Here is a 56,823-nt window from a genome sequence, read left to right as displayed (position 1 = left end):
GTGAAAGATCGTATGAGTGAAATTGAAGCGCTCAAAGATAAGACGATTATTTTGGTGGACAAAATGGGCCAACATTCAGGTAGTGTCGGCCGTGATTTAAATAAATTGGGGCTTTCCGTCTGTCGTCTTGAAGGGGGTATGACGGAGTGGATCAGCCAAAAATTGCCGGTTGTGAAAGCGTAAAGACGGGTTATTTGGTTCTGATTTAGCCTTGCTTCAACCGAGTTGCCACGTTGGTATGGCATGGAATGTTGATAGAGTCGTTAGACTGTCATAAATCTGAATATGGGAATACGTATGCTGCCGGTAGAAATCTACACCACACGCTTTTGTCCTTTTTGCGTTCGAGCGAAGCATTTGCTGGATAAAAAAGGGGTGAAGTACAAAGAAGTTCGCGTGGATGGAAATCCTGAGTTGCGATCTGTAATGGCGGACAAAGCCGGTCGCACGAGTGTTCCGCAAATCTGGATTGGTGCAACACACGTTGGCGGCTGTGATGACCTCTACGCCTTAGAGCATCAGGGTAAGCTAGATGAGTTGCTTGGTTCATAGGTTTAGTGGATAAGGGTTTAATGGATATGGATTTAATGAAGACAGGCTTAATGGAATAAGCTTGATGGAAAACTTTCTCAAAATCCTTGGAACTCGATACATTTAGGGTTGAATTTATTGGTATCGGGCCCATCTGAAAGTGAGTACACACAGATTTCGATTTTATGGCTGTAATCCATAATGTGTTTGCAGCCAATCAGACTTTAACCGATAAAAAATAAAAGAAGGCAGTAACATGGCTGAAGAACAACAACCAGCGCAACCACAAGAAGGTGCAGAAAACAACGGTCCTCAATTTGCCATGCAGCGTATTTACCTGCGTGATTTTTCATTTGAAGCGCCGATGGGTGCAGAAGCTTTCCGTAAGCAATGGAAACCAAAGGTTGGTCAAGAGTTGAATACCAAGACCAATAAAATTGAAGACAATCTGTATGAAGTGATTTTGACGTTGACAATCACCGTTAAAATTGAGGAAGAAACCGCTTTCTTGGTAGAAGTTCAGCAAGCCGGTTTGTTCTCTATTTCTGGGTTGGAAGGTCAACAATTGGCGCAAGTGATGAATACTGCATGCCCACAAATTCTTTTCCCATATGCGCGTGAAGCCATCGACAATGTGGTTACCAAAGGCAGCTTCCCTGCGTTAATGTTGCCACCGATCAACTTCGATGCGTTGTTCGCTCAAGCCTTGGCACAAGCGAAAGCAAAATCTGAAGAATCTTCTGCTTCTGTTAACTAATCCTTTGGATAGCAGTCAGTCGCAGAACCAAAAAAGCCACCGAATTCGGTGGCTTTTTTGTGTGTGGTGCGCTGTTATTGATTCAGCTCACTTTAGTTCGCCTTTTTAGATAGACAAATTACTCATCATCGTCACTGCTGCTGTCGGTCATCCCTAATTCTTTCAGTTTGCGTGTGAGCGTATTCCGCCCCCAGCCCAGTAAGTTCGCGGCGTCCCGTTTACGTCCCGCAGTGTGCTTTAGCGCTGTTTCAATAAGCGCGCGCTCAAACACCGGTACTGCCTCAGACAAAATATTGCTTTGCCCCCGTGACAGGGCTTGGTCTGCCCAATGACGTAGGGCTTTATTCCAGTCATTGGAGGGTTCTACCTCGTGGTTATGTTCCATCAACTCTGGTGGTAAATCCTGAACATGCACCTCTCTTCCTGAAGCCATGACGGTAATCCAGCGGCAGGTGTTTTCCAACTGCCGTACGTTACCAGGCCAGGCAATATTGCAGAGATACTTTTCCGTCTCGGGCAACAATACTTTGGGTTCTACACCAAGTTCTGAGGCTGCTTTCTGGAAGAAATGCTGTGTCAGTTTCGGTATGTCTTCGCGTCGGTCTGATAACTTCGGAATATGAATACGAATCACATTCAAGCGGTGGAATAAATCTTCACGGAATCGGTTATCGGCTACCAATCCTTCTAGATTTTGATGGGTCGCGGCAATGATTCGAACATCGACTTTGACAGGAGTGTGCCCGCCAACGCGATAAAACTCGCCGTCGGCAAGAACTCGCAGCAACCGAGTTTGTGTGTCCGCTGGCATATCGCCGATTTCATCTAAAAAGAGTGTTCCGCCGTTGGCTTGCTCAAATCGCCCTTGGCGTTGTCCGCCTGCGCCGGTGAATGCGCCTTTTTCATGACCGAATAGCTCTGACTCAATCAAATCACGGGGAATGGCCGCCATATTGAGGGCAATGAACGGTTGCTGGCGGCGTGGGGAGTGCTCATGCAGGGCGCGGGCGACCAGTTCTTTACCTGTGCCGGACTCTCCATTGATCAATACGGTAATGTTGGACTGAGAAAGCCGCCCAATAGCGCGAAACACTTCTTGCATTGCCGGTGCTTCGCCGATGATATCCCCACCAGAGTTGTCCGTTTCTGGGGGGGTGTCTTCTTCAATTTGACTTTGCTCTTCGGCATGGGCGAGCGCTCGTTGGGTAACGGCAAGGGCTTCGTCAACGTCAAAGGGTTTGGGAAGGTACTCAAAAGCCCCACCTTGATATGCGGCGACAGCGCTGTCTAAGTCGGAATGCGCCGTCATGATGATGATGGGTAAGTGGGGGTGTTTGAGGTGAAGTTGTTCAAGCAGTGCCAGGCCATCAATACCAGGCATACGAATATCACTGAGAATGGCATCGGGGAGCTTATTGTTGCTGGCATGAAGGGCGGCATCGCCCGAATCAAAACAGGTAGTCTCGATCCCTGCCTGTTGCAAAGACTTCTCTAACACCCAGCGGATGGAGCGGTCATCGTCAATGATCCATACGTTATTTGGCTTCTGCATGACTGTGTTCCATTGGAATATAAAGGGAGAAAACGGTGTTGCCGGGGCGGCTTTCGCACTCAATCAAGCCGTTATGTTGATTGATCAGCTGTTGTGAAATGGCGAGTCCAAGTCCGGTGCCTTCGGCGCGGCCTGAGATCATGGGGTAAAAAATATCTTCGATAATTTCGGGGGCAATGCCTGGGCCGTTGTCGCGGACGTCTACTCGGCACACAAGTGGGTGGTTGTCACGGCCAATCGTAAATTGCCGTTGAATTCGTGTGCACAGCGAGATACTTGGGTTCTCTGTATTGGCTTCATTCAATGCCTGCATGGCATTGCGAACGATGTTCAACGTGGCTTGAATCAAGAGTTCACGATCCCCTGGGAGCTCTGGGATACTGGGGTCATAATCTCTCGTCAGGGTCACTTTGCCATCGCTTTCGGCAGTAATGAGGGTGCTGACTCGCTCCAATACTTCGTGAATATTCAAATACGACCAATTAGGCAGTTGCCGAGGGCCGAGCATTCGATCGACCAAATTGCGAAGACGATCAGCCTCTTCGATGATGACGGTAGTGTATTCACTTAACTCTTCGGAAGGCAGTTCTCGTGAGAGTAATTGGGCGGCACCTCGGATACCCCCGAGCGGGTTCTTGATTTCATGGGCCATGCCTCTCACCAGGTTACGAGTGGTTTCCTGTGCTGAAATCAAGGCTTCTTCGCGGCTGATGCGCAACAAACGATCCAGAGGTTGGATTTCAATGGCTAAGCCTTGCTCATCACCCAGTGCGGTGACGGTATAGTCCACCGTTAGCTTTTGGCCATTATGAAGGCGCCAGCCAGCACGGCGTTTGGTGTAGTGGTGGTTGCGTGCCGCAGCATCTTGCATGGACTTAACCGCTGCTTCTGACTCCACGAAGTAATTGAGAATGCTGGTGCCAATAATTCTTGTGCCAGAAATTGCCAACAGCGCTTCGGCAGTGGGGTTGAGATAGGTAATCTCTAAATGAGAGTTTACCACTACCACCGAGGTGCTTAGGCTGTCGAGGAGCTGTTTGTAATTCGCAGTCGAGACCATTTTGTTATGAAAGTCAGATTATTGATCTCTCTGTGTAGCAAAAAATAAACCAAAGCACCGGTATGCCCTAACACGGTGACGTTTTCATTAGGTGTTATGTTGAATGGCGTTATTTTGCTTTAATTTGGTGCACGCACCAATTGGGTGCGCTAATTGGACACATTTGGTCGTATGACGTGAAAGGTGATGTTATTTGAGGCGGTAACAAGATTGCCGTCTTTATCGATGGCTCTAATGGAGGCGATGTGAGTGCCCCGTAGCAATGGAGATAGAACAAACGTTGGGCTGGAGCCGGTGAGTGCCACGCTTCCATCAACCACCAGTTCAAAGGTCAATGCTTCTTTCGGAGCAGGTTCAATGCTGCCCACGATACTGACGGAAAGTTGGCCAGGAGGAATGGCTTGATCATCCGCTGGACTGGCGATGGAAATATAATAATTTTCAGTCGCCTGCGTAGTGGTTTTTTCACGAGCTTTAGGGAAGCCTTCAGTGCTGTGCGCAGGTTGAGAATTAATGCTGGGCAGTTGATATGGCTTGGAATCTTTGTCTGGCGGGTTATCTGAGTAAGTAATATTGCCGTTTTCGTCCACCGTTTTATAGATGGGGGGCTGTGCGATGAGGTTTGTGCATATTCCTAACCCTAAGCTGCCTAAGAGCATTGTTGTTTTTATCTTTCCTATTCTCATTGGCTAACCTGCTGTCTTAATCGTTTCTTTCATTAAGGTTTCTGCAGATTAGCGTAATCCAGACGCTAAAAAATAAAAACCCCAGAACGATAACGGTCTGGGGTTTTGTGTGCTTTACCGCGTTTCATAGAGCGAACTTTCGCAGCGATGCGAGAAAGTCTGTGTTAGCGCGGAAAACTGGGAGCGGATTAAACGCTGTAGTACATGCTGAACTCAACAGGGTGAGTGGTCATGTTCAGAGTTTCGACTTCTTCGCTCTTCAGCTCGATGTACGCATCGATCATGTCATCATCGAAAACACCGCCTTCTTTCAAGAAGTCGCGGTCAGCGTCCAAAGAGGCCAAAGCTTCTTCGAAAGAAGAGCAAACAGTTGGGTATTCCGCCAACTCTTCAGCAGGAAGGTCGTACAAGTCTTTATCCGCAGAATCGCCAGGGTGGATCTTGTTCTTAACGCCGTCAAGGCCTGCCATCAGCAATGCAGCGAACGCCAAGTATGGGTTAGCGGTGCTGTCTGGGAAGCGAGTTTCGATACGCTTGCCTTTCGGGCTGGACACGTAAGGAATACGGATAGACGCAGAACGGTTACGAGCAGAGTAAGCCAAGATAACTGGCGCTTCGAAGCCAGGAACCAAACGCTTATAAGAGTTGGTAGAGGCGTTACAGAACGCATTCAATGCTTTGGCGTGCTTGATGATACCGCCGATGTAGTACAGCGCGGTTTCAGATAGGCCTGCGTACGCATCGCCGGCAAACTGGTTAACACCGTCTTTCACGAAAGATTGGTGGACGTGCATGCCGTTACCGTTATCGCCAACCAAAGGCTTAGGCATGAAGGTTGCGGTTTTGCCGTAAGCGTGAGCAACATTGTGTACAGCGTATTTCAAGATTTGGACTTCGTCGGCTTTCTTGGTCAAGGTGTTTGCGCCAACACCGATTTCACACTGACCAGCGGTACCCACTTCATGGTGATGGACTTCAATTTCTAAGCCCATGGCTTCCATGGCGTTACACATCGCGCCACGAATGTCGTGAAGGGAGTCAACAGGCGGAACAGGGAAGTATCCACCTTTTACGCCTGGGCGGTGCCCCATGTTGCCATCGGCGATTTCACTGCCAGATTCCCATGCCGCTTCTTCTGAATTGATTTTGTAGAACGCGCCAGACATATCTGCGCCCCACTTGATGTCATCAAAAACGAAGAATTCGGGTTCTGGACCGAAGAACGCTGCATCGCCAAGACCAGTTGATTGTAAGTAAGCTTCAGCACGCTGAGCGATAGAGCGAGGGTCGCGGTTGTAGCCTTCGCCAGTAGATGGCTCAACGATAGAGCAGCGCAGAATCACAGTAGACTCATCGGTGAACGGATCCATGAAGCTGGTGCTGTCATCTGGCATAAGGATCATGTCGGATTCGTTGATGCCCTTCCAGCCGGCGATAGAAGAACCATCGAACATTTTACCTTCGGTGAAGAAGCCTTCGTCTACTTCAGTAGCAGGGATGGTGACATGTTGCTCTTTACCTTTTGTGTCGGTAAAGCGGAGGTCAACCCACTTGGCTTCGTTTTCTTTGATGAGATTCAGAGTTTGCTCTGACATGAAATCCTCCAAAATGGCTGCGCCAGAATGAATGTTAGTGTTGTATTTATAGGTTTACGGTTACTAGGTTTACGGCTATTGGCTCTGAAGAATAAGCGTTGAATGGCCCCAACCATCACACGAGTGCTCCATAAGTAAGCAATATTTATACCATATAGATTCCAAAACACGTCAGTATAGAACGCTCTGTACTACTGTTACGACTCCTGTCAGTACAAACGATCAGGTATAAAATGCCTAGCTCCTCTTTTGGGCGCAAAAGTAGTGCTGAATTTATCTTTTTGCACAGTTTTGGTTCGTTATTGTCTGATGGTTGCTTAGTAAGATTAATTCTGGGGCGAGGTCGCTATCGAGCCGTTGATTACTCTATAATCACGCCCCTTTGTGACACTTAGCCCGACATCTGGCCTGAATTGGCATTGGTTATCTCGGGTCAAGCGGGTTCTTTTGGATCAGTGCGGTTCTCTCGGGCCAAAACTGTTCTCTTGAACCAAAATAGTTATAGGCCAACATTCATCCGCCCGCTCGGTTTTAGGGTTTGCTATGCACTTTATCGTTAAGTTATTTCCAGAAATTATTATCAAGAGCCCACCGGTTCGTAAGCGCTTTATTAAAATCCTGAAAGACAATCTACGTTTGCTGTTAAGGCCCATCGAAGAAAGCATCGTGGTAAAGAAAGACTTTGAGAAGATTGATGTGTTTGTCGAATGGCCAGAAGCGTTATCTGACGCACAAATTGCGGCTAAGACTTCACAGGTGATCGATGTCTTATCCAATACACCGGGTATTGCCTTCTTCTCCGAAGTTGAGCAAACCACTTTTTCCGACATGCATGATATTTATGAGAAGACTCACGCACAGTGGGCGAGTGCGCTTGAGAATAAAACATTCTGTGTGCGGGTGAAGCGTCATGGCGATCATCCTTTCTCATCTGTCGAGCTGGAGCGGTATGTGGGCGGCGGTTTGAATCAAAACAGCAACGCTGCGGGCGTAAAGCTTAAAAATCCTGATGTAGAAGTTCGAATGGAAGTAAAACATGACCGCTTGTACATCGTGAAAGTGCAGCGACCAGGAATCGGCGGATACCCCTTGGGCAGTCAAGACCCCGTATTATCCTTGATTTCGGGCGGTTTTGATTCCACGGTCTCCAGTTATCTTACGATGAAACGAGGGGTACGAACGCACTTCTGCTTTTTCAATCTTGGTGGGCGTGCTCATGAGATTGGTGTGAAAGAGGTGGCGTACTATTTATGGAGCAAATACGCATCGTCTCATTTGGTGAAGTTTGTCACGGTCCCCTTTGAGCCGGTGGTTGGCGAGATTCTTCATAAGATTCCTAATAGCCAGATGGGGGTTGTCTTAAAAAGAATGATGATGCGTGCTGCCAGTAAAGTGGCGGAAGAGATGCACTTTCAAGCTGTCGTCACGGGGGAGAGTGTGGCGCAGGTGTCTAGCCAAACCATTCCTAATTTAGCGGTGATTGATAAAGTCTGTGATGTATTGACCATGCGTCCGCTGATCACGACTGATAAGGGTGACATCATCGCGCTGTCTCGAACGATTGGTACGGAAGTATTCGCCGCCAATATGCCGGAATATTGTGGTGTGATTTCTAAGCGCCCCACTACTCGTGCGAAGCTTGAGGTGATTGAAGCAGTGGAAGAGCATTTTGACTTCGCCACATTAGACGCGGCCGTTGCCAATCGTAAAGTGGAATCCATTGATAAAGTGATGGAGGGCATTGGCGAAGCAGTGGGTGTGGATGAATTCAGTTATGTTCCCACAGGTGCCCAGGTCATTGATGTTCGTCACCCCGACGAACAGGAAGCTGAGCCTCTGCGCCTTGATGAGTGTTTACACATTCCGTTTTACCGCTTGCATACCGAATGGCCATCGTTACCGTCTGATCAGCAATATCTTCTTTATTGCAAGAAAGGTGTGATGAGCAAATTACACGCTTCTCAGATTGTGGAAGAGGGTAATCATAACGTCGGCGTTTATCGGCCAAAAACCGATTAACCCTCTCAAATGCGCGGTGATTGATGGAGATGTGCTATTACTGAAAGATCGTTTACGAGGCTTTCTACGATGGCGGATAAAACACGAGACACCATTATTGTCGTGACGGCTGTGGTGCTCTTGATTGCAGCAGCAGTTTCGACCACCGTTTACCTACAGCGCACCGGAGCACTTGATGGCGACGCTGGCGACAGCGGTGGTTATAAAAATGTGACCATGACCGATGCACTTTTCGCTTGTGAAGAGAAGTTAAAACGCAAGGCGGGCAAGCAGCTGATGGGACACGCGATGGATAATCTCTCTTCCCGCTTTGATGAAAGTAAAAAAGCGTTCTTAGTATTTCTTACCGCTAATCTCAAGAAGGGCACCTCTATCACCAATAACTACGTTTTCTGCAAAGTGAAGGCGAGCAATGGGCGTGTTGCCGAGTTTACCTTGAGTGAGCAGAAGTTTACCGAAGAGGGTGGCCGGAAACTGGTGCCTAGTGGCAACCCATTCGGATTTTAAAGCGGGTTTTTACAGTAGAATATCGCGAGCGGGTTAAACGTTGTCATGTGGGTGACATGCCTTCTCAATAGGCTATATTCCCGCAGGAAGCCTTGATCATTGTCATGTTTTACATCAAGTGCGAGACACTTGTAGGTCATTGGCCAGTTTTAGGTATAATGCGCCGCCATCCGCCCAAGCATTGCCAGTAGTGATGAAACGCTCGCAGTGGCGACCGCCGCCATTTAGCAGTGAGTGTTTTCTATAACCTCCCTGCCATACTCGCGCGGCGATTCCGTAATTTCACAGGTTTTAAGTAAATGTCGAATGTAATCAGCAAGTTACGCAATGTTGCCATCATTGCACACGTTGACCACGGTAAAACTACGTTGGTTGATAAACTCCTCAGTCAGTCCGGAACCCTTGATCGTAAAGACGAAGGTGCAGAGCGCATCATGGATTCGAACGACCAAGAAAAAGAGCGTGGCATCACCATTTTGGCGAAAAATACCGCCATTAATTGGAATGATTATCGTATCAATATCGTCGATACCCCAGGACACGCCGATTTCGGTGGTGAGGTTGAGCGTGTTTTGTCGATGGTAGATTCCGTATTGTTGCTGGTCGATGCAGTGGACGGCCCTATGCCACAAACTCGTTTTGTGACGTCTAAAGCCTTTGAGCGCGGATTAAAACCGATTGTGGTCATCAATAAGATTGACCGCCCTGGAGCGCGTCCAGATTGGGTCATGGATCAGGTGTTTGATCTTTTCGATAACTTGGGAGCCACAGACGAGCAGTTAGATTTCCCGGTTATCTACGCCTCTGCGATCAACGGTATTGCCGGTGAAGACCCTAGTGATATGGCCGAAGACATGACGCCGTTATACCAAATGATTGTCGATCGTGTTCCGACGCCAGATGTTGACCCAGACGCTCCCTTCCAAATGCAGGTTTCCGCACTCGATTATGACAGCTACGTTGGTGTTATTGGTGTTGGTCGAATTACGCGTGGTCAGTTGAAGCCCGGCCAACAAGTCGTCGTGGCCTCGGCCAATGGTGAAACCCGTAAAGGTAAAGTGCTGAACGTAAAAGGCTACTTAGGCTTAGATCGTATCGACACTGAATTAGCGTCCGCTGGTGATATTGTTTGTATTAATGGTATCGACAAGCTGAGCATCTCCGACACCTTGTGTGACCCAGAAAATGTCGAGTCTTTACCAGAGTTGTCCGTTGACGAGCCAACAGTGAGCATGACCTTTATGGTGAACGACTCACCGTTTGCCGGTAAAGAAGGTAAGTTCGTCACCTCACGCAATATCAAAGAACGTCTGGATCAAGAACTTATCCACAATGTAGCGTTACGTGTTGAGCAGGGCGATAGTGCTGATAAGTTCATCGTTTCTGGCCGTGGTGAGCTGCACTTGTCAGTACTGATTGAAACTATGCGCCGCGAAGGTTTTGAACTGGGTGTTTCTCGCCCAGAAGTGGTTCAAAAAGAAGTGGACGGTGAAATCCATGAACCTTACGAAGCGGTTGTCATTGATGTGGAAGAACAGCATCAAGGCGCCGTAATGGAAGAGCTGGGCTTGCGTAAGGCGGAAATGACCAACATGGAGCCAGACGGCAAAGGCCGTGTGCGTTTGGAATTCGTTGTTCCTTCACGCGGGTTGATTGGTTTCCGTGGCTTGTTCCTCACACTGACTTCGGGTTCCGGCATCATGACCAGCGTGTTCGATCACTATGGTCCTGTGAAGGAAGGTGAAGTGGCGAAACGTCAGAACGGTGTGTTGGTCAGTATGGTGAAGGGTAAGACCTTGGCTTACGCTTTGTACAGCTTGCAAGATCGTGGTCGTTTATTCTTAGGCCATGGTGTGGATATTTATGAAGGACAGATTGTCGGTATCCATTCTCGTGCAAATGACTTGGTGGTAAACCCAACCAAGGCTAAGCAGCTGACTAACGTTCGTGCGGCAGGAACCGATGAGGCGTTAACGCTGACACCACCCATTAAGCACACGCTTGAACAAGCATTGGAATTTATTGAGGACGATGAACTGGTTGAAGTGACGCCGGAAAGTATCCGTCTTCGGAAAAAGCTATTGACTGAAAACGAGCGTAAACGCGCGAAGAAGTAAGTAATAAAAAACGCTGCCATGAGCAGCGTTTTTTATGTTTGTTGTGTAAGCCGAGAGGCTATTTATTGTTCGATGTATTGATTGCTGGTGTCTGGCTGTTCTGAAATGTCGTCATCAATGAAAGTCACTTCTGGCAAAAGTTCAGACAGTGAAGGTTCAACGATTTTTTCCAGTTCTAGCGCCAGTTCGTGTCGAATTTGATCCAGACATTTGTTTCTCGAGCTTGCAAGATAAGTATCCATTTTTTATCTCTCCGTGATTCCTTGTTTCAATCTGGGGCGCAGTTTATCAGCCTCAAAAGTTTATCCCATTGGTCAAAGGCGAATTTTTATGTGAGATATATCTTACGTGGATAAAAGCTTTTTTGTTTATTTCTTTGAGCGGTTAAATGGATGAAGCTGGAGAAGAAAGATTTCTGAATTTTAAATGAGTCTGAAAGGTGCGGTATGGATTTGTCGTTGTGGATGGTGGTTTTATTGGTGGGAACAGGCATCGTTGCTGGAGTGATTAATACTCTCGCTGGTGGTGGAACGAATCTGACGTTGCCGGCATTGATGGTAATGGGCTTACCTGCGGATGTGGCCAACGCCACGAATCGTGTTGGGGTGTTGATGCAGTGTATTAGTGGGGTTTCAGGGTTTTGGCGTAAAGGAAAATTACCAGTAGAAAGCGCTCCACCCATATTGGTCCCCACATTGATTGGAGGTGCTTTTGGTGCGGCACTGGCATCTTATCTTCCCGAACAGTGGCTTAAGCCAACGTTGCTCGGCTCTATGATTGCGATGTCGTTATTGATTGTACTGCGCCCAGGAACCGTAGTGGTAGAGCCCGGAACGGAACCAAGAAACCTTAATGAAAGTCGCAAAGCATGGTGGACGTTGGTTTTGGCCGGGTTTTACGGAGGCTTTGTGCAAGCCGGAGTGGGATTTATTCTTCTTGCCGCTATCGCTGGTGGCTTACGATATGACCTTGTGCGTGCAAATGCTCTAAAGATGTTGTGTGCTGGTGTATTTACGTTGCTGGCGTTGGGCATTTTTATTGCCCGAGATCAGGTGGCTTGGGTTCCTGGTATCGTACTTGCCGTAGGGGCGGTGATTGGCGCTCAATTGGGCGTTAAGGTGGCTATTTCGATCAGCCCAAAGGCCATGAAGTGGATATTATTAGCACTCACTATTGTTGCCAGTGGGTTTGCGCTAGTGTCAGGCTAAATAAAGCACGGTATGAGTGTTTTCGTGTGAGCTGTGCATCCATGTTTGGTTTTTAGACTTTGGTTTTTAGACCTTGGTTTTTTGGATCTTGTTTTTTAGATAATGGGTACGGTTTTACTCAAGTCATTGAGCAGCATGCACGCACTCTTGCTACTCATAGAAAAAGGGTCAAATTCGGACCCAATGGAATATTTCAAGGTTTGAGGGGCGGTCAAACTGGACTCAGGAACATACCCCATATTCCAAGACCCATAATTACGCTCTCTAATCTCTTCGTAAGATAAAATCAGCATATCGCTGTGGCGTTTGTCTTGGGTGATGCGATAGTAAGTCGAATTGATGGCAGAGCGCGGGCCTTCGAGTGCTTGTAAAAAGTATTGCCGATTAAAGCACAGCAACCCTGTAATGCCTAAAGAGCCATTATGCTTGCGTGCAGTTTCGAGAATATCATCAATGTCTGAACTGCAAAATTTAGGTGATTTTTTGCTGGCGTACACTAATCGTGTCAGGAACATTGTGTCACTCCTTAGGCAGCGTTCGTCATGTGGCTTATGTGAAAGATGGCAGTTTGGATAACAAGTTCTGGAACACAGACGTTGAATTGAGCAAACGTTGGGTTGAGTATAGGCAAGCTCCTCCATTTATTGGGGGAGTTTTGCGCTTTTTTCGTCGTTGTTTACCGAAATGAAGTCGGTGAGTATTGATTGATCCTCATCATCTGCGAAAGGCTTAAGGCTGCTACACTGAACAAATTGTTGTTTCGAGAATGACGTCTCTGATTGAATAACGACCACTATCCTCCTTCTGATATCCATTGGGTGCGTAAAATTGTTAATCGGAACATGATTTTGGTTTATGTCTCCGATTATCGATATTTTTATAACGAATATTTGCGGTTGCGCTTGCCGTAAAATGATGACAAAAACGATTGGGTCTAATGAATGCAAGTACTTTATCCAGAAATAAAGCCTTATCGCCATGAATTATTGGCGGTTTCTGATCTGCATAATTTGTATGTGGAAGAGTGTGGTAACCCAGACGGTATTCCTGTTCTTGTCGTCCATGGTGGGCCTGGGGGCGGTTGCACTCATCATGATCGCTGTTATTTTGACCCTGAAAAGTATCGAATTATTCTCCTTGATCAGCGCGGGGCGGGGCGTTCTACCCCTCATGCCGAGTTAGAAGATAACACCACCACTATGCTAATTGCCGACATGGAAGCCGTAAGAGTGCACTTAGGTGTCGAAAAGTGGATTTTATTTGGAGGCAGTTGGGGCGCTACTCTTAGTTTGTTGTATGCGCAATCCAATCCTGATCGGGTGTTAGGGTTAATTTTGCGAGGTGTATTTTTGTGCCGTGAAAGAGATTTGAAATGGTTTTATCAAGGCGGTGCCTCGCATGTCTTTCCAGATTATTGGAAAGAGTTTATTAAACCCATTCCTCCCTCTGAGCATGACGATTTTATTCAGGCTTATCACAATGTTCTTACTGGGCCGAATGAGCTGGCCAAAATGGCAGCTGCAAAAGCGTGGTCTATGTGGGAAGGGCAATGCGCGACATTACGCCCTTGCCATGATGTGTTAGGCCACTTTACCGATCCACATACTGCAGTGAGTTTGGCGGCCATTGAGACGCATTATTTTGTTAATAAAGGTTTTATTAGAGAAAACCAAATACTGGAAAATATCGATAAAATTGAAGGCATACCCGGTATTATTGTCCACGGTCGTTACGACATGATTTGCCCTTTGGATAATGCAATGGAGTTGCATAATCAATGGATGAGTTCAGAGTTGAATATTATTCGTGATGCAGGCCACGCTTCACGTGAACCCGGCATTGTTGATGCTTTGGTTAGGGCAACCAAAGAAATGGCTCGTCGCTATGCAGATGACTATTTAAACCCGGCGTGATGCGGTTTTGATGTGCCTTTTAAGGCACATGATTCCTGTTTTACCTTCCTTGGTTTTTATCTTCTTTTGGGTGATGCACTTGAGTGTTGTGTGCGCCCAATAATTTAATTGGCAATCTTTATTAAACTGACATACGAGTCAGGGGGAATTATGAGAGGACTTTTGCAACGGGTGAGTCAGTCGGAGGTGTCGGTTGCTGGCAAATCTGTTGGAAAAATTGGGAAAGGGATATTGGTGTTGTTGGGTGTTGAAAAAGGTGACACAAAAGCGGATGCGGATAAGCTAATAAAAAAGTTGCTGGCTTTGCGTATTTTCCCTGATGAAGACGACAAAATGAACCTGAATATCACAGACATCAACGGTGGTCTTTTGGTGGTATCACAATTTACGTTAGCCGCAGATACACGCAAAGGTACTCGACCGGGGTTTTCAACTGCGGCACCACCTGATATTGCCAAAGCATTGTATGACTACACCGTATCGGAATTACGGGTAAAGCACGCCATTGTTGAGACGGGAATTTTCGCAGCGGATATGCAAGTCAGTTTAGTCAATGATGGCCCCGTGACTTTCCTATTGGAAACACAGTTGTAACCATTGTTGCCTTTTCTTTCTCTTCCTCTCCTTCCTTTTACGATTATCATCATTTCTTAAGATAACTTGAGAAATGATTAAATTGTTATTTGTAATCTTTTTTTGCTGCGATGCACAAGATCGTCTTCGCGCCAATTTTCTCAAGTTGGCGTTTTTTTCTCGACAATTCTTCGTTACGTTGTATCTTGAATTCGCAAATATATTGAGATGGGTATTTCAAAAAGAAAAAATCTCAGTGTTTTTGTTCATTTACTTTTGTGTACACGAGATTGGCTTATTGCCGTAGTGTTGATTCCGTAGTGTTGATTCTGTAGTACTCATTCTTAAGTCTATACTTCACAGACAGCAGCCTTAAAAACTGCAGGAGCCCCGGGTCTATGAGTGAACAAGAGTTAGAGCTGAAGGATTCTCAGCCATCCATTTCCGTTGATTTGCTGTCCGGTCGAATTTTGATTGTGGACGACAACCCTGTCGATATTGCTGTGGTGGAAAAAGTGCTTCGCAATGAAGGCTTTCGTTTTATTGATACCACCATTGACCCCGGTGCTGTGAAAGCGCTGTATCGCAGTAATGATTATGATCTCATCCTTCTCGATTTGCATATGCCGGTATGGGATGGCTATGACGTCATGGCGCAATTGCAAAAAGAACACCGTGATGACTATATCCCTGTTGTTGTGTTGACGGCGGATGAAGACGCCGGTGTGCATTTGAAGTGTTTGTCAATGGGGGCTCAGGATTTTGTGTCCAAGCCTTGCCAACCGGAGCAGTTGGTGCCTCGAGTGCGCAATATTCTGGAAGTGAGAATGTTGCACAAGCGTTTGCAGCACCAGAATATGGAGTTGGAAAATACCGTCAGTGATCGGACTCAAGCCTTGCATGAAACCCAAATGAAGTTAGTGGAATGTTTGGCCAATGCTGCCGATCAACGTTATGTGAATGCTCCGCAGCATGTGGATCGTATTGGTCAAATGGCTGCATTAGTGGGTAAGCAAATCGGCTTAAATGAGCAGGTTTGTAAAGTGCTGAAGCAGGCCAGCGGCATGTACGATATAGGCAAAATAGCGGCAACGGATACCTTATTGATGAATCAGAGCCGTTACAGTAAAGCTCAATGGGATGTGATGAAAGACCAGCCAGATTTGGCAGTCGATGTGCTTGGTCAGTGGGATGCAGAGATTTTGGAGGCAGCCAGCACTATTGCTCGTAGTCATCATGAGCACTGGGATGGCAGTGGTTACCCAAGGGGGTTGGTCGGGGAGGATATTCCTTTGTTTGGGCGGATCGTGGCGGTGTGTGATGTGTTTGAGGTGCTGACTTCAAATCGCCCATACAAACAAGCTTGGAAGGTGTCTCGTGCTTTGAGTTATCTGCGCGATCGTGCCGGTATGCAGTTTGATCCCTCTATTGTTGATGCGTTTGAAAAAATCATTGATAACGTTATCGAGAGTCGACAACGGGTAGGGTTACCACAATTTGAGTTAAGGCCTCATTAGCAATTCGCTTACACTCAGTTTGCTTACGATCGTTTTTATCGGTCAGCCTTTGCTTACTATCTATTGCCTACTATCTATTGCTTATTGTCTGTTACTTACTTACTTACTTACTTACTGACGGACTGACTGTCTGTTTATTTGTCAGCAGTTTACGTTTTATCTGTGTCGTTGTTTAACAATTGTTTTCATTTCATTACGAGGGGAGTGATCTATGGAGCCTTTTTCAGCGATGATGATGGTATTGGCCTGTATTTTGTTGCTAGTTAGTTGGGTGCAAATGTTATGGGGGGCATTTTCTAAAGATGAAACATCAGGGTTGGTAACGCTGTTTTTACCACCGTTGGCCTACCTTTATGCCTTTTTTCAGTTGAAGAATGAGCGAGATCCTGATCAGCAGCGCAGTTTGCGAGAACCCCTTGTTGCGGCGGGGTTAGGGTGCGCGCTGCTGATGCTTGGGTTAGTCTGAACTAATGGTGCTCAAGTGTTAATGTTGCCCAAGCGCTAATGTTGCTCAAGCGCTAATGTGAAGGATTGGCCTTTTCTGAATCGATATGATCGTTTTCGTTTGGGTCATCGATATCATCGTTGCCGCCGTTACGGGGTGAGATAAATCGCCCCATAAAAACACCCACTTCAAACAAGAGCCACATGGGTACGGCCAATAATGCTTGAGAAATCACATCTGGTGGTGTGAGTAGCATTCCCACCACAAAGCACGATACCAATACGTAAGGGCGTTTCTTTGCCAGTGAATCTGGTGTCACGGTGCCGGCCCAAATGAGCATCACGGTGGCAACGGGAATCTCGAATGCAAAACCAAAGGCGAAGAACAGTTTGATGACGAAATCCAAGTAATGGCTCATATCCGTCATGACAGTCACCCCCTCGGGCGCCACGCTGGTGAAAAATCCGAAGACCAGAGGAAACACGACGTAGTATGCGAATGTCATTCCTAGGTAGAACAACAACACGCTGGATATCAGCAATGGAATGGCAATGCGTTTCTCGTTTTTATAGAGTGCTGGCGCGATAAATGCCCAGAATTGATACAGCAAAAACGGAATTGCCAACAATACCGAGGCGAACAACGTCATTTTAAAGGGCGTAAAAAAGGGGGACGCCACTTCTGTGGCAATCATGGTGGCGCCATCAGGGAGAAACTTCTGTAATGGTGTCGCCACAAAGGTATAAATGTCGTTAGCGAAGTAAAATAATCCAACAAAGACAACGGTAATGGCCAGCAAGGCTCTGAGTAACCGATCCCGTAATTCAATGAGATGGGCAACCAGAGGTTGTTCTTTGTCGTTGTTTGAATTGTCCAAATTTGAATTATCCAAGTGGCTCACTACCCTAGTGTGCTTGTGGTTCTAGTTGGGTGTCCGGCTTTCTGTTTCGGTCACAGGTGAGGGTGTGTTATTTATAGCAGTGGTGTCATCTGTAGCAGTGGCGTTTTCTGCAGTGGCTTGTGTTTCTTTTGGTTTTCGACCCGGCAGTGTCTCGTTGATATCTGGTACGTTTTCGTCACTGCCGTGAGCATCTTCATCGACGGGTGTGCTTTGATCCGATTCTGTGGGTGGTTTAGGAGGAATTTGAGGCGGCACAATGGTATTGCCTATTCCACCTAAGGGGTCATCAATATTTTTTTGAATGGATTGGCGAGTGGCCTCCAACCGCTTTAAGACTTCTTCATTGTGCAATTGACGACGGATGTCATCGGCCCCAATCTGGCGTTCAATTTCTTCACGGGTATCCCTCAGTCCACGACGCAGCCGGCCTATCCACAAGGCAATTGTACGCACCGTCTCCGGTAATCGCTCAGGGCCAATCACCAATAAGCCCACAATAGCGATTAACAATAGCTCAAAAAAGCCAATATCAAACACTCAGTTCCCCTTTTATCGTTACCGGGTCTTTCTGTCACTGGGTCGTCCGTTGTTATGCAAACGCCCTATGCTTGGGTTGTCTTTATGCTTGGATTGTCTTATTTGGTTTCAGACTTCTGGGTGACATTGGCCTGTGTGTTTGTTGTGTCCTCAACAACGCTGTTCTGAGCGTTTTGCTCGACGGCTTTGGGAGGTTCGTTTTTACTGGATTCTTTCGATTCTTCATCGCCCATCGCGTTTTTGAACCCTTTGATCGCGCTACCTAAGTCACCACCTAGCCCGCGCAAGCGCTTTGTGCCGAATAGCATGACCACTATGGCGAGGATGATAAGAAGTTGCCAAATACTAATGCCGCCTATACCCATGATGTACTCCTTAATAATTCGTCGTGATTGGTGAGCACACATTGTGTGCTTTTTGGTGTATTTATGCCTTTCGAGAGGCTTTTTCAACTAACCCAGATACGTCAAAGCGTCGAGCAAGTTCGTCCAGCACCGGGGTGATATCGGTGTCTAAGTGGGAGAGCATCACCATGCTATGAAACAGCAGGTCGGCCACTTCCGCAATCACTTCTGTTTTGTCACCGCTGGATTGCGCATCTTTTGCTGCCAAAATGACTTCGGTGGCCTCTTCGCCAACTTTTTCAAGAATCTTGTTGAGGCCTTTTTGATGCAGGCTGGCAACATAGGATGAGGTGGAATCGGCAGAGGCTTTTCGCGCTTCCAATACTTGAGTGAGTGCAAATAGCACGTCCGTGGGTTGAGAAGAAGTGATGTTTTTTTCGTTCATTGTCTTACTTTCATCGTCTTACTTTGTTTTGCCGTAAATTTCATCGGGGTTTTTGATGACGTCATCAACGCTTTGCCATTGCTTTTGGGGGCTATCTTCCGTCAGAACACGGTAGAAGCAGGACTCTCGACCAGTATGACAAGCAATACCGCCCAGCTGTTCGACTTTTAGTACGATCACGTCGGCGTCGCAGTCTAGCCGTATTTCATGAACGATTTGTGTGTGTCCCGAACTTTCTCCTTTATGCCACAGAGATTGTCGAGATCGAGAGAAGTAAACGGCTTCTTTCTTTTCGCTTGTGAGGGCTAAAGACTCCCGATTCATCCAAGCCATCATCAAAATTCGGTCAGTTTGGTAATCCTGAGCAATGGCGGCAACCAAACCATCCTGATTCCACTTCACTGCTTCAAGCCAGTCGGTTTCATTGATGGAGGTGGTTGCTGAAAGTGTTTCTGACATGTTTGTTGTCCAGATTGATAAGTCTCACTTAATGATTAGTGTACTGGGTTATGGGCTTAGCGGCTAAGCCAGATTGCGCCAGCCAAGGCCAATAGTAGCCAGGTGCCTGTGGGCATGTCGGCAAGGTATTGGGCAGCAGGCGGAATCGCCAATGCTGTTGCGGCACCGAATGCCACCATGCTGAGTATGGTGCGACGCGAGCGACGTCTACGACTGGAGTCGTCGGCAAAGTTTTTGGCGGCTAAACGCACTTCTTCGGTAGTCTCTGCCAAAAGATCGAGCTTTTCTAACCCATTGAACAAGGAGTGCGGGACTTCAGGCAATTTTTCAAGCCATTCTGGGCCATACCGGCGTAATTCTTTTACCAGGGTTTTAGGGTGAAAGCGTTTCTTCAACCAGGCTTCTAGGTAAGGGTGTGCGGTCTTCCATAAGTCGAGTTGTGGGTAAAGTTGTCTGCCTAAGCCTTCAATATTGAGTAACGTTTTTTGCAGTAATACCAATTGTGGCTGAACTTCCATGTTGAAGCGTCGAGCTGTTTGAAACAATTTAATCAGAACATGACCAAACGAAATTTCCGCTAGAGGCTTTTCGAATATCGGCTCGCACACGGCTCGAATAGCGCCTTCAAACTGGCCCACAGGGGTATCGGCAGGCACCCAACCGCTTTGTACGTGCAACTCCGCCACTAAGCGATAATCTCGCCGGAACATCGCTAATAAGTTACGTGCTAAATAGTACTGATCTTCTCGACTGAGGGAGCCGACAATGGCCATGTCCACGGCAATATACTGGGGGCTGTGAGGGGTATTCTCGCTGACGAAAATATTACCGGGGTGCATATCGGCGTGGAAGAAATTGTGCTCGAACACCTGAGTGAAAAAGATCTCGACACCACGCTCCGCCAATAGAGCCATATTGGTCTTTTGTTGTTTAAGAGCATTGATGTTGGTAACGGGAATACCATGAATGCGCTCCATCACCATGACATCGCTGCGACAATATTCCCAGTAGACTTCGGGCACATACAACATGGGGGAGTGATGAAAATTTCGTCGCAGTTGGCTGGCGTTGGCTGCTTCGCGCTGTAGATCCAATTCGTCAAAGATAGTGTGGCTGTAATCTTCCACTACTTCTTGGGGGCGTAGGCGCTCACCATCCGGTGTGTAGCGCTCAATAACGCGCGCAATTAAGCGCATCAACGCCATGTCTTTGGTAATCGTGTGCTCTATACCGGGGCGAATTACTTTGACTACGACTTCTTGGCCATTTTTTAAAGTGGCGGTATGGACTTGGGCGACAGAAGCGGAGGCCAGCGGTGTTCGATCAAACTGAGCAAATACATTATCGACGGAATCGTCTAAGGCGGTTTCTACAATGGCGGTAAACGCGTCGCCGGAAAATGGTGGCACGTTATCCTGAAGGTGATCGAGCTCTTCGATAATATCCGGTGGAATAAGATCGGGGCGTGTTGAGAGTAGTTGGCCAAATTTGACAAAGACAGGCCCGAGTTCTTCAAAAAAGCGACGCAACCTTTCTCCTCGTGACGCTTTTGGTTCTTTGCCTAGGTGAAGTACCCCAAGTGCCACCCGAATGGGTAAAGGCAAGGGAAGGTCCTGAATAAACGTGTCGAGGCGATAGCGTATAGCTAGGCGAAGAATGTGCAGAAGTCGCAGTAAGGCGAGCACGAGCGTTCCTTATAAGTCTTGATCGTCGGAGGTGTCTGTGGGTTGTGGGCCCTGGTCTTTCTGATACGCGTGTTGATGTTGTTGAGGTGTGTGTTGCTGGGATCGCTGTTGAATAAAGTGCGCTAATTTGGCCTGTAAACGGTCTGCCTCCATACGTAGCTCATCCACCTGGTCTGCAAAGTCATCAAACTCAAAGCGCGATGGGGTGGAGCGGAGTTCTTCGACGATAAATTCTTCCACTTGTCGTTTGCTATCACTTAAACGGTTGGAAAGCCAAGTAGTGCCCGCTCGTATCCCTTGTGCAATCTGGTGTCCGGTTAGATCACCCAATACATCATTAAGGGCGTCTTCCCAATCAATATCGAGTTGTTGAAAGAACACTCGCCACTTTAATAAAGAAGAGGTATTGCCGAGAAATTGAATTCCGCTGTCGTGCAGGTTTGATTGGTCATTCAGTGCAAGGCCGATGAACGCGGAAAGGGGGCCTTTTAGGATGGCGGCAGAATTTTCCCAATGATTGCGAATCAAGACTTGCTCACCGTCTGTGTGCAAAAAGAAAGACAAGTGGGGCTTATCCAGCTCGATACAGAGAATATGATCCGTTAATTCAGGCAGTTGATAACGACTACTAGGGTCATATTGCAATGCTTTATTGAGTGTGGCTTCCAAGGCACTGGATAATCCCGCTTGCGCTGTCGGTCCCAGTGCAACCAGTGTCTCCCCAAGAGACTGTAATTGATCGAAGAGGCGTGAAGTCATAGCGGCTGTCCGTTAGGGTTTAACCCCGTAGTGAAGCGCAACGATACCGCCTGTCATATTGTGGTAAGTGCAGCGACTAAAACCGGCGTTTTCCATCATCTCTTTGAGGGTATCTTGATCAGGGTGCATGCGGATGCTTTCAGCCAAATAACGGTAGCTTTCTGAGTCGTTGGTGACTAATTTCCCCATAAAAGGCAAAACTTTAAAAGAGTACTGATCGTAGATTTTTTCTAGCATGTTGTGTTTTGGCTTGGAAAACTCTAAAACCAATAAGCGCCCGCCTGGCTTTAATACGCGGAGCATACTCTCTAGGGCCAAATCTTTATCGGTGACGTTTCGTAAGCCAAACGCAATGGTAATGCAGTCAAAGGTATTGTCTGGGTAGGGAAGGTACTGTGCATCGGCTTGGTTGTAGACGATGTTTCCGGCCACGCCTCGGTCGGTCAATCGATCCCTGCCAACGTTGAGCATGGAGGCGTTAATGTCTGCTAGGGCGACCAACCCTTCTGGCCCAACCAGCTTGGAAAACTTATAGCTTAAGTCCCCCGTACCACCGGCGATATCCAGCACTTTGTGGCCGCGTCGAACGCCAGATAATTCTATGGTGAAACGCTTCCACAACCGGTGAATACCTCCTGACATTAAGTCGTTCATAAGGTCATATTTCGCCGCCACAGAATGGAACACGTCGGCAACTCGGCGGGCTTTGTCTTCAACGGCCACTTCTTGGAAGCCAAAGTGGGTAGTTTTGCGTTCGCTCATCATTTCACTCCAAAATTTTTGCCATTGTACTGAACTCGTGGCACGAATGCAGTTCGCCGTATCGTTTAGACATGATGGGTTGTCGGCGGTATTGATATGTTGAAGTGGATAAGAAGGAAAAATAGACGCCAATAAGGCTAAAAATGACTTTTTATTTGCAATATGGTGTTAACTTCTACGACGTTGCCCAATACATAATCAGTTTTGATGTTATGCTTTTTCTATCGCTTTGTGCCATTACATCAAAATGATTGATGATGTTAAGCAATAGGATGATGTGAATAATGAATATGGAAAATACAGCGGCTGCTGTGATTGGGGCAATCACTGCAGATCAAGGTTCTCCCCGTCAACGCACAGGCGTTGAGTTTGGCAGGGTTGGTTACAAAAACCGTTTGGTTGCCAATGTCTTATCTTGTTTTTTAGCTATTTCTGTATTGTATGAAGCCAGTGCTCCGTTTTGGCTCTGGTTCGTTATGATTATACCGTCCAGTATTTGGCCGTTTCTCGCTTATTGGCGTGTTTCTCAAGCCTCAAATCCCTATCGTTGTGAATTATACAATGTGTATTGTGATGCTGTGTTTTGTGGCTACGGGGCAGGTTTGGTGGCGTTTGCGATCGTGCCTACAGCGGCATGGCTCTTTATGACCGTCGTCTCTATGGCAGGATTGGCGGGTTACAGGGGGCTGGTGCGTTCGATAGTCTTATTTAGTTCAGGTTTTTTGATCACGTTTTTGTTTATCTCTCCTATTAGACCGTTTGATTTTTACCCACTTGCCACGTTGGCATCGGTGGTATTGATGCTTGCTTTTGGGGTGCAGCAGGCATTGATGTTTAACCAAAGCATTCGCCGTCGCCAGCGTAAGCGTGACAGTTTAAGAAAAATGTCCAGAGTGGATGTTTTATCTGGGCTGTATAACCGAGGCTACTGGGAGGGCGCCCTAAAAAAAGAGTTTGCTCGTAGTAAGGTGCTTGAGCATAAAGAAGCGGGTTGCGTGTTATTGATCGATATTGATCATTTCAAAAAAATTAATGACACATGGGGGCATTTGGTTGGGGATCGAGTGATTCGAAAGATAGGTGATTTGATTACTTCTCAGGTGCGCCCTATGGATACCCCTGGTAGGTATGGCGGTGATGAATTCGCTATCTTATTGCCAGCAACGACATTGAAAGAAGCGTTGGATGTCGGTGAGAGACTGCGTCAATCAGTAGAGTCCGTGACTCAACAAGATGACAATTACCCGGAAGTTTGTCTTAGTATCGGTTTGGCTGCTATGGAGATGGAATTTGAGACATATTCCGACTGGCTTGAGGCGGCAAATAAGGGCCTGTACCTTGCTAAAAGTTCAGGCCGTAACTGTGTGATCGCTTCGGCACCCGCAGGGGGTTAAAGCGGATTAATGTTTCTATTCCGTTGTCTACATGGCTGTGCTTGCCTATCGCGGCAAAATGGGGCGCCAGCGATGCTTTTCATCAAAATGGGGTCCTTTTCTACGGCGTAAATACAGCATCATTAGCCAGGATTTTACGTTTTGTTTCCAGCCGGTGGCTGAAGGGGCTTTATGCCAATGTTGTTTTGCTTCTTCACGTGCTCCTGGCCCCTGTAGCCGATATTGGCTGGGCCAAACATGGCTAAACCAATAGCAAAAATACTTTTGAGGTGATAACAGTATATTGGGCACTGGTGGAACGCATCCAATGAGTTCTGCTAAGTGTTCGTTGAACCGCAATCCGTTCACAAGCCCAAAGACATTGGGTGTTTCGTAAAATTCATGCCGCCATTTGTCCGCATCTTTGTGGGCTTGATCTGCCATATCTTCAGGTAGCGTTTTCTGACCGTTGAGTACTTGAGCAAGATAGCGAGATTGCATTTCCGCCATGAGTGGCACGCCACCTTGCTGAGGCCTTGCAAACCCAACAAACGAAACGGTTTCTTTCAGGTTTGGGTGGAACATCTGTAGGTAGCAGTCCCGAATATCTTTGAATTGATAACGTTCAGGTAGAAACGGCAAGTCAAAACGAAACCCTGTACACAGTAAAATGGCATCAAACGTTTCTTCTTTACCGGAGATAAACGTGACTTTATGGCCTTCTATGCGTTCGACGCCGGTGGCATCCACGATAAAATCGTATTTTGATTGCGCTTCAAAAATTCGTTCTGTTTTGGTTACAACCGACCCCGGTTCATCTCCAGCAGAGAGGACGTGTTCGCACATTAGCTGTCTGGCGGTGGGTTTTCCGTCTTCGTAAGAAGGGTGGTCAACGGCGTCTTGCGCTACTTTGCGAACTTTGTCTGTCTTTAGTGCGGCAGGCAAGCTGTGATAATAACGGCTTTGCAAGACATCAATGGTGGCGTAGCCAAACTTTTTCTTTTCGCGTGAAACATATCGGCTGGAAAACATATGGTGGCGCCGCAAAGACAAAATGGTCTTCTTGGCTACTGAGGCGACTTCGGCAATAACATCGGCGGCAGACTCTCCCATACCAAAGCAGAGGACTTTCTTGTTGTGGAAGGCTTTTAATAATTCTGCATTCTTGTATTGAGAAGAGTGAATGACAGGGCCATTGAAGCTGTCTAGGCCTTTTAGGGAGGGGATGTTGGGCTTTTGAAATTGGCCGGAACAAATCACCACTCGTTGAGCGGTAACACTTTCTACTACACCATGAGAGTTTTTAAAATGAGCGGTCCACTGGCCAGATTCGTGTTCCTCAAGGATGTCAAGTGTACGATCAAAGATGATACGCTCTCGCAGATGGAATTTCTCTGCGTATTTATCTAGATAGTCCTTGTATTCTTTGCGAGACCAAAATCTTACTTCCTCACCGTAGGGCATCAGGTCAGAGTAGGCCATAAAGTAATTGGATACGGTGAGTTCTACAGAGTCGTATGTGCCTCCTTCTGAAAAAACTCCGCCTATATCCAGCCTTTTTTCATAACAGACGGCATTTAAGCCCGCTTCCAGCAGTTCCTTCAGTGCAGCCAAGCCAGATAGGCCAGCGCCTACCACGACAATTCGGTCGGTATCATCCATCAACATGTCACGTTCCATAATTAAACTCTCCTTGATTACTGCTAAATTGAATCGAAAACATTCTCGCCCAATTCTAAAACGGGTATGGACAAGATAATTAATCTTATTTTATATGATAATAGGGAAATTAAACATCGAGTCTTATAAACGTATAGTTCTATAGGTATGGTAGAACACGCCATTTAGAATGGCCTATCTGTAAAGTTCAAAGTTATGTTTAAAATCGAAAAGAGTGTATTAAATTCGGCTATCGTTTAAACAGGAGTGTGAAAATTCACTCGTTAAATAAAAATCCTTGTCGTTTTTGGTGAGTATTTGGCCATTGGGCCTGCTTGTTCGGTCATCAGATGTTTAAGAACCTTTTATTACCACAAATTAAGTTGTCACTCAGTCCTTAGCGTGAAAACCTTAGTAAGGTTTTAATAGCAGTATTTTGGTTTTTTCTGAAGTTTTTATCGCTTTTGGTTCTTTATTGGTGGTTAATAACGTGATCAAGTTCCGGGGGCGGGTTGACACATTTTGTACACTGATACATTAACTACGTCATTAAACTGTCTCATTCCATGGATATACCACAAATGAATTTTATGCCAATGAAACATATCGCAAGCGTGCTGGTTATTGGTTGTTTAGGTCTCCTTTCCGCGTGTGGTGGTGGAGGTGGTTCGGATAATAATTCTTCAGATAGCCCTGGCGTTGTCGGAAATTCTGTAGAGACTGACACTGGTAGCACTGGTAGCACTGGTAGCACTGGTAGCACTGGTAGCACTGGTAGCACTGGTAGCACTGGTAGCACTGGTAGCACTGGTAGCACTGGTAGCACTGGTAGCACTGGTAGCACTGGTAGCACTGGCAGCACTGCCCCAGATATCGATACAGATACAGAAGTGCTTCCAGATTCAACTGGTAATTCAGATCACACGCCGCCAGTTATTACGATGAATGGCGATAACCCCATAACGTTGATGTTTAAGTCAGAGTTTTCTGATCCAGGTGCAGTAGCGGTTGATGACATTGACGGCTCTGTGGAAGTCCGTATTGCAGGCGATACGGTTGATACTTTTCAGTCTGGCTCTTCTTATGCAATTAAATACATTGCCCGTGATTCAGCAGGTAATGAAACAGAGTTGACGAGAGATATCCTCGTGGAGGCTAATGCAGAGCCTGAAATTGCTTTGTTAGGGGAAGATAATTTTTATTCTTATTTAGGTGTCCAAATTTCTGATGTCGATCCAGGCGCAGAAGCTTCTGATTTGGAAGATGGTTCTTTGAGAATTTCTGCTGATTATAGCTCGGTAGATATTAACGCAGAGGGCATTTATGAAGTTGTTTATACCGCATCGGATTTAGAAGGGCAGTTAGTTTCTACAAGTCGTATGGTTGAGGTGGTGAAAGCAGTTGAGCCTCAAATTTTGCTTAAGGGTGGTGATACTCTTACATTGGTTTATGGTGATACCTTCAGTGATCCAGGGTATGAGGGAATTGGTGTCGGTGACGGAGCGAGTGATTTAACATCAGAAGTTGTTGTTGAATCCAGTGTCAATGTTAATAAACTGGGGGCTTATCCAGTTAAGTACTCTCTAACTCAGGTGGTGAATGGTAAGTCCATTACGACTGAGAAGGAGAGAATCGTTATTATAGATAGCCCTTCCTGCCCAGATAGTTGTACTTCCGGTTGTATTCAGTTGGCTGCGAAGCAACTTCAGTGTGCTACTGATTATGCCGTGGCTGATTTAGTAGCTGGTAGCTCTGTGAGCACAAAGTCTTCTTCTATCTCAGATGTCAGTAATGAACTCACTATTAAAGCTTCTCAAACCGAGTGTGATGCACCTTGTGGCGTGTATTTTGAGGCTGAAGTTCCTAATGGTGGAGCTGCTTTTGGTGTGCCATCAGATTTCCACCATGTGGCTTACCACTGGAAATTTGATGATGAAAGATCTTATTTCCGTTCTTTACCATCGGACTTTTCTTTTGGGCAAGGTGCTAATCGTGCCCAAGGGCAGATGGCAGCTCATGTCTTTGAAAAACCAGGCGTTTACACTGTGCGTGTTTCAGCAGCAGCAAAAAATGGTAAGTATGCTGATGCTATCCAAAAGATTATTGTTAACTCTCCCGAAGATTCATTTAGTCCAAATGAAACAATTTGCCTTTCTGCTAAAGGTGACTTCAATGGCTGTACTCCAGGCGCAACGCAAGTCAAAACTTGGAACGAGGTTGCAGGCGCAGTACGTTCTATGAGCAGTGCTTATGTAATGGTCCATGCCGGAGAGACTTACAATGCTGAAAACACGGTGGTGCTTAGGCAGGGTGGGCCTTATGTCATAACTCGTTATGGCAGTGGTGAGGATCCTATACTTTCTGTAAATCACTCCAAACAAATCTTTTTCTCGATGAGTGTTACCGGACTTTCTATCTCCTATCTAAATATTGTTGGCGATTACGATGCGGCAACTGGATTAGGCCGGAGTCATGGTGCTAATGCATTTTTCATTGGGTTGGAGGATAACGATGCAGGGCACAAGTCGAATGATGTTACCTTGTACAGAAATACGGTAACGGGTGTGGATACCTGTTTTCATATCAGAGGTGGGCAGGGACAAGTGATAGCAGATAACTTCTGTTCTAATTGGCAAAATTATGGCTCATTACAAGACTGGTCTTCAAACATTGCCTATGTTGGAAATTACATCCGCCAAAAAGAATCAGCAATTAGTGGCCCCGATGGAAAACGTAATTCTGCTAAACATTTTGTGAGTGATGGTAAAACGGTCTCTTACAGTTATGCACAAGACTTGAGTGATAAGTCTGATAAAGGTTTTAGTGTAGATAGCGATAAACACATAGCGGTAGAAATTGAATACCCAAGTGGTCGAATAGATCTTTTAACTAATCAGAATGGGTATGATTTACATGCTAGTGAAGACCGTATAACGCTGAAGAGAGCACCAGAAGAAGGGTCAAAGATTGAGATTTATCATCGTCGTTGGGCCGATCATGGAGCCATTAGATCTGCTGATTCAATGGGGCTCGTGGTTTCTCAAAATGATCTTTTCAGTAATGTAGGTTGGTTCGGAGATGGTAAACACCATAACCCGGCGTTGCGTTACAATACTGATGGAGCTGCTGGACACAAGGGAGTCATCGTAGAGAATCGCATCGAGGGAGGCACCATGGCTGCAGTATTTGAGCCTGCCAATAAAGGTATTGCCGCACACCCTGGAGCGGTTATGGTGGAACGAAATATATTCAAGGGTAATAACGCATCTTACTACGGCGTTCGTTCTGCATATGGAAATATGACCTTCAGAAATAATGTTGTTTATCAGCCTGATGTGTTGTCTCACACTAACCCTTATACCTCTGCAATTTTCTTTTGGGAGGCGTTTGAGGAGGGTAATGGTTCAGACCCACAAAACTTCAAATTACCAGTAGAGGTTTATAACAATACTACGATTAACCATGCCCCAGATAAGCAGACCGTAGATGCTTTAAGACCGTCTAATGAATATGTTGCCATTGGAAATGGTGACAATCGTAATCCACAGCCATTTGATTCATTTTTACAAGTGAATAATCATAGTCATGCATCACAAGCAAACCAAGACAAATCGACAGGGGATGGAGTAGACACAACAGTGGATGAAGATGATTTTCGTCCACTATCACCCGCTTCTGCTAGTAACTCAAGCCTTCCTGGTTTGTTTGATACGATTTGGGGTGATTTGAGATCATCGGATACTGTATCTGGTGTTACAGAATAGAAAAGATATTACTAAATAGTCTGTTGCATCATACGCATACAGAATTATTTTTAGAAAGAAAAATAAAAAAGCCCGGTTATTTCACCGGGTTTTTTTATTGTATGCCTAAAACTCTAAGTCGGAAATTGGATTGGCAGAGGCTTTTCTTTTTTGCGAGTTATCTTTATGCGGCTTAAGGCTAGTGGTTTAATTTTGGTTTAATTCGCCATGAATTTATTTGGAATTGCCCTCTTGCTCTGAAGGAAGGTATGCAGATAGATGTCGGGCCATTGCCTTTACATTGGGCTTTCTCAAGATGCTTAAGTGATCCCCCTCTATTTGTACAACATTAATATTAGGGGCGATTTTAGCCCAGCCCATATAGGTGTCTTCTGGCTCGAAAGGGCTGCGTTCACTGGCTCGGAATAAAACGACGGTTCCAGAATAATATTGCGCAGTGTAATTCTTAACAATATGATCCCTTGCTCTTTGTCTCATGTCGACAATAGATTTGTTTGTCGGCGATTGAGAATCTGAACTTTGTTTCACCCACTTGCTTTTAAATTTCAGAAGCTTTTTAGAGAGTTTTTCTTTTGTGGTTGTCCAATAGTCTCTAGGGTCTCTTATAAATAGCTCTATATGCTTAAAGTAGCGTTTAAGTAAGAAAATCTTCTTTGATCGGCTAGGAAGCCAAGAGTCCATCATGGCAACTAATTCGACACGCTCACCTTGCTTGATAAGATATTGGGCAACTTCGAATGCTGCTACTCCCCCAAATGATTCTCCTGCAAGATAATAGGGGCCATGAGGTTGGATGGATTGAATTGCTTGAGCGTATTTTTTTGCAATCAATTCTAAATCTGCAAAGCTTTCCATAAATTTTTGTAAGTTGCCTGTTTTTAATAGCTCCATTTCCTCTTTTAAGTAAACACCTATGACTTTCTGGTGCCCTGGTAGAGCTTCGGCCAGTTCTTTATAAAGCAGTACCCCGTACAGACAAAATAAGGGCGTGCCACTACTTTCTTTTAATGTGACAGTATTGCGTTGATTGGCATCGACAGGGTTTCGATCGATGAAATCAGCCAAGTCTTTCAATACAGGCGCTTGTAAGAAAACATTAATGGGAAGGCTTATACCCAAAACATTGTTTATCTTTGCAAGTACTTTTACAGCTGCAAGAGAATGACCTCCAATACTGAAAAAATCGTCATGGATACTGACGCGGTCTCTTTCCAGCACATCACACCAAAATTGGGCCAACATAATTTCAGTATCGGTGGTAGGTAATTCAACAACATCATCATGTGTTCTTGTGGATAGTTTGGCTGTTTTTAAGGTGTTTCGATTCACTTTTCCGCTTGATGTCAAAGGCATGACATCGAGTTTCTCAAAGTGTTGAGGGATCATGTAGTTGGGTATGTGGCGTCCTAATTCACTCCTTAATGCTTGTGAATCTAATGTTTGGTTTTGATCTGACCGATAGAACGAGACTAATAATTCCTTCCCGTCGTTAACGTGTAAAACAACAACGGCTTGATCGATATTGGGGTGGCGTTCTAGTGCTTGCTCAATTTCGGTGGGTTCAATTCTGAGTCCTCTTAGTTTGATTTGATCATCAATGCGACCACGAAATTGAATTTCGCCATTGTGTAATACTCTGACTTTATCGCCGGTACGGTAGTAGGTTATGCAATCTTCGGGATGCTTTAAGAACTTTTGCGCATTCAGTTGGGGTTTGTTGATATAGCCAATAGAGACCCCACTGCCACTAATAAGGAGCTCTCCGTCACAGGCGAGCGGGACATCACGTAAGTTGTCATCCACAACACGAACTTGGGTATTGGCAATAGGCTGTCCAATGACACTCGTATCGGCCCCTTCTGATAAAGAAATTGCCGTAGACAATACGGTTGTTTCTGTTGGGCCGTAGGCATTGATCACTGCTTTAGCGTTTTGAAGAAGATGGTTGAGTGTTTCTTCTGGCAATGCTTCCCCGCCGCTAATCGCGACTTTTAATTTGTTGTGTGGTTTCCAATGGTTTTTAGCCAGTGCACGCCAAGTTACGGGCGTTGCTTGCATAACACTTATATGATACTGATCAATAAGGTCGCTCAACTCTTGTGCATCCAGCATTGCACTCTCTGGAGCAATGACACAGGTTGCCCCTGTAATAAGAGGAAGAAATAGCTCAAAAACATGTGGGTCGAACGTAAAGTTGGCAATTGCCAATTGGGTGTCTGAGCGTGAGTAGTCCGTTGTTTTTTGTAGATAGCGCAACATGTTCATCATATTGCTGTGACTTACCCGAACCCCTTTAGGTGTTCCTGTCGAGCCCGATGTATAAATGATGTATGCGCAATCACTGGGTGATGGGATGAAAAGACCCAGAGTTTCTTCAGGGCGGGCTTCGCGAAGTACCTTGCTTGGGTTTATTACCTGAACGGCTGAGGATTTAAGGAGGTCTCCGGTAGGGTGGTTCGATAAAACAACCTGACAGTTGACGTCTTGTAGTATGGTATTCAATCGCTGTTCGGGTTGATTGGTTCCCAGTGGTAGGTAAGAGGCCCCTGCTTTGTGGACGGCATTCATGGCGACAGCTGCTAAAACTCCCCTATTCATGCAGAGTGCAACGGTATCTCCTGGTCGTATGCCGGCTTGATGCAATCTGTTCGCGAGAATATTGGCCTGTTCGTTTAGCTGCCGGTAAGTGAGGGCCCCTTTGGGGTCTTGTATCGCAATCGCATCTGGTGTTTCTGTTGACCATTGTTCGATAAGGGCGGTTGCTGGAGTATTCAGGTCAAAATCGTCTTCTGTATGATTCAATTTGTCGAGAACAGCTTTGTCTGCATCGGTCAGTAATTGAATGCTTTTGAGTGTGATTGCTGGGGACGAAGTAACCGATTGTAAAATCTTTTCGTAGATTTTTAGCCAATGGATAATCGATTGGTGATCATGAGAAGAGGTGTTGAAAATCCAGTCCAAACTCAATGTATTTTGATAATTTCCAACCGTTAGTCCGAGCTCGAAGACAGCAAATTTTACTGGGTTATCGTCAAAGTTGAGTTGTATATCACAGAAGGAAGCCTCTCGATTGCTTTGGTCGATAGAAAAAATGTTCGATACCAATCGGGTGCCAGAGATATTCAGTTTTTCAAACAGATCTGTAAAAGTGGGCTGGCAGTGCTCGTAGGCTTCGGCTAGTGCATTGGCAACGCTTTTGACATGTTGACGAAAGGTTTGGGCAGGGTTGATTTCAATGCGTAGCGGTAAAACACGTGCGCATTGACCCATTAAATGGTTCATGCCCTCAATAGGTTGTCCCGCGAAGGGTACGCCAATGCACAGGTCGGTTTGTTGCGTAAGACGATGCAGCAAGATGGTATAACTCGCCAGTGTAATACCGAAAAGTGTGGTGCCCATTTCGGTAGCAAGATGTTTCAATGCAGCCGATAGCGGTTTATCGAGTAAATATCGAGTTTTGGCGGCATCAAACTCCTTCGTTGCTGTTCTTTCTCCTTGAGATGGTAGTTCTAGATCGGGTACAGAAGTACTGAATTTTTCTGCCCAATAGGCAATGGTTTTTTCGTATTCCTGATTACTGGTAGCTTCTAATCGGCACTCAATATAATCCTTCAGTTGGTGAGCTGTAGGAAGATGCGGTGCCTGGTTCTGGGTGTAGGATCTGTAAAGTTCCGTGAACTCTGAAAGAAACACCGATTTTGACCAGCCGTCGGCAATAAGGTGGTGGAAGGTCACCATGAGAATGTGATGATCGTGGTGAACTTTCAGTAATACCATCCGCGATAGTGGTTTATTAATACCAAACTGGAACGCTAGGGATGCCTGTATGGTTTTTAATTCATCAATCGCTGTATTTTTTTGTTCGTCGGTCGCCTGTGAGTCCAGTGTTTTCTTATCCAGAACCAATTGAGTGTTGGGCTGTATGATGAATTGAATCGAATTGGTATCGACAGTTGTCCGTAGTGCCTGATGCCGGTTAATCAATTGTTGAAGTGAGTGTTCAAGTGCATCAACGTCAAGAGGGCCGTGGAGATTGTACGACGATGAAAGGTTGTAAGCGGAGCTAGCGTGTGGGCTTTGCACGGCAGCAAGGTAAACTTCTCGCTGTTCTGGTGCCATATCGACACGAATAGCTTTTTCTGGTTCCGGTAAGGAGTGTTGATCAATTTTGAGGTGTTTTTGGCTTTGCTTTTCAAGCTTGTCCAGTTTGAGAGCCAATTCTTGTAGCGGTAGTGTAAACGAGTCGAAAGATAGTTTAACGCCGACTTCTTGTTTGATTGTTGAAATAAGTTGAATGAGCAGAAGCGAGTGCCCACCCAGTGATGTGAAGTCATCTGAACGATTGATCGTTTCTATTTTTAGTAGATTGCGCCAGTGTGACGCGAGGTATTGCTCCGTTGCGGTGGCGGGAGGGTCGATACTTTCTACTTTAGGTCGGTCTATTTTGAGTGCCATGAGCACTTTGCGATCGGCTTTGCCGCTGGTTGTCAGGGGAATGCTTGGCAAATGCTGATATAGCTGAGGAATCATAAATTGCGGTAATGATTCCCCCAGATATTGCCGTAATAATGTAGCTTCAATTTCCGTGTCGCTGGTGTAAAACGCCACTAGGGCAGGAGAGTGGTTTGCTTCTTGTTGAACCACAACGACAGCTTGATTTATATCGTTGTGCTCATTGAGTAGAGTTTCGATTTCACCAATTTCAATACGTAAACCTCGGATTTTGACCTGAAAGTCCAAGCGCCCTAAGTATTCAATTTGGCCTTCATGATTCCAGCGGGCGAGGTCGCCAGTTCGATATGCCCTTGCGTCGGGCTCTTTTTTAAAAGGGTCTGCAATAAATTTTTCTGAATTTAAGTCAGGGCGATTGAGATAGCCTTTCGCTACCTGTACGCCACCAATCAATAATTCACCTGCAACTCCGATGGGTTGTGGTTGATTTTTTTCGTCGACGATATGTATTTGGGTGTTTGCTATAGGTGAGCCAATGGGAGTAATGAGAGAGCGCTCATCATCGATACATTTCCAGTGAGTGACGTCGACGGCTGCCTCTGTGGGGCCGTATAAATTGTGCAGCTCAACATTCGGTAATTTTTCAAAGAATGCTTTTTGAAGGTCGGGTGTAAGTGCTTCTCCACTGCATAAAACGGCCCTGAGTGGCAAATTATTTGCGATGTCGCGATTAATAAAAGCGCTGAGCATAGAGGGCACAAAGTGCATGATCGTAATGCCTTGCTCAATAATGAGTGACTCTAATGCGTCAGGGTCTTTATGGATGCCGGGCGGGGCAATGACTTGTTTAGCGCCGGTTTGTTGAGGCCAGAATATTTCCCAAATAGAGACATCAAATGAGAACGGCGTTTTGAATAATACTCTATCTTGGCTGGTTAGTTGGAAGTAACTTTGTTTCCAAAGTAAGCGATTAGCAATGCCATCATGGCAGTTGATAACGCCTTTAGGTTTCCCGGTCGAACCGGAGGTATAAATAATATAAGCCTCGTCTTCAGGCAAAATGGTAACTGAAGGCGGTGTATCGATTTTTTTTGGCTCGCTGCCTATTGCACGAGCGACACTGTGGAGCTTCTTAGTACCAAATGTCTCACTAAATTGTTGATAGAGTTCGCCATGGCTCAGCACCAATTGGCATTGGCTATCTTGCAGGATGTATTCAATTCGATCTGTTGGGTATTCTGGGTCTAATGGGACATAAACGCCGCCAACCTTAATGATGGCATAAATACTTTGCATCATTTCAAGGCTCCGTTCAGCGTAGACGCCAATGGCATTGCCTTTTTCCACCCCTTTTTCAATGAGTGAATGCGCTAATTGGTTTGTGACCTGATCAAACTCCAAGTAAGTAAGAGAGGTGTCATTAAATTGAATGGCGATTGCATTGGGGGTTTTTTCAACTTGAAGCGCGAAGAGTGCCTGTAGTGTCTTGGGTGCTGTGTAGTGCGTCTCGGTTGCATTCCAATTAGCTATACGCTCAATGTCAGAGGTAGTGGCGGTGGGTAGCTGCCATAAAAGGGCTTGAGGCGCCTGGATGACAAAAGACAGCAGGGAGTCAAAGAGTGTGCACCAACCCTCTATTAGCGATTCATTGAATAAGTTTGTGTTGTATTGGCTTTCAATCACAAGCGCGCCATCAACTTCTATTAAGTTAAACCAGGTATCGAAAGTTTCTGTTGGGCGCGGCACGCTACGTAGTTGAAGGCTTAGGGCACGGGACTCAATACGTTTGTTGGTTGGGTCTTGTGTAAATATTGTCGAGATTAAAGGCGGTCGACTATTGTTTCGATCTAGATCGATGTGAGGCAATAGCTCGCCATATGAGGCATAACCGTGTTCAGTGGCTTCGGTGAGGTTTTGATCAACCTCTTGAACTAACTCTTTAAACGAAACATTGCGTTGAATCTGATGACGCAATGGCAGAGTTTTGACATTGTGAGCAATTAAATGATGGCTGCCGGTCAGTATTTGCCCAGCCAAAGGTACTCCAACGGTTAAATCCTCTTGTGAAGTTAGTCTGTTCAGTAACGTCAGGAAAATACTGTAACTGACGGTAAATGAGGTAACGTTGAGGTGATTGGCAAACTGCTTTAACGTCTGTGGAGAGAGTGCGAGTTTACGATTGTAGTACGCTGCATCATAGGTTCGCGTCGCACCCCGTGGGTAAGCGGTGGGGAGGTCGAGGGGGGGGGCGGGAACAGAGTACTTAGTTTTCCAGTAATTTAGAGAGCTTTGGTGACTTTCTTGATGCAATGTTAGGTTGTCGAGAAGGGCATCTTCATAGGAATCAGCGAAGATCGCATCTTCAGTGTCATCTGTGTTTTTAATAAGTGGTGTTGCAGTGGTTACCTGGTTGGCTAGCGATTCGTAAACAGAGCATAGCTGTTCGGCCAGCAAGTTGATGGACCAGCCATCTGCAATGATGTGGTGTACATTTAGCCAGACTTTATTGGTGATATTACTGCTGGTATCGGACAAGTGTTCTGCGGCAACGCCTACTCTGAATAGTGGCGCTTGGCTTAGGTCAAAGGGGGCGTTAAAAAAGTCAAAATCTCGATTTAGAATGGTGTCAATGGAGATGTCTATGGACCGTTCTATACAAAAATTACGTGTTGGCTCGTGAATGAACCCCCGAAGACTTTGGTGTTTATTGCAGATAATTAATAGTGCTTGTTTCAGGGTGTCTATGTTGAGCGTGGCTGAAAAAGTCAGTTCAAAAGCAAGGTTGTAGCCTCTGCTGGCCGTTTCACTGAGTTGGCAAGACAGCCATATTTCTTCTTGTTCGGGGGTTAAAGGTAGTACCGCTTCAATTTCATTCCAGCGATAAGGGGTGTATTCAACGACTTGCTCCATCTCTTTGATGGAAACTTCCGTGAATACTGTATCCTGCTCTTGTCGGTACCATTTAGGAACCCCATCCACGGAAAAGCCGATATGCGACTCGGGTGATGGCTTCAGTGATGGCACGAGTAAAGGTACTGAAGCGTTTAACAGCGCTTCCTCTAAATTGTGGGTGTAAGAGGCGCCTTTGTCGGTTTCGGTATGATGGCGTTCTATCCATTTGGCGAGACTGTTCGGGGTGGATATGTCATGGCGCAGTGCCTTTATCGGTAGTTCATGCCGAATTTCACGTTTGATCGCCTGCCTTAATTGCAAAATTTCAATAGATTCAATGCCTAGTGCACCAAAATCGAAAAACATGTCTGACTCGGTAATTGCTGTCAGCCCTGCTTTTGTCCATATTTGACTGAGCATTGAAATGGCTTTTGAATTTGCTTTGTCCTCAGAAGTATCAACCAAGAGAGTCTGAGGTGTTGGTGTCGGTAATGCCTTACGGTCTACTTTTAAATTGTGATTAAGCGGTAATGCATCTAAAACAACAAAGCCGCTTGGCATCATGTGTTCAGGAATTTTGTTTGCTAGCCACTGTTTTAAGTTTTTCAGGCTTAATTGAGTGTTGTTTTCCGCAACAATATAGGCGTAGATGCTGTTTTCTGATTGAGGCTCAAGTTGAGCAGACGAGGCTATGGCCTCTTTGATACCAGGTAATTGACGCAAATAATAATCCACTTCACCCAGTTCTACACGAACGCCTCGTATTTGAACCTGAAAGTCGTTTCTTCCGAGCATTTCAAGATTGCCATCGGCATCCAGTCTGCCTATGTCGCCTGTGCGATAGTAGCGTTCTCCATTAATGTATAAATATTTGTCGTTTGTGAGTTCGGGTCGGTTTAAATATCCGGCTGTCACACCTTCCCCAGCAAAATAAATTTCCCCTTTACAATGGTTGGGAACAAGATTTTGGTGTTCATCAAGAAGCAGTACGCGTGTGTTGGCGAAGGGCTTGCCGACGAGAGTCTTGGAGGGAGGGTGATCTCGATCTACAAAATAGGTGCACCCCATACAGGCAATTTCACTGCATCCGTAAATCACAAAGACTTCGGCGTTAGTGAAAATGGTGTTTAAATCATGCAGTAATCCCACTGGGATCATGTCTCCCCCTGAGGAGGCATGGCGTATATGAGAAAAGGATCCTTTGTCTAATTCGTGTTGCAGGATGTGGGAAGTCACCTTGCGTAATAAGCTTGGGCCGATATGAAAGGTGTTGACCGATTTCAACGTTTCGACAAGTGCCGGTACATTTAGTATGTCTTCTCTAGGAAGTACTGAGACGGTTCCCCCCTTTATTAGAGGGGTTAATAGCTCAAACATGCTGATACTGAAAGTAAATTTCGCGATAGCTGGCATGTGAGTGGATGCGTTTATCCCATAGGTCTCTGCTGCAACGGATAAGTAATGTTGCAGGTTTCCGTAGGTCCCTTTTACCCCCTTTGGTCGACCTGTAGTGCCGGAGGTGTAGTAAATATAGGCGACATCATCGGATTCGATACAAGGTGTAGAGGTTAATATTGGGGGGGCAGTTTCTTCAGGCAGATTAGTGTTTGTAGACAGATTGAAGCATCTTGAATAGCTAATTTTGTCCTTTGTTTCATCATTGATAAGAACGATGGTTGGAGTGGCATCATCAATAATGTTATCCACCCTTCCTTGAGGGAATTCAGGGTCTATAGGGACATAAGTTGCGCCTAGCTTCATGATCGCCATAAGGGCGACATGTATATTTAGGGATGGGGTTAGAAAAGTGGCTACACGATCACCTTGGCTAACTCCATGTAGCTGTAACTGTTGGGCTACTCTATTCGCACGATCATTTAGTGATTGATAACTAAGATGACTATCCTCGTACTTTATTGCGGTTTTATCTGGTGAATGTTTCGCATGTAGCTCAATTTGGGTGTGTGGGGGAGTAAATTTTTGCGGTTCTTTAGTCCCTTTGAGGACGTCTGAAAGATACTCAATTTCGCTAGTACCCAGTAATTGCAGGGATGATATAGGGGTATCTGATGTATGAGAGAGGATGGATTTGGCTGCAGTAGTAATGTGTTCCGATAGGAGGGTAAGGTGCTCTTTATCATTAAACACGCCACTACCGTAAAGGCAGCATGTGGAGCTTTCTTTTGTGTTGGTATTCAAAAACAGTGTTAATTCAGAAAGGTTTGACGCTGTTTTATTGTAGGGTGTTACTTCATTACAGGATTCACTAATAACGATGGTGCAGTTGATGTCTTTCAGCGGTGTGAGATGTTGTTCGACCTTACTGAAAGCGACCAGCGACTGTTCACTTCCTGTTATGGAGGAGGTGGAGCAGTCAAATGTTTTATGCAGTGCGCTTAGTTGTGAGCCAATGTAGGCACACAGGGTATCAATACCGATAAAGTGTTCGAGTTTTACAGTGAGAACACCCTCCTGAATCAGGCTTTCCCCTTTATGGCGCAAGATTTGTGCAGATACTGGTGTTTGCTGGTTGTATCGATAAAGGACGCCAAAAAAGAGGGCCACAGCATAACAGTGATTTGTAAAGCGAACGTTTAGTCTTTCAGGGAGTGTTACCAGTTTCTTGCAGCAGCCCGTGCTTTTTATTTGGTGCCAATGTAATTGAAGAGGCTCAGGACTGAGCGCTGATTTGGGTATTTCCCTTTCTGTGCGGTTGCTTAGGGTTGTTGGGTGTGACTTTTCTCGGATCCCGGAATTCATTTCCATCCTCATCGTCCTGAATTATGCCAAAGATCAAAAGAATTTGATTTTGACTAAGTGGCTTGATGATGTTGTCGTTATTGTTACGTTAACCGTTGTTTGTTGTGCCACCTTATATTAGTCGCTCGTGCAACGTTGTGGGCAATGTATCAATTATTTGTAAGCTAGGGTTGTTTTGTTCACAGTCTGTTAAGTAGTCTATCCAAGCAAGCTATTCGGCTACAATCAGTATGTATAATATACCGGTAAAATGTGATGAATTTACCGGTATTTTTCATTTAAAAACATTTTGTCGCCGAATTCACTTTATAAAATAAAAATAAGGGCGGTATATGATTAATTATGCCGTTTTAGTATATCAAGGAGGTTGGTGAGGTGAGTATCAAGCAAAATCAGTGGGAGAATCCCGCCGGTACGAGAGGTTTTGGATTTATTGAGTTTTCCGCGCCAGAGCCAGAAGAGCTAAAATCTTTATTTGATAGAATGGGACTGCCAGAGGTAGCTAAGCATAAACAGAAGGCAATATCGATACATCAGCAGAATAACATCTATTTCCTGATTAATAGCGAGAAGTCTGGCTTTGTTTCAGACTTCACCAGTGCTCATGGGCCTTGTGTTTGTTCTTATTCGTTTGAGGTGGAAAATGCTGTAGAGGCTTATCAGTTGGCGCTTTCTAAGGGGGCGAAGGCGGTTAAAGAGTCTGAAGATGCATTGGCTTTGCCAGTTGTTGAGGGAGTTGGAGGTGCGCGATTGTACTTTCAAGATGCTGCAATGTTTTCTGCTTTGCTGAGAAGTGAGTTTGATTATTTTGTTGAGCCTGTTGCAATTGATTCAGAGGGGGCTCTGCATTTTATTGATCATATAACTCACAATGTTGCTGTAGGTGGTATGGATTACTGGTCTCGATTTTATGGCGATATATTTAACTTTCGAGAGATTCGCTATTTCAATATAGAAGGAAAGAAGACAGGTCTTGTAAGTCGCGCATTAACAAGTCCTTGTGGGAATATTCGTATTCCTATAAATGAATCTTCAGATGACAAGTCTCAAATTGCTGAGTTTCTAGAGCAGTATCATGGGGATGGTGTGCAGCATATTGCCTTGTGTTCAACGGATCTTTATCGAACAGTCGATAATTTGAAGCGTAATGGTTTAGTCTTTCAGGATACTATAGATGCCTACTATGATTTGGTGGACAAGCGTTTGCCTAATCATGGGGAGGATGTAGAGGCATTAAGGGGTAGGAAGATTCTCATTGATGGCGGTGATGATGAAGGGCTGCTGTTACAGATATTCTCGGGTAATGTTATCGGCCCTATTTTCTTTGAGTTTATACAGAGAAAAGGTAATAAGGGTTTTGGGGAGGGGAATTTTCAGGCGCTCTTTGAGTCGATAGAACTTGATCAGATACGGCGAGGCGTTATTTAGTTAGGTTAAGTTGTCTCTTCTTTTGGCTTTTTTTGAGTTGTTGTGGGGCTTCCGTGTTTCGCAACAGCTTCCTTCCTTTTTCATTTAAGTTGATCAGGGCTCCCTAGTAATAAACAATCAAAATGATCCAGATCCAACCCAAAGGATCATTGTTTGACCTAATTTTAAATTCAAAAAGATATATTTGGGGTCTCAGGCAATTTGCCTGATGAAATTTTTCTCTTATGAATCTTTCTTTTGATTAATAAAGGTTCATATGGATCAAGCTTTAACCTTAAGCATTGATCAATTATTACTAGGGAGCCCTGTTAAGTTGATAATTTTTTGTTCAAATCAATTGACACCCCTAGGGAGCGTCTATAGAATTGCGCCTCCATTTTAGCCTGCACGGTTAAATTGGTCCCAAGCGGAAAGTTCTTTAAATTATTGGAGTTTGGTTCAATGCAGAATCAGCGTATTCGTATTCGCCTGAAAGCTTTTGATCATAAGTTGATCGATAGTTCTACTCAAGAGATTGTAGAGACCGCAAAGCGCACTGGTGCGCAGGTTCGTGGTCCGATTCCGCTGCCGACTCGCAAAGAGCGTTTTACCGTTTTGGTTTCGCCTCACGTCAACAAAGATGCGCGTGACCAATACGAAATTCGTACACATAAGCGCTTGTTGGATATTGTTGAGCCTACTGAGAAAACTGTTGACGCTTTGATGAAGCTAGATTTAGCTGCGGGTGTTGAAGTTCAGATTAGTCTCGGTTAATAAACTCCAAGTCGCCGAATCCTGACGCACATCGTTAGGTTGTGTAACGCTCTGAAATGGGCGGCCATAGCGGGTAATAGCCCCGTACACTGAGAGGTTAATAAAAATGACAATAGGTATTGTCGGCCGCAAATGCGGCATGACCCGAGTCTTTACTGACGAGGGTGTCTCCATTCCTGTGACTGTGATCGAGGTTGAAGCCAACCGCATCACACAAGTCAAGTCCGTCGATACTGATGGCTACAGTGCTGTGCAAGTAGCTATTGGCGAGCGACGCGCCTCCCGTGTTTCCAAGCCTGTTGCTGGTCATTACGCAAAAGCTAATTCTGAAGCCGGTCGTGCTTTAGTTGAGTTGCGTAACGACAGTGAAGAAGCTTTCGAAGTTGGTGGTCAAATCACCGTTGAAGGTTTTGAAGCAGGTCAGAAAGTCGATGTAACTGGTACTTCTAAAGGTAAAGGTTTTGCCGGTGGTGTTAAGCGTTGGAATTTCCGTACGCAAGATGCTTCACATGGTAACTCTCTGTCTCATCGTGCTCCTGGCTCAATCGGTCAGTGTCAAACTCCAGGTCGTGTCTTCAAAGGCAAAAAGATGGCAGGGCAAATGGGTAATGTGCGCAAAACAGTTCAGAACCTTGAAGTAGTGCGCGTAGATGCTGAGCGTAACTTATTGCTTGTTAAAGGCGCTGTACCTGGTGCTCCAGGCACTGATGTTATTGTGCGTCCAGCAGTGAAAGTACGCAACTAAGGTACCGAGGGGATAAGGTATGGAATTAAATATTTCAACACCCAGTGGCACCAGCGGTACAGTTAATGTATCGGAAGTAGCCTTTGGTAAAGAGTTTAACCAAGACTTAGTTCATCAAGCCGTTGTTGCTTACATGGCTGGAGCTCGTCAAGGTACTAAAGCTCAAAAAACTCGTTCAGAAGTTTCTGGTGGCGGTAAAAAGCCATGGCGTCAAAAGGGAACTGGTCGTGCCCGTGCGGGTACTATTCGGAGTCCGATCTGGCGTAGTGGTGGTAAAGCATTTGCTGCTAAACCACGTGATCATGAGCAAAAGCTCAACAAGAAGATGTATCGCGGTGCATTGCGTTGCATTCTGTCAGAGCTGGCTCGTCAAGAGCGTTTGGTTGTTGTTGAAGACTTCTCTATTGAGCAGCCTAAGACAAAATTATTGTTACAGAAGCTTGGTGAGTTCAACTTGAGTGAAGCGCTAATCATTTCTGAGGAAGTTACAGAGTCTTTGTATTTGGCTTCTCGTAACCTTCATAAAGTTGATGTTAGCGATGTCAGTGGTATTAACCCTGTTAGCCTAATCCGCTTTGAAAAGGTTGTTATTACTGTTGCAGCTCTGAAAAAGTTTGGGGAGATCCTGGGATGAACCAAGAACGCATTTATAAAGTGCTGCTAGGCCCTGTGATTTCTGAAAAAGCTGCATCAGCTTCTGAAGCTGGAAACCACGTAGTGTTTAAAGTGGTTGCCGATGCGTCTAAAACAGAGATTAAAGCCGCTGTTGAGCAGCTTTTCGAAGTTAAAGTTGAAGATGTGCGTACATTAAATGTAAAAGGCAAAACCAAGCGTACCCGTCATGGTATGGGTAAGCGCAGTGATTGGAAAAAAGCCTATGTACGCTTAGTAGAAGGTCAAGATATTGATCTTCAAGTGGCTGAGTAAGGGGGGCGACAATGGCTATCTTAAAACGTAAACCGACTTCTCCAGGTCGTCGCTTTGTTGTTAGTGTTGTTAACCCGGACTTACACAAAGGTGCACCTCATGCACCATTGCTTGAGAAAAAGTCTAAGTCAGGCGGCCGTAACAATGCAGGGCGTATTACCACTCGTCATGTGGGTGGTGGTCATAAGCAGCATTACCGTGTTATTGATTTCAAGCGAAATAAAGATGGTATTCCTGCGAAAGTTGAACGCTTAGAGTATGATCCCAATCGCTCTGCCTTCATTGCATTGGTGTGCTACGCCGATGGTGAGCGTCGTTACATTATCGCTCCTAAGTCTCTAAAGGCTGGAGATCGTATCGAGTCAGGTAATGCGGCAGCCATTAAGGTTGGTAACACATTGCCATTGAGAAACATTCCGGTTGGTTCTACGGTGCATTGTGTTGAGCTTAAGCCTGGAAAAGGTGCTCAGCTTGCTCGTTCCGCAGGAACGTCAGTTCAATTAGTTGCCCGTGAGGGTACCTATGCGACTATCCGTTTGCGCAGCGGTGAGATGCGTAAGGTATTGGTCGATTGTCGAGCTACTTTAGGTGAAGTGTCTAACAGTGAGCACAACTTACGCTCATTGGGTAAAGCTGGTGCCTCTCGTTGGCGTGGTGTTCGTCCAACTGTTCGCGGTGTTGCAATGAACCCAGTTGATCACCCACATGGTGGTGGTGAAGGACGCACTTCAGGTGGTCGTCACCCAGTTAGCCCATGGGGTACTCCAACTAAGGGTTATAAAACTCGTACCAACAAGCGTACGAACAAAATGATTGTTCGTCGTCGTGGTCAAAAGTAACACGCGATTAACTATTAAGAGGAAATAGCGGTGCCACGTTCACTGAAAAAAGGTCCTTTTATCGATCTTCATCTACTGAAAAAAGTAGAGACTGCGATAGAAAAGAATGACCGCCGTCCGATTAAAACTTGGTCGCGTCGTTCAATGGTTATGCCTGAAATGGTTGGCCTCACTATCGCTGTACATAATGGTAAGCAACATGTGCCGGTTTTGATCAATGAAGAAATGGTTGGTCATAAGCTTGGTGAGTTTTCCGCGACGCGTAACTATCGTGGACATGCTGCTGACAAGAAAGCTAAGAAGCGCTAAGCGCGAGGGTTGAATGATGGAAGTAGCTGCGAAGTTAAGTGGAGCTCGACTATCAGCGCAAAAGGCCCGTTTGGTTGCCGATCAAATTCGCGGCAAGCACGTGGAAGAAGCGCTTGATATTCTGGCTTTCAGCAATAAAAAAGGTGCTGGCATTATCAAGAAGGTTCTTGAATCTGCAATCGCCAATGCTGAGCACAATGAAGGGGCTGATGTTGATGAGCTCAAAGTATCCACAATTTTTGTGGATGAAGGAATGACGATGAAGCGCATTCGCCCACGTGCGAAAGGTCGTGCAGATCGTATCCTGAAGCGCTCATGTCACATCACCGTTAAAGTAGCCGATCAGTAAGAGACAGACGTTATGGGTCAGAAAGTACATCCGACAGGTATTCGTCTGGGTATCGTTAAAAAGCATACCTCTACTTGGTACGCCGGTAGCGATGCTTATGCGGACAAACTGTACACAGATTTAAAAGTACGTGAGTACTTGCAAAAGAACTTGTCGCACGCGTCTGTCAGTCGAATTGAGATTGAAAGACCAGCCAACACTGCACGTATCACTATCCATACTGCTCGTCCTGGTATTGTGATCGGCAAAAAAGGTGAAGATGTAGAAAAGTTACGTTCAAGCGTTAGCGCAAAAATGGGCGTTCCTGTTCACATTAACATCGAAGAGATTCGTAAGCCGGATCTCGACGCAACCTTGGTTGCGCAGAGTGTTGCTTCTCAGCTGGAGCGTCGTGTGATGTTCCGTCGTGCTATGAAACGTGTTGTTCAAAATGCAATGCGTCAAGGTGCTGAAGGCATCAAAGTGCAAGTAAGTGGTCGTCTTGGCGGTGCTGAAATTGCTCGTACAGAGTGGTATCGAGAAGGCCGTGTACCTCTTCACACTTTGCGTGCTGACATCGATTACGCGACTGCTGAAGCGTCAACCACGTACGGCATCATCGGCGTGAAAGTTTGGATCTTCAAGGGTGAAGTTATCGGCGGGATTGATCAAGTCGAAGAACAGCAACCCAAGAAAAAACGCAATAAATAAGGGGTACGCATAAATGTTACAGCCAAAGCGTACGAAATTTCGCAAAATGCAGAAAGGCCGTAACCGCGGATTAGCTCAACGTGGCTCAAAAGTTAGCTTCGGTGAGTTTGGTCTAAAGGCTACAGGTCGTGGACGAATTACTGCTCGTCAGATTGAGGCTGCTCGTCGTACGATGACCCGTCACATTAAACGTGGCGGAAAAATCTGGATCCGTGTTTTTCCAGATAAGCCGATTACTGAAAAGCCATTGGAAGTTCGTCAAGGTAAAGGTAAGGGTAATGTTGAATATTGGGTTTGCCAAATTCAACCAGGCAAAGTCCTTTACGAAATGGAAGGCGTTAGTGAGGAATTAGCTCGTGAAGCCTTTGAGTTGGCCGCCGCTAAGCTGCCAGTAAGTACAACTTTCGTTAAACGTTCGGTGATGTGATGAAAGCGCAAGAACTTCGCGAAAAAACGGTTGAGGAACTGAACGGTCAATTGATCGAAAAGTTGCAAGAGCAGTTTAAGTTGCGCATGTCCGCTTCAACCGGACAGCTGACTCAAACACACTTGCTGAAGCAGATCCGCCGTGAAATCGCACGTATTAAAACCGTGCTTAATCAGAAAGCAGGTAACTAACAATGGCACAGGCAGAAAAATTGGTTCGCACACTGACCGGTAAGGTTGTTAGCGACAAGATGGAAAAAACCATCACTGTACTGATCGAGCGCCGCGTTAAGCACCCTATTTATGGTAAGTACGTGAGCAAGTCTTCAAAGCTTAAGGCTCATGATGCCAATAATGAGTGCAAGATTGGTGATGTGGTAACTATCGCTGAATCGCGTCCCCTGTCCAAAACCAAATCTTGGGCGCTGGTAAAAATTGAAGAGCGTGCTGCTGAAATTTGATTTCAGAGTACTACAACTACTAGTTTCGGAGAAGGGCGATGATCCAAGCGCAAAGTTATCTCGATGTTGCAGACAACTCTGGTGCGCGTCGTGTTATGTGCATTAAGGTTCTCGGTGGTTCGCATCGTCGTTATGCAGCCGTCGGCGACATTATCAAAGTAACCGTAAAGGAAGCGATTCCTCGCGGTAAGGTCAAAAAAGGCCAAGTTATGAAAGCCGTTGTTGTTCGCACTAAAAAGGGAGTTCGTCGTCAAGATGGCTCTTTGATTAAGTTCGACGATAACGCAGCTGTTCTTCTTAATAACAGTGACGCACCTGTAGGCACACGTATTTTTGGACCTGTGACTAGAGAATTGCGTAGCGAAAAATTTATGAAGATTATTTCTTTGGCGCCAGAGGTGCTTTAAGGCTAACCACCGTAAAGTATACCGGTCAAAGTAAGAGGACGTGTTATGCGTAAAATAAAGTGTGATGACGAAGTGATTGTAATCACTGGTCGAGATTCTGGAAAGAAAGGTAAGGTGCTAAAAATCCTTGCTGACGATCGTTTGATCGTTTCTGGGATTCACATGGTGAAAAAGCACCAAAAGCCGAACCCACAATTGGGGGTTGCTGGTGGCATCATAGAAAAAGAGGCCCCTATCCAGGTTTCTAATGTTGCAATTTACAACAATGCAACTCAGAAAGCTGATCGAGTTGGGTTTAAGGTTCTTGAAGATGGTAAGAAAATCCGCATCTTCAAATCCACCGGCGAAGCCGTAGACGCTTAAGCAGGTTGATAATTATGGCTAATTTGAAAGAACTCTATAAAGCAGAGATCGCGCCAAAGTTAAAAACAGATCTTGGCTTGTCCAATGTTATGGAAGTGCCTCGCATCACCAAAATCACCATTAATATGGGTGTGGGTGAAGCAGTAGGCGACAAAAAAGTATTGGAAAATGCCGTTCGTGATCTGGAAGCAATTGCTGGTCAAAAAGTAGTTGTAACTAAGGCTCGTAAATCTATTGCTGGTTTTAAAATTCGTGATGGCTGGCCAATCGGCTGTAAAGTCACATTACGTTCAGATCGTATGTACGAGTTTTTAGATCGATTGGTTTCGATTGCTATTCCTCGTATTCGTGACTTTCGCGGTATCAGCCCCAAGCAGTTTGATGGTCGTGGTAATTTTTCAATGGGTGTGAGTGAGCAAATCATCTTCCCAGAGATTGATTATGACAAAGTAGACAAGTTACGTGGTTTGGATATTTGTATCACGACTACTGCGCGCACGGACGATGAAGGTCGTGCACTTCTAAAAGCCTTTAACTTCCCGTTGAAAGGTTAGGAGAGGAATCATGGCAAAGAAATCTATGATCGCACGCGACGTTAAACGTGCAAAGCTTGCAGAAAAATACGCTGCGAAACGTGCCAGTTTGAAAGCAATTGTCGCTAACCCTGGTTCCACTGAAGATGAAGTTTGGGAAGCTCAAATCAAGCTTCAGAAGTTACCAAGAGATTCAAGCAAAGTACGTCAGCAAAGGCGTTGTCGTATTACTGGTCGTCCACATGCTGTTTATCGTAAGTTTGGCTTATGCCGAAACAAATTACGTGAAGCAGCAATGCGTGGTGATGTACCAGGCTTGGTTAAAGCAAGCTGGTAAGCTTAGAGAACTCAGGAGTCATTCTTATGAGTATGCAAGATCCGTTGTCAGATATGCTGACACGTATTCGCAACGCGCAGTTGGTAGGCAAGGCAGACGTCTTAATGCCGTCCTCTAAGCTTAAAATAAGCGTTGCAAAAGTTTTACATGAGGAAGGGTACATTTCTGGCTTTGAAGTCAGTGAAGATGCAAAGCCTCAATTGAGTGTTTCACTCAAATATTTCGAAGGTAAGCCAGTCATCGCAGAATTGGATCGCGTTAGCCGTCCAGGTCTTCGTAACTATGCCGGAAAAGACAAGCTTCCCTCTGTAAGAGGTGGTTTGGGCATTGCGATTGTCTCTACCAGTAAAGGTGTAATGACCGACCGAGCGGCTCGTGCAGCAGGCGTCGGTGGTGAAGTGCTTTGCACAGTATTCTAATTGGGAATTTGTCATGTCTCGAGTTGCAAATAGTCCGGTTGAAGTACCTGCTGGTGTGAAAGTTGACCTTAAAGGTCAAGACCTTTCTATCAAAGGCAGCAACGGTACATTGGCGCTGGAAATTCACAACAGCGTAGAAGTATCTTTAGAAGATAACTTGCTCAAATTCGCTGCACGTGATGGTGCCAAGCAGTCTCGTGCTTTAGCGGGAACCATGCGTGCATTAACTAACAACATGGTTGTTGGTGTAAGCAAAGGCTTTGAGAAAAAGTTGGAGCTAAATGGCGTTGGTTATCGTGCTAAAGCCGCAGGCAAAACTGTAAACCTGACATTGGGTTTCTCGCATCCAATCGATTACGCCCTTCCGGAGGGCGTAACGGCCGAGTCACCTAGTCAGACAGAAATTGTACTTAAGAGTGCAGATAAGCAGCTTTTGGGCCAAGTGGCTTCAGAAATCCGTGCTTTCCGTCCACCAGAGCCTTACAAAGGTAAAGGTGTTCGTTACTCTGATGAGTACGTTCGTCGTAAAGAAGCTAAGAAGAAGTAAGGGCTAGGTTATGAGCGTTAAGAAAGATTCTCGTATACGCCGTGCGCGTAGGGCTCGTGCCAAGATCCGTGAGTTGGGTGCAAATCGCCTTTGTGTTTTTCGTACCCCTCGACACATCTATGCACAAGTAATTGCGGCCGAAGGCGGAAAAGTATTGGTTAGTGCTTCTACTGTAGAGAAAGACTTACGTAGTGCAAAGACCGGAAATGCTGATGCTGCTGCAACAGTGGGCAAGCTTGTTGCTGAGCGAGCCAAAGCAGTGGGTATTACTGAAGTTGCATTTGACCGCAGTGGTTATAAATACCATGGACGCATCAAGGCGTTGGCAGACGCCGCGCGTGAAGCTGGTCTTGAATTCTAAAGGTTGAGTTATGGCGAACAACAGAAAAGAAGAGCGCAACAACGGTTCTACCCAACAAGAAGAAGGCTTGCAAGAGAAGCTAGTTGAAGTAAACCGTGTTGCTAAAACTGTCAAAGGTGGACGTATTTTTACATTCACTGCGTTGACAGTCGTGGGCGACGGTAACGGTAAAGTTGGCTTTGGTCGTGGTAAAGCTAGAGAAGTTCCTCAAGCTATTCAAAAAGCCATGGAAGCTGCTCGTCGCAATATGATCAATGTTGAGCTGAATGGTGACACCATCCAGTATCCGACAAAAGGGCGTCATTCAGCATCTAACGTATACATGCAGCCTGCGTCACCTGGTACGGGTGTTATTGCCGGTGGTGCGATGCGTGCGGTGTTGGAAATTGCAGGTGTTCAAAACGTTTTAGCAAAATGCTATGGCTCCACAAACCCTGTTAATGTTGTGCGCGCTACATTCAAGGCACTAAAGCAAATGGCTTCTCCAGAAGCTGTTGCAGCTAAACGTGGCAAGAGTGTTGAGGAAATTTTGAACTGAGCCTAATTGGCTCAGTTTTAATAGGTGAATAAAACCATGGCTAAAAAGACAGTCAAAGTTACTCAAGTGAAAAGCAGCGCTGGCCGCTTGCAAAGCCATAAGGCATGCTTGCTCGGCTTAGGTCTGCGTCGTATTGGCCACACAGTGGAAGTTGAAGATACACCTTCCGTTCGTGGCATGATTAATAAAGTAAACTACTTGGTTCAAGTTGAGGGAGTGTGAGATGCGTTTAAATACTCTGAGTCCTGCTCCTGGACGCATAACCAGCCGTAAGCGTGTTGCTCGTGGTATGGGGAGTGGTTTAGGTAAAACAGCTGGTCGAGGTCATAAAGGTCTTAAGTCTCGCTCTGGTGGTAGTGTGAAGCCAGGTTTTGAAGGCGGTCAGATGCCGCTTCAAAAGCGCTTGCCTAAATATGGTTTTACCTCTCGTATTGGCCGCGTTACCGCTGAAATTCGTCTATCAGAACTTAACAAAGTAGAAGGTGATGTGGTAGATTTGGCCGCTTTGGCTAAAGCCGGTCTTATCACTGCTAACATCAAGCGAGCTAAAGTTTTCCTTTCTGGGGAAATTAATAAGCCTGTAACGGTCAAAGGACTTGCTGTAACTAAAGGTGCTCGCTCTGCTATTGAAGCGGCTGGCGGATCTATTGAAGAGTAGTTTCTTGATATAACTGAGGGGACCCGATGGCGACCGCAGGCAATGTGGCTCTAGGGAATCGAAAAGGATTGGGCGAGCTTTGGGCTCGCCTTCGTTTTCTGTTCTTAGCAATTATTGTGTACAGAATTGGTACTCATATACCTGTTCCTGGTATTGATCCAGAACGCATGGCGAGCTTATTTAATCAGAACCAAGGTACAATTTTGGGAATGATTAATATGTTCTCTGGTGGCGCCTTGGAAAGGATGAGTATTTTAGCGCTGGGTATTATGCCATATATTTCAGCGTCGATTATTATGCAATTAATGACGGCTGTAACACCCTCTTTAGAGCAGTTGAAAAAGGAAGGTGATGCTGGTCGTCGAAAAATTAGTCAGTATACCCGCTATTTAACAGTAGCTCTGGCCACGGTTCAAGCCATTGGTATGTCGGTTGGCCTAGCACAGAGTTATGCTTATAGCGCCGACTTCAGCTTTTATTTTGTTGCTGTGGTTTCGCTTGTTACCGGTGCTGTATTTATGATGTGGCTAGGTGAACAGGTAACAGAAAGAGGTATTGGAAATGGTATTTCCATGCTTATTTTTGCGGGTATTGTTGCTGGATTACCAAGCGCAGTGGGTCAAGCGATAGAAAGTACTCGGCAAGGCGATCTTCATGAGCTCGCTTTGTTAGGTGTTGCTTTACTTGCAGTTGCTGTGATTTGGTTCGTTGTTCGTATGGAACGTGGTCAGCGCAGAATTACAGTTAATTATGCGAAGAGACAACAAGGCCGGAAAGTATTTGCAGCTCAAAGTAGCCATTTGCCGCTTAAAGTAAATATGGCTGGTGTTATTCCGGCAATTTTTGCGAGTAGCATCCTTTTGTTTCCTGCTTCTATTGCTCAATGGTTCGGAAACAGTACTGAAGGTGCGGGTTCCGATTTTTTACAAGAATTGGCATTGGCAATAGGGCCAGGCCAGCCACTTAATTTCATATTATTTGCAGCTTTGATTATCTTCTTCTGCTTCTTCTATACAGCGTTGATGTTTAATCCAAAAGAGGTGGCAGATAATTTGAAAAAATCTCAGGCGTACATACCTGGTATTCGTCCCGGAGATCAAACAGCAAAGTATATTGATAAAGTCCTGACTCGGTTAACGGTAGTTGGTGCCATTTATATTGCGGGAGTATGTTTATTACCTCAATTCTTGGTGGTGGCAACTAATGTTCCATTTTATCTTGGTGGAACATCATTGTTGATTGCGGTTGTTGTTGTCATGGATTTTATGGCACAAGTTCAGTCTCACTTGATGTCTAATCAATATGATTCTTTGATGAAGAAAGCGAATCTTAAAAACTATGGTAGCGGCGTCGCTCGCTGAGTTTAGTTGAGGTTATCATTCGATGAAGGTTAGAGCTTCTGTAAAGAAGATGTGTCGAAACTGCAAAATGGTTCGTCGTAATGGTGTATTACGCGTTATCTGCAGTGCCGAACCACGTCATAAGCAGCGTCAAGGTTAATTTGATGCTCTCGATTTTATGCAAATTCCAATTTGCATAAAGTAGGATTAATTCTTTGTGTAAAAGGGTTTAATCCAGGGGGTATTGACTGTCGTCCAGTGAGAAATCACTGGGCTATTGCTTTGCGGTGTAAATATCGTTATCCTTCTGCGCCCTTTTTTAGTGGGTGCTATTGATGATGTGTTTATGCTGTCAATACCACAAAATTTTCATTATTTGGAGTAACTTAAATGGCTCGTATTGCTGGTGTAAACATACCAGATAACAAGCATGCCGTTATCTCTTTGACTTATGTTTACGGCATAGGTCGCACAACTGCTAAGCAAATTTGTGCAGCTACAGGGATAGCAGAAACGGCGAAAGTAGGTGATCTTTCTGAAGAGCAGATGGACACCTTGCGTGAAGAGGTCGGAAAACGAACAGTCGAAGGTGATTTGCGCCGAGAAGTTTCCATGAGCATCAAACGCTTAATGGATTTGGGCTGTTTCCGTGGTATTCGTCATCGTCGTAATCTCCCTGTGCGTGGTCAGCGTTCTAAAACTAACGCTCGTACTCGTAAAGGGCCACGTAAGCCCATCAAGAAATAAGGCTGGCTGAAATAGTCAGGTTTATCAACCGAATTTAGGATGGAGTTGCTATGGCTAAGCCAAGTAAACAAACCACTCGAAAAAAAGTTAAAAAGACGGTTGTTGATGGTGTTGCACACATTCACGCGTCTTTTAACAATACAATCGTGACGATTTCTGATCGTCAGGGTAATACACTGAGCTGGGCCACCGCTGGTGGTTCTGGTTTTCGTGGTTCTCGTAAAAGTACACCGTTTGCAGCACAGGTTGCTGCAGAGCGTGCTGGCGAAGCTGCTAAAGATTATGGTCTAAAAAACCTAGACGTTGAAGTCAAAGGTCCTGGACCTGGTCGCGAATCTGCTGTTCGCGCCTTGAATAATATTGGTTACAAAATTACCAATATCACCGATGTGACGCCAATACCACATAATGGTTGTCGTCCACCGAAAAAACGTCGCGTGTAAGGGGGCTTGAGAAAATATGGCACGTTATATTGGACCAAAGTGTAAGCTCGCGCGTCGTGAAGGTACTGACCTCTTTTTGAAAAGTGGCGCTCGTCCACTTGACTCAAAGTGTAAGCTTGAAAGTGCGCCTGGTCAGCATGGTGCTCGCAGAGGCCGTTTATCTGATTACGGTGTACAGCTTCGTGAAAAGCAAAAAGTCCGCAGAATCTATGGGCTATTGGAAAAACAATTCCATGCTTACTATAAAGAAGCTGCGCGTATCAAAGGTGCGACAGGTGAGAACCTTCTTAAATTATTGGAAGGTCGTCTCGATAATGTTGTTTATCGTATGGGATTTGGCGCTACACGTGCGGAAGCTCGTCAGCTAGTCTCGCATAAGTCTATTTTAGTAAATGGTTCGGTGGTCAACATTCCTTCGTATCAAATCAAAGTTGGCGATGTGGTATCCATTCGTGAGAAAGCGAAAAACCAACTTCGTATCGCTAACGCGCTTGAGTTAGCAGCTCAAAGAGGCGAGGTTGAATGGGTAGCAGTGAGTGTAGAAAAGAAAGAAGGAACATATAATCGTGTTCCTGATCGTGCTGACCTGCCTGCCGAGATCAATGAAAACCTCATCGTTGAGCTTTACTCTAAGTAAAGTAATTTTCTCTAGAGGGCGTGGCTATGCAAACTGCTGTAAACGAATTTTTAACTCCAAGAACGATTGATGTGACAGAAATCGATCGTAATCATGCAAAAGTGGTTCTTGAACCTCTTGAGCGTGGCTTTGGTCACACTCTTGGTAACGCATTGCGTCGTATCTTACTATCTTCAATGCCTGGTTGTGCTGTTGTTGAAGCAGAGATAGACGGGGTTTTGCATGAATATAGTGCAATTGAAGGTGTTCAAGAGGATGTCATTGAAATTCTTCTTAACCTGAAAGGCATTGCTGTTGTCATGCATGGGAAAGATGCTGCCAGATTGTCAGTATCTAAGCGCGGTCCGGGTGTGGTTACTGCCGGTGATATTCAATTGGATCATGAAGTTGAAATCAAGAACCCTGATCATGTAATTGCTCATGTGACTTCCGATATGGATTTCAACATGAATATCGTTGTCGCTCGTGGTAGAGGCTACCAGCCTGCTGATTCTCGCATTAGCGATGAAGATGAGACCCGAGCCATCGGTAAGCTTCAACTCGATGCGACATTTAGCCCTGTTAAACGTCTTGCTTATACAGTTGAGAGTGCTCGTGTAGAGCAACGTACAGACTTGGATAAGTTGGTACTTGACTTAGAAACTGACGGCACAATTGACCCTGAAGAGGCAATTCGTCGTGGAGCAACCATATTGCAGCAGCAATTGGCCGTATTCGTTGATCTTGAAGGTGAAAAGCAAAGCGAGCCTGAAGAAGAGAAGAATGAGGTTGATCCAACCTTGATGCGTCCGGTAGATGATCTTGAGTTAACAGTGCGCTCTGCGAACTGTTTGAAAGCAGAAAATATCTACTACATTGGTGATTTAATTCAGCGTACAGAAGTTGAGTTGTTGAAGACACCTAACTTAGGTAAGAAATCACTGACAGAAATCAAAGATATTCTTGCGACAAGAGGACTTTCCTTAGGTATGCGTCTTGAAAACTGGCCTCCAGCTAGTTTACGTAACGACGATTAATCTAAGAAAGTTCACCGGAGCAGCGTAAATTAACATTTTATATTGCTGTGATAGCAATAAAAACTGTAGGGATTTAGAGTTATGCGTCATCGTAAAAGTGGCCGAAAACTGAATCGAAACAGCTCTCACCGAAAGGCTATGTTCAGTAACATGACAGTCTCTTTGGTTGAGCATGAGTTGATTAAAACAACATTACCTAAAGCGAAGGAGCTTCGTCGAGTTGCTGAGCCATTGATTACATTGGCTAAAAAAGACAGCGTTGCTAACAGACGCCTTGCTTTCTCTCGGTTGAGAAGCGATGCCGCCGTAGGTAAATTATTTGCTGAACTTGGCCCACGTTATGAGGGACGTCCAGGTGGTTATATTCGCATTTTAAAATGTGGATATAGAACTGGGGATAAAGCGCCAATGGCATATGTTGAGCTTGTTGATCGACCAGTTTCAGCAGAAGCAGTTGAAGAGTAAGTTAACTTGATTACTCTTGAATGAAGAAACCGAGCCTAAGGGCTCGGTTTTTTTTTATGTGTGTATTGTGAATATGTAGTTTGATTTGTGTTTACGCTGATATTTTTATAGCTTTTCAGAGGTTATTTTTATATAAATTAAGCAAGTTGTTTGATTTTTAGTAATTATTGAGATTGAAAAAGCCCTAGTTAGTGGATTGCATATATTCTTATAGTGATTGTGTGAAATCTTGTGGTAATTGTGTGAAATCTTGTGGTAAATCTTAATGGTTAATCCAATAAAATCTAAGGTGTAAGTTAACAGCTCGCTATAGGAGCTTTTAAATATTGAGTTGGTTCGGGTGAGGGGTATCGTACCGGCTAAGTTGGGTTGTAAATACTATTCTTACCTACGTTTTTAATTGCGTTAAGAGAGGAAATGCAATGGATATTAGGTCTAAAGGATTAGTCAAGCCGCATAGTTCACTATTTGCGCTGCTTGCAAGGGTTCTTGATTTTTCCGCAGTATTGCTAGGTGTTGTTGTAACTGCTTTATTTTTTAAAGGCAGTGTTACTCAAGATTATCTTGTTGCAGCATTAGGTAGTGTGGTTTGTTTACAGTTGGCGGCTGAATTTGCAGAGATTTATCGATCTTGGCGTTCAGAGACCATATGGGCAGAAGCAAAGCAAGTGTCTCTCTGCTGGTCGGCCAGTTTCATATTTGCTTTAGCTGTCGGTAGTATGACTCATCTTGAGGATACGCTGTTTTCTTGGCCTCAATTTGCGCAATGGTATTTGTTAACTTTGGTATGTCTGTTGTCGTGGCGTTTGTTAGCTAGATTTCTATTACAGAGGGCTCGTGACAAAGGACATAATACACGCTCCGTGGCAATTGCAGGTAATGGTGCTCTGGCAATCGAAGTTGCCCATAGGCTAGAGAACTGTACTTGGGGTGGATACGTTATTAAAGGGTTTTATGATGATCGCCAAGGAATAAAGGGTGAGTTAGAAGATGTTGATCTAACAGTTCGAGACGCTCACGGTGTTCAGAGAGTGCAAAATTTTGCAGGAGAGTTTTCTGACCTCATAGCTTCTGCCAGGCGAGGTGAAATTGATAAGGTCTATTTGACCTTACCTATGAGAGCTGAAAAACGTATTAAGTGGCTGATTAAAGAGCTCTCTGCGTCTACTGTGTCTGTCTATTTAATCCCAGATGTTTTTATGTTCGATTTACTGCATGCGCGAACAGTAAATTTAAATGGTGTACCGGCAATTGGAGTTGTTGGTGAGCCCAATCGCGGTACCATGTCGATACTTAAGCGCATGGAAGATGTGATTCTTGCTGGATTAATTTTGGCCCTGATCAGTGGTCCGATGCTTTGTATTGCAGCAGCGGTTAAGCTGACTTCAAGTGGCCCCATTTTTTTCAGACAAACGCGTTATGGTTTAGATGGTAAGCCGTTCAAAGTGTGGAAGTTCCGTACCATGACGGTGTGTGAAGACAATAGTGCTCAGATTAAACAAGCTCAAAAAAATGACGCGCGAATTACTCCTTTGGGAGGTTTTTTGCGGCGAACTTCGTTGGATGAACTTCCTCAGTTTATTAATGTTCTTGAAGGAAATATGTCGATAGTGGGCCCTCGCCCACATGCAGTGGCTCATAATGAAATGTATCGCGAACAAATCAGTGGTTATATGTTGCGCCATACAGGGCTCCCTAGTAATAATCACCCAGAAAGAAGAATCTTTGAACGATATTCGTCGTCCGCTGCGGCGGCCACTATGCGCTGTTTGATTCGCCTTTTACTGTCATCATTCGTTTTGAGTAAATTCAG

At 45.3% G+C, this 56,823-nt stretch carries 59 protein-coding genes (1 of these 59 only partly in view); 43 read left to right on the top strand and 16 right to left on the bottom strand.

Going from position 1 to position 56,823, the window contains the following annotated elements:
* The 3 genes from LU351_RS09855 to secB form a co-directional block, all read left to right on the top strand.
* Positions 1–183: the end of a rhodanese-like domain-containing protein gene (locus tag LU351_RS09855; protein WP_232593904.1), read on the top strand. 228 nt of this gene lie to the left of the window's left edge; the window shows 183 of its 411 coding nt (coding positions 229–411); its start codon lies off the left edge, out of view; the stop codon is at positions 181–183.
* A gap of 114 nt (positions 184–297) precedes the next feature.
* Complete coding sequence (gene grxC / locus LU351_RS09850) at positions 298–552, top strand: glutaredoxin 3 (protein WP_232593903.1); 255 nt, start codon at positions 298–300, stop codon at positions 550–552.
* A 235-nt stretch (positions 553–787) separates the two neighbouring features.
* Complete coding sequence (gene secB / locus LU351_RS09845) at positions 788–1,288, top strand: protein-export chaperone SecB (RefSeq protein ID WP_232593902.1); 501 nt, start codon at positions 788–790, stop codon at positions 1,286–1,288.
* A 118-nt stretch (positions 1,289–1,406) separates the two neighbouring features.
* On the opposite strand, the gene glnG is transcribed toward secB, so the two are convergent.
* From glnG to glnA, 4 genes are all read right to left on the bottom strand, one after another.
* On the bottom strand, positions 1,407–2,840 hold the full coding sequence (gene glnG, locus LU351_RS09840) for a nitrogen regulation protein NR(I) (RefSeq protein ID WP_232593901.1): 1,434 nt from the start codon (positions 2,838–2,840) through the stop codon (positions 1,407–1,409).
* Positions 2,824–3,900, bottom strand: a complete 1,077-nt coding sequence (gene glnL, locus LU351_RS09835) for a nitrogen regulation protein NR(II) (protein WP_232593900.1) — start codon at positions 3,898–3,900, stop codon at positions 2,824–2,826. The genes glnG and glnL overlap by 17 nt, the downstream gene beginning before the upstream one ends.
* A gap of 149 nt (positions 3,901–4,049) precedes the next feature.
* Positions 4,050–4,586, bottom strand: coding sequence for a DUF4124 domain-containing protein (locus tag LU351_RS09830; protein WP_232593899.1), 537 nt, complete (start codon positions 4,584–4,586; stop codon positions 4,050–4,052).
* Between the two features lie 188 nt (positions 4,587–4,774).
* Positions 4,775–6,181 (bottom strand): glutamate--ammonia ligase, encoded by a 1,407-nt coding sequence (glnA, locus tag LU351_RS09825; protein WP_232593898.1) that lies wholly within the window; start codon positions 6,179–6,181, stop codon positions 4,775–4,777.
* Between the two features lie 543 nt (positions 6,182–6,724).
* Here glnA and thiI point away from each other — a divergent pair.
* The 3 genes from thiI (at position 6,725) to typA (ending at position 10,824) form a co-directional block, all read left to right on the top strand.
* On the top strand, positions 6,725–8,200 hold the full coding sequence (gene thiI / locus LU351_RS09820; protein ID WP_232593897.1) for a tRNA uracil 4-sulfurtransferase ThiI: 1,476 nt from the start codon (positions 6,725–6,727) through the stop codon (positions 8,198–8,200).
* A 69-nt stretch (positions 8,201–8,269) separates the two neighbouring features.
* Entirely contained in the window at positions 8,270–8,707 is a 438-nt protein-coding gene (locus LU351_RS09815; RefSeq protein ID WP_232593896.1) for a hypothetical protein, read from the top strand.
* A 299-nt stretch (positions 8,708–9,006) separates the two neighbouring features.
* Entirely contained in the window at positions 9,007–10,824 is a 1,818-nt protein-coding gene (gene typA, locus LU351_RS09810; RefSeq protein ID WP_232593895.1) for a translational GTPase TypA, read from the top strand.
* A gap of 62 nt (positions 10,825–10,886) precedes the next feature.
* Here the strand turns inward: typA and LU351_RS09805 are convergent, their stop codons facing one another.
* Positions 10,887–11,066 (bottom strand): hypothetical protein, encoded by a 180-nt coding sequence (locus LU351_RS09805; RefSeq protein WP_232593894.1) that lies wholly within the window; start codon positions 11,064–11,066, stop codon positions 10,887–10,889.
* A 204-nt stretch (positions 11,067–11,270) separates the two neighbouring features.
* Here LU351_RS09805 and LU351_RS09800 point away from each other — a divergent pair, with 204 nt between their 5' ends.
* Positions 11,271–12,032 (top strand): sulfite exporter TauE/SafE family protein, encoded by a 762-nt coding sequence (locus LU351_RS09800; protein ID WP_232593893.1) that lies wholly within the window; start codon positions 11,271–11,273, stop codon positions 12,030–12,032.
* 95 nt (positions 12,033–12,127) lie between these two features.
* Here the strand turns inward: LU351_RS09800 and LU351_RS09795 are convergent, their stop codons facing one another.
* Positions 12,128–12,547: a BLUF domain-containing protein gene (locus LU351_RS09795; RefSeq protein WP_232593892.1), complete on the bottom strand. Its 420-nt coding sequence runs from the start codon at positions 12,545–12,547 to the stop codon at positions 12,128–12,130.
* A 426-nt stretch (positions 12,548–12,973) separates the two neighbouring features.
* Here LU351_RS09795 and pip point away from each other — a divergent pair, with 426 nt between their 5' ends.
* From pip to LU351_RS09775, 4 genes are all read left to right on the top strand, one after another.
* A complete protein-coding gene (pip, locus tag LU351_RS09790) occupies positions 12,974–13,945 on the top strand; it encodes a prolyl aminopeptidase (protein ID WP_232593891.1) in 972 nt (323 codons plus the stop codon).
* A 150-nt stretch (positions 13,946–14,095) separates the two neighbouring features.
* On the top strand, positions 14,096–14,539 hold the full coding sequence (gene dtd / locus LU351_RS09785; protein ID WP_232593890.1) for a D-aminoacyl-tRNA deacylase: 444 nt from the start codon (positions 14,096–14,098) through the stop codon (positions 14,537–14,539).
* Between the two features lie 377 nt (positions 14,540–14,916).
* The gene (locus tag LU351_RS09780; RefSeq protein WP_232593889.1) at positions 14,917–16,035 is read left to right on the top strand and encodes an HD domain-containing phosphohydrolase; all 1,119 of its coding nucleotides are present in this window, start codon (positions 14,917–14,919) and stop codon (positions 16,033–16,035) included.
* A 211-nt stretch (positions 16,036–16,246) separates the two neighbouring features.
* Positions 16,247–16,501: a hypothetical protein gene (locus LU351_RS09775; RefSeq protein WP_232593888.1), complete on the top strand. Its 255-nt coding sequence runs from the start codon at positions 16,247–16,249 to the stop codon at positions 16,499–16,501.
* Between the two features lie 52 nt (positions 16,502–16,553).
* On the opposite strand, the gene tatC is transcribed toward LU351_RS09775, so the two are convergent.
* From tatC to ubiE, 8 genes are all read right to left on the bottom strand, one after another.
* On the bottom strand, positions 16,554–17,372 hold the full coding sequence (tatC, locus tag LU351_RS09770; protein WP_232593887.1) for a twin-arginine translocase subunit TatC: 819 nt from the start codon (positions 17,370–17,372) through the stop codon (positions 16,554–16,556).
* Positions 17,373–17,402: 30 nt separating this feature from the next.
* Positions 17,403–17,918, bottom strand: coding sequence for a Sec-independent protein translocase protein TatB (gene tatB / locus LU351_RS09765; protein WP_232593886.1), 516 nt, complete (start codon positions 17,916–17,918; stop codon positions 17,403–17,405).
* Positions 17,919–18,016: 98 nt separating this feature from the next.
* Positions 18,017–18,283: a twin-arginine translocase TatA/TatE family subunit gene (tatA, locus tag LU351_RS09760; RefSeq protein WP_269783412.1), complete on the bottom strand. Its 267-nt coding sequence runs from the start codon at positions 18,281–18,283 to the stop codon at positions 18,017–18,019.
* Between the two features lie 61 nt (positions 18,284–18,344).
* Entirely contained in the window at positions 18,345–18,707 is a 363-nt protein-coding gene (locus LU351_RS09755; protein WP_232593885.1) for a phosphoribosyl-ATP diphosphatase, read from the bottom strand.
* Between the two features lie 18 nt (positions 18,708–18,725).
* Complete coding sequence (gene hisI / locus LU351_RS09750; protein ID WP_232593884.1) at positions 18,726–19,166, bottom strand: phosphoribosyl-AMP cyclohydrolase; 441 nt, start codon at positions 19,164–19,166, stop codon at positions 18,726–18,728.
* 56 nt (positions 19,167–19,222) lie between these two features.
* Complete coding sequence (gene ubiB, locus LU351_RS09745; protein WP_232593883.1) at positions 19,223–20,851, bottom strand: ubiquinone biosynthesis regulatory protein kinase UbiB; 1,629 nt, start codon at positions 20,849–20,851, stop codon at positions 19,223–19,225.
* 9 nt (positions 20,852–20,860) lie between these two features.
* Entirely contained in the window at positions 20,861–21,610 is a 750-nt protein-coding gene (locus LU351_RS09740) for a ubiquinone biosynthesis accessory factor UbiJ (protein WP_232593882.1), read from the bottom strand.
* 12 nt (positions 21,611–21,622) lie between these two features.
* On the bottom strand, positions 21,623–22,372 hold the full coding sequence (gene ubiE, locus LU351_RS09735) for a bifunctional demethylmenaquinone methyltransferase/2-methoxy-6-polyprenyl-1,4-benzoquinol methylase UbiE (RefSeq protein WP_232593945.1): 750 nt from the start codon (positions 22,370–22,372) through the stop codon (positions 21,623–21,625).
* Between the two features lie 284 nt (positions 22,373–22,656).
* Here ubiE and LU351_RS09730 point away from each other — a divergent pair, with 284 nt between their 5' ends.
* Positions 22,657–23,766 carry a sensor domain-containing diguanylate cyclase gene (locus tag LU351_RS09730; RefSeq protein WP_232593881.1) on the top strand — a complete coding sequence of 370 codons (1,110 nt, stop codon included), beginning with the start codon at positions 22,657–22,659 and terminating at the stop codon, positions 23,764–23,766.
* A 45-nt stretch (positions 23,767–23,811) separates the two neighbouring features.
* Here LU351_RS09730 and LU351_RS09725 read toward each other — a convergent pair whose 3' ends face one another.
* Positions 23,812–25,425, bottom strand: coding sequence for a flavin-containing monooxygenase (locus LU351_RS09725; protein ID WP_232593880.1), 1,614 nt, complete (start codon positions 25,423–25,425; stop codon positions 23,812–23,814).
* Between the two features lie 575 nt (positions 25,426–26,000).
* Here LU351_RS09725 and LU351_RS09720 point away from each other — a divergent pair.
* Complete coding sequence (locus tag LU351_RS09720) at positions 26,001–29,168, top strand: immunoglobulin-like domain-containing protein (RefSeq protein ID WP_232593879.1); 3,168 nt, start codon at positions 26,001–26,003, stop codon at positions 29,166–29,168.
* 213 nt (positions 29,169–29,381) lie between these two features.
* Here LU351_RS09720 and LU351_RS09715 read toward each other — a convergent pair whose 3' ends face one another.
* Positions 29,382–39,272: a non-ribosomal peptide synthetase gene (locus LU351_RS09715; protein WP_232593878.1), complete on the bottom strand. Its 9,891-nt coding sequence runs from the start codon at positions 39,270–39,272 to the stop codon at positions 29,382–29,384.
* Positions 39,273–39,647: 375 nt separating this feature from the next.
* Between LU351_RS09715 and hppD the strand changes: the two genes are divergently transcribed.
* The 30 genes from hppD to LU351_RS09565 form a co-directional block, all read left to right on the top strand.
* Positions 39,648–40,700, top strand: coding sequence for a 4-hydroxyphenylpyruvate dioxygenase (gene hppD, locus LU351_RS09710; RefSeq protein WP_232593877.1), 1,053 nt, complete (start codon positions 39,648–39,650; stop codon positions 40,698–40,700).
* A 441-nt stretch (positions 40,701–41,141) separates the two neighbouring features.
* The gene (gene rpsJ, locus LU351_RS09705) at positions 41,142–41,453 is read left to right on the top strand and encodes a 30S ribosomal protein S10 (RefSeq protein WP_215975681.1); all 312 of its coding nucleotides are present in this window, start codon (positions 41,142–41,144) and stop codon (positions 41,451–41,453) included.
* A gap of 106 nt (positions 41,454–41,559) precedes the next feature.
* A complete protein-coding gene (gene rplC / locus LU351_RS09700) occupies positions 41,560–42,198 on the top strand; it encodes a 50S ribosomal protein L3 (protein WP_232593876.1) in 639 nt (212 codons plus the stop codon).
* A gap of 19 nt (positions 42,199–42,217) precedes the next feature.
* Positions 42,218–42,832 (top strand): 50S ribosomal protein L4, encoded by a 615-nt coding sequence (gene rplD / locus LU351_RS09695; protein ID WP_232593875.1) that lies wholly within the window; start codon positions 42,218–42,220, stop codon positions 42,830–42,832.
* Complete coding sequence (rplW, locus tag LU351_RS09690) at positions 42,829–43,125, top strand: 50S ribosomal protein L23 (protein WP_232593874.1); 297 nt, start codon at positions 42,829–42,831, stop codon at positions 43,123–43,125. Before rplD ends, rplW begins: the two co-directional genes overlap by 4 nt.
* 11 nt (positions 43,126–43,136) lie before the next feature.
* Entirely contained in the window at positions 43,137–43,964 is an 828-nt protein-coding gene (gene rplB / locus LU351_RS09685) for a 50S ribosomal protein L2 (protein ID WP_232593873.1), read from the top strand.
* 30 nt (positions 43,965–43,994) lie between these two features.
* Entirely contained in the window at positions 43,995–44,273 is a 279-nt protein-coding gene (gene rpsS, locus LU351_RS09680) for a 30S ribosomal protein S19 (RefSeq protein WP_232593872.1), read from the top strand.
* Positions 44,274–44,289: 16 nt separating this feature from the next.
* Complete coding sequence (gene rplV, locus LU351_RS09675; protein ID WP_232593944.1) at positions 44,290–44,622, top strand: 50S ribosomal protein L22; 333 nt, start codon at positions 44,290–44,292, stop codon at positions 44,620–44,622.
* A 12-nt stretch (positions 44,623–44,634) separates the two neighbouring features.
* Positions 44,635–45,312 carry a 30S ribosomal protein S3 gene (gene rpsC, locus LU351_RS09670; protein WP_232593871.1) on the top strand — a complete coding sequence of 226 codons (678 nt, stop codon included), beginning with the start codon at positions 44,635–44,637 and terminating at the stop codon, positions 45,310–45,312.
* A 13-nt stretch (positions 45,313–45,325) separates the two neighbouring features.
* Positions 45,326–45,739 carry a 50S ribosomal protein L16 gene (gene rplP, locus LU351_RS09665; RefSeq protein WP_232593870.1) on the top strand — a complete coding sequence of 138 codons (414 nt, stop codon included), beginning with the start codon at positions 45,326–45,328 and terminating at the stop codon, positions 45,737–45,739.
* Positions 45,739–45,930 (top strand): 50S ribosomal protein L29, encoded by a 192-nt coding sequence (rpmC, locus tag LU351_RS09660; RefSeq protein WP_232593869.1) that lies wholly within the window; start codon positions 45,739–45,741, stop codon positions 45,928–45,930. Before rplP ends, rpmC begins: the two co-directional genes overlap by 1 nt.
* Before the next feature lie 2 nt (positions 45,931–45,932).
* Positions 45,933–46,199 (top strand): 30S ribosomal protein S17, encoded by a 267-nt coding sequence (rpsQ, locus tag LU351_RS09655; protein ID WP_232593868.1) that lies wholly within the window; start codon positions 45,933–45,935, stop codon positions 46,197–46,199.
* A 38-nt stretch (positions 46,200–46,237) separates the two neighbouring features.
* A complete protein-coding gene (rplN, locus tag LU351_RS09650; RefSeq protein WP_232593867.1) occupies positions 46,238–46,606 on the top strand; it encodes a 50S ribosomal protein L14 in 369 nt (122 codons plus the stop codon).
* A gap of 45 nt (positions 46,607–46,651) precedes the next feature.
* Positions 46,652–46,969, top strand: a complete 318-nt coding sequence (rplX, locus tag LU351_RS09645; protein WP_232593866.1) for a 50S ribosomal protein L24 — start codon at positions 46,652–46,654, stop codon at positions 46,967–46,969.
* A 14-nt stretch (positions 46,970–46,983) separates the two neighbouring features.
* Positions 46,984–47,523 (top strand): 50S ribosomal protein L5, encoded by a 540-nt coding sequence (gene rplE, locus LU351_RS09640; RefSeq protein ID WP_232593865.1) that lies wholly within the window; start codon positions 46,984–46,986, stop codon positions 47,521–47,523.
* A 10-nt stretch (positions 47,524–47,533) separates the two neighbouring features.
* On the top strand, positions 47,534–47,839 hold the full coding sequence (gene rpsN, locus LU351_RS09635; RefSeq protein ID WP_232593864.1) for a 30S ribosomal protein S14: 306 nt from the start codon (positions 47,534–47,536) through the stop codon (positions 47,837–47,839).
* 26 nt (positions 47,840–47,865) lie between these two features.
* Positions 47,866–48,258, top strand: a complete 393-nt coding sequence (gene rpsH / locus LU351_RS09630; RefSeq protein WP_232593863.1) for a 30S ribosomal protein S8 — start codon at positions 47,866–47,868, stop codon at positions 48,256–48,258.
* A 13-nt stretch (positions 48,259–48,271) separates the two neighbouring features.
* On the top strand, positions 48,272–48,805 hold the full coding sequence (gene rplF, locus LU351_RS09625) for a 50S ribosomal protein L6 (protein WP_232593862.1): 534 nt from the start codon (positions 48,272–48,274) through the stop codon (positions 48,803–48,805).
* 10 nt (positions 48,806–48,815) lie between these two features.
* On the top strand, positions 48,816–49,166 hold the full coding sequence (gene rplR, locus LU351_RS09620; RefSeq protein ID WP_232593861.1) for a 50S ribosomal protein L18: 351 nt from the start codon (positions 48,816–48,818) through the stop codon (positions 49,164–49,166).
* A 10-nt stretch (positions 49,167–49,176) separates the two neighbouring features.
* Positions 49,177–49,704: a 30S ribosomal protein S5 gene (gene rpsE / locus LU351_RS09615; protein WP_232593860.1), complete on the top strand. Its 528-nt coding sequence runs from the start codon at positions 49,177–49,179 to the stop codon at positions 49,702–49,704.
* Positions 49,705–49,740: 36 nt separating this feature from the next.
* Positions 49,741–49,926, top strand: a complete 186-nt coding sequence (gene rpmD / locus LU351_RS09610; RefSeq protein ID WP_232593859.1) for a 50S ribosomal protein L30 — start codon at positions 49,741–49,743, stop codon at positions 49,924–49,926.
* 1 nt (position 49,927) lies between these two features.
* Positions 49,928–50,362: a 50S ribosomal protein L15 gene (gene rplO, locus LU351_RS09605; protein ID WP_232593858.1), complete on the top strand. Its 435-nt coding sequence runs from the start codon at positions 49,928–49,930 to the stop codon at positions 50,360–50,362.
* Between the two features lie 26 nt (positions 50,363–50,388).
* Positions 50,389–51,723, top strand: coding sequence for a preprotein translocase subunit SecY (secY, locus tag LU351_RS09600; RefSeq protein WP_232593857.1), 1,335 nt, complete (start codon positions 50,389–50,391; stop codon positions 51,721–51,723).
* Between the two features lie 22 nt (positions 51,724–51,745).
* Entirely contained in the window at positions 51,746–51,862 is a 117-nt protein-coding gene (rpmJ, locus tag LU351_RS09595) for a 50S ribosomal protein L36 (protein WP_232593856.1), read from the top strand.
* Positions 51,863–52,092: 230 nt separating this feature from the next.
* Entirely contained in the window at positions 52,093–52,449 is a 357-nt protein-coding gene (rpsM, locus tag LU351_RS09590; RefSeq protein WP_232593855.1) for a 30S ribosomal protein S13, read from the top strand.
* Between the two features lie 50 nt (positions 52,450–52,499).
* Complete coding sequence (gene rpsK, locus LU351_RS09585; RefSeq protein WP_232593854.1) at positions 52,500–52,892, top strand: 30S ribosomal protein S11; 393 nt, start codon at positions 52,500–52,502, stop codon at positions 52,890–52,892.
* A gap of 16 nt (positions 52,893–52,908) precedes the next feature.
* Positions 52,909–53,529, top strand: a complete 621-nt coding sequence (rpsD, locus tag LU351_RS09580) for a 30S ribosomal protein S4 (RefSeq protein WP_232593853.1) — start codon at positions 52,909–52,911, stop codon at positions 53,527–53,529.
* 26 nt (positions 53,530–53,555) lie between these two features.
* Positions 53,556–54,545: a DNA-directed RNA polymerase subunit alpha gene (locus LU351_RS09575; protein WP_232593852.1), complete on the top strand. Its 990-nt coding sequence runs from the start codon at positions 53,556–53,558 to the stop codon at positions 54,543–54,545.
* An 81-nt stretch (positions 54,546–54,626) separates the two neighbouring features.
* Positions 54,627–55,010, top strand: coding sequence for a 50S ribosomal protein L17 (gene rplQ, locus LU351_RS09570; protein ID WP_232593851.1), 384 nt, complete (start codon positions 54,627–54,629; stop codon positions 55,008–55,010).
* A gap of 422 nt (positions 55,011–55,432) precedes the next feature.
* Positions 55,433–56,823: exopolysaccharide biosynthesis polyprenyl glycosylphosphotransferase (locus LU351_RS09565; RefSeq protein WP_232593850.1), on the top strand; the 1,391-nt coding region annotated here is incomplete at its 3' end.

The sequence above is a fragment of the Marinibactrum halimedae genome, assembly GCF_021234875.1.
GTDB lineage: Bacteria > Pseudomonadota > Gammaproteobacteria > Pseudomonadales > Cellvibrionaceae > Marinibactrum > Marinibactrum halimedae.
This window is presented reverse-complemented; position numbering and strand designations above follow the sequence as displayed.

What these genes read in the sequence shown, in the direction of transcription:
- thiI (WP_232593897.1), top strand. Translation starts at nt 6,725, where the DNA reads ATGCACTTTATCGTTAAGTTATTTCCAGAAATTATTATCAAGAGCCCA.
- rpsN (WP_232593864.1), top strand. Translation starts at nt 47,534, where the DNA reads ATGGCAAAGAAATCTATGATCGCACGCGACGTTAAACGTGCAAAGCTT.
- rplD (WP_232593875.1), top strand. Translation starts at nt 42,218, where the DNA reads ATGGAATTAAATATTTCAACACCCAGTGGCACCAGCGGTACAGTTAAT.
- rpsJ (WP_215975681.1), top strand. Translation starts at nt 41,142, where the DNA reads ATGCAGAATCAGCGTATTCGTATTCGCCTGAAAGCTTTTGATCATAAG.
- rplR (WP_232593861.1), top strand. Translation starts at nt 48,816, where the DNA reads ATGAGCGTTAAGAAAGATTCTCGTATACGCCGTGCGCGTAGGGCTCGT.
- hisI (WP_232593884.1), bottom strand. Translation starts at nt 19,166, where the DNA reads ATGTCAGAAACACTTTCAGCAACCACCTCCATCAATGAAACCGACTGG.
- dtd (WP_232593890.1), top strand. Translation starts at nt 14,096, where the DNA reads ATGAGAGGACTTTTGCAACGGGTGAGTCAGTCGGAGGTGTCGGTTGCT.
- rplV (WP_232593944.1), top strand. Translation starts at nt 44,290, where the DNA reads ATGGAAGTAGCTGCGAAGTTAAGTGGAGCTCGACTATCAGCGCAAAAG.
- LU351_RS09740 (WP_232593882.1), bottom strand. Translation starts at nt 21,610, where the DNA reads ATGACTTCACGCCTCTTCGATCAATTACAGTCTCTTGGGGAGACACTG.
- LU351_RS09800 (WP_232593893.1), top strand. Translation starts at nt 11,271, where the DNA reads ATGGATTTGTCGTTGTGGATGGTGGTTTTATTGGTGGGAACAGGCATC.
- grxC (WP_232593903.1), top strand. Translation starts at nt 298, where the DNA reads ATGCTGCCGGTAGAAATCTACACCACACGCTTTTGTCCTTTTTGCGTT.
- LU351_RS09830 (WP_232593899.1), bottom strand. Translation starts at nt 4,586, where the DNA reads ATGAGAATAGGAAAGATAAAAACAACAATGCTCTTAGGCAGCTTAGGG.
- LU351_RS09720 (WP_232593879.1), top strand. Translation starts at nt 26,001, where the DNA reads ATGAAACATATCGCAAGCGTGCTGGTTATTGGTTGTTTAGGTCTCCTT.
- LU351_RS09805 (WP_232593894.1), bottom strand. Translation starts at nt 11,066, where the DNA reads ATGGATACTTATCTTGCAAGCTCGAGAAACAAATGTCTGGATCAAATT.
- rplE (WP_232593865.1), top strand. Translation starts at nt 46,984, where the DNA reads ATGGCTAATTTGAAAGAACTCTATAAAGCAGAGATCGCGCCAAAGTTA.
- ubiE (WP_232593945.1), bottom strand. Translation starts at nt 22,372, where the DNA reads ATGAGCGAACGCAAAACTACCCACTTTGGCTTCCAAGAAGTGGCCGTT.
- rpsH (WP_232593863.1), top strand. Translation starts at nt 47,866, where the DNA reads ATGAGTATGCAAGATCCGTTGTCAGATATGCTGACACGTATTCGCAAC.
- LU351_RS09815 (WP_232593896.1), top strand. Translation starts at nt 8,270, where the DNA reads ATGGCGGATAAAACACGAGACACCATTATTGTCGTGACGGCTGTGGTG.
- rplW (WP_232593874.1), top strand. Translation starts at nt 42,829, where the DNA reads ATGAACCAAGAACGCATTTATAAAGTGCTGCTAGGCCCTGTGATTTCT.
- LU351_RS09575 (WP_232593852.1), top strand. Translation starts at nt 53,556, where the DNA reads ATGCAAACTGCTGTAAACGAATTTTTAACTCCAAGAACGATTGATGTG.
- rplN (WP_232593867.1), top strand. Translation starts at nt 46,238, where the DNA reads ATGATCCAAGCGCAAAGTTATCTCGATGTTGCAGACAACTCTGGTGCG.
- LU351_RS09755 (WP_232593885.1), bottom strand. Translation starts at nt 18,707, where the DNA reads ATGAACGAAAAAAACATCACTTCTTCTCAACCCACGGACGTGCTATTT.
- tatA (WP_269783412.1), bottom strand. Translation starts at nt 18,283, where the DNA reads ATGGGTATAGGCGGCATTAGTATTTGGCAACTTCTTATCATCCTCGCC.
- LU351_RS09780 (WP_232593889.1), top strand. Translation starts at nt 14,917, where the DNA reads ATGAGTGAACAAGAGTTAGAGCTGAAGGATTCTCAGCCATCCATTTCC.
- rplC (WP_232593876.1), top strand. Translation starts at nt 41,560, where the DNA reads ATGACAATAGGTATTGTCGGCCGCAAATGCGGCATGACCCGAGTCTTT.
- rpmJ (WP_232593856.1), top strand. Translation starts at nt 51,746, where the DNA reads ATGAAGGTTAGAGCTTCTGTAAAGAAGATGTGTCGAAACTGCAAAATG.
- LU351_RS09715 (WP_232593878.1), bottom strand. Translation starts at nt 39,272, where the DNA reads ATGAATTCCGGGATCCGAGAAAAGTCACACCCAACAACCCTAAGCAAC.
- rpsQ (WP_232593868.1), top strand. Translation starts at nt 45,933, where the DNA reads ATGGCACAGGCAGAAAAATTGGTTCGCACACTGACCGGTAAGGTTGTT.
- glnA (WP_232593898.1), bottom strand. Translation starts at nt 6,181, where the DNA reads ATGTCAGAGCAAACTCTGAATCTCATCAAAGAAAACGAAGCCAAGTGG.
- pip (WP_232593891.1), top strand. Translation starts at nt 12,974, where the DNA reads ATGCAAGTACTTTATCCAGAAATAAAGCCTTATCGCCATGAATTATTG.
- secB (WP_232593902.1), top strand. Translation starts at nt 788, where the DNA reads ATGGCTGAAGAACAACAACCAGCGCAACCACAAGAAGGTGCAGAAAAC.
- rpmC (WP_232593869.1), top strand. Translation starts at nt 45,739, where the DNA reads ATGAAAGCGCAAGAACTTCGCGAAAAAACGGTTGAGGAACTGAACGGT.
- rpsC (WP_232593871.1), top strand. Translation starts at nt 44,635, where the DNA reads ATGGGTCAGAAAGTACATCCGACAGGTATTCGTCTGGGTATCGTTAAA.
- rpsK (WP_232593854.1), top strand. Translation starts at nt 52,500, where the DNA reads ATGGCTAAGCCAAGTAAACAAACCACTCGAAAAAAAGTTAAAAAGACG.
- rpsE (WP_232593860.1), top strand. Translation starts at nt 49,177, where the DNA reads ATGGCGAACAACAGAAAAGAAGAGCGCAACAACGGTTCTACCCAACAA.
- glnL (WP_232593900.1), bottom strand. Translation starts at nt 3,900, where the DNA reads ATGGTCTCGACTGCGAATTACAAACAGCTCCTCGACAGCCTAAGCACC.
- LU351_RS09795 (WP_232593892.1), bottom strand. Translation starts at nt 12,547, where the DNA reads ATGTTCCTGACACGATTAGTGTACGCCAGCAAAAAATCACCTAAATTT.
- LU351_RS09775 (WP_232593888.1), top strand. Translation starts at nt 16,247, where the DNA reads ATGGAGCCTTTTTCAGCGATGATGATGGTATTGGCCTGTATTTTGTTG.
- rpsD (WP_232593853.1), top strand. Translation starts at nt 52,909, where the DNA reads ATGGCACGTTATATTGGACCAAAGTGTAAGCTCGCGCGTCGTGAAGGT.
- LU351_RS09725 (WP_232593880.1), bottom strand. Translation starts at nt 25,425, where the DNA reads ATGGAACGTGACATGTTGATGGATGATACCGACCGAATTGTCGTGGTA.
- rplF (WP_232593862.1), top strand. Translation starts at nt 48,272, where the DNA reads ATGTCTCGAGTTGCAAATAGTCCGGTTGAAGTACCTGCTGGTGTGAAA.
- rplQ (WP_232593851.1), top strand. Translation starts at nt 54,627, where the DNA reads ATGCGTCATCGTAAAAGTGGCCGAAAACTGAATCGAAACAGCTCTCAC.
- secY (WP_232593857.1), top strand. Translation starts at nt 50,389, where the DNA reads ATGGCGACCGCAGGCAATGTGGCTCTAGGGAATCGAAAAGGATTGGGC.
- rpsM (WP_232593855.1), top strand. Translation starts at nt 52,093, where the DNA reads ATGGCTCGTATTGCTGGTGTAAACATACCAGATAACAAGCATGCCGTT.
- glnG (WP_232593901.1), bottom strand. Translation starts at nt 2,840, where the DNA reads ATGCAGAAGCCAAATAACGTATGGATCATTGACGATGACCGCTCCATC.
- rplO (WP_232593858.1), top strand. Translation starts at nt 49,928, where the DNA reads ATGCGTTTAAATACTCTGAGTCCTGCTCCTGGACGCATAACCAGCCGT.
- LU351_RS09730 (WP_232593881.1), top strand. Translation starts at nt 22,657, where the DNA reads ATGAATATGGAAAATACAGCGGCTGCTGTGATTGGGGCAATCACTGCA.
- rplX (WP_232593866.1), top strand. Translation starts at nt 46,652, where the DNA reads ATGCGTAAAATAAAGTGTGATGACGAAGTGATTGTAATCACTGGTCGA.
- rplP (WP_232593870.1), top strand. Translation starts at nt 45,326, where the DNA reads ATGTTACAGCCAAAGCGTACGAAATTTCGCAAAATGCAGAAAGGCCGT.
- rpmD (WP_232593859.1), top strand. Translation starts at nt 49,741, where the DNA reads ATGGCTAAAAAGACAGTCAAAGTTACTCAAGTGAAAAGCAGCGCTGGC.
- rplB (WP_232593873.1), top strand. Translation starts at nt 43,137, where the DNA reads ATGGCTATCTTAAAACGTAAACCGACTTCTCCAGGTCGTCGCTTTGTT.
- typA (WP_232593895.1), top strand. Translation starts at nt 9,007, where the DNA reads ATGTCGAATGTAATCAGCAAGTTACGCAATGTTGCCATCATTGCACAC.